A 55,183-nucleotide genomic window follows, 5' to 3' on the forward strand; every position below is an offset into this window, starting at 1 on the left:
GACCAGAATCCCGAACAGCAGAACCAGGAAAACTCTGAGAGCGGCTACCGCCCGATGCTCAACAACCACCCATCGACTATCACTCGTTACCTATCGAAAGTCAATAGACCTGCCGACTCTACAGAACATCGCGTGCGGCGAGCGTTCGCAGCCGCTCGCCGTGCGGACGCTGCCCACCGGGCTCCCGGCACCGAGGAGCCATAGCGGAACGAGCGCGATACCTCAGAGTCATCAAAATGCCTCTCAGGTATCAGCCCCCACGAGACAACATGCCGACCCGTGACGACTTGCGGGGCGGTTCAGCCGAGCAGCGGGAACCACCCGGCGACCTCGCCGAGTTCGAGCCGGTCGCGGTCGTTGAGCGGCAGCCGCCCGGTCGCCTTGAGCAGGAACTCCGCGTCGCTCCAGCCCACCGGTCGGACCGCCTCGTCGCTGAGCAGGCCGTCCATGGTGGCCACCGCGACCCGTACGGCGAGTTCGCCGGGCGGTGGCGCGTCGGGCAGGTCCAGCACCAGGTCGAGGTGGTGGACGACCGCCTCGGTGGTGAGCGTGGCGAGGAAGTCCGGCACCCGCAGCACATGACCCTGGGTGCCGACGCAGCCGTCCGGGTCCGCCCGGCCGGCGGCGCGTACCGCGGCGGGGGCGGTGTCGCACCAGAGCCGGACGACACCGGTGGGCCGGTCGAAGGCGGCCGCCGAGCGGCGGGCCCACCAGGCGTGCCGGGCGGCGGTGCCGTCCTCGTCACCCGGGAACGAGCGCCAGTAGCTCACGTCGTCGGCGGTGGGCGGGCCGTCGGCCGGGCTGGCCAGCGCGACCAGGGCCCGCTGGGCGTCGCAGAGGACGTGGAAGAGCAGGTCGGCGACGAGCCAGCCGCGGCACCGGGTGGGACGTTGCAGGTCGGCGTCGTCGAGGTCGGCCACCACCCGGGTGATCCCGTCGTACGCCTGCGCCAGCGCGACGTGCCCGTGAGGCGTCATGGGTTGCAGCGTCGCACGACCGGCCGGTTTCGGCACGCGGCGCGGCGGTGCGACCGGGCCGGCGCGCGGCCGGCCCGGTCGGTGTCGTTGCTCAGCCGAACATCTCGTCGAGGAAGCTCTTGTGCTTCTTGCGCCGGTAGTGCCCGTGGTAGCCGTGGTGCTGCTGACCGTGGCCCCCGTAGGCCGGGGCGGGTGCCGGCGGGTAGCCGTGCGCGGGCGGCGGGGGCGGGGGCACCGCGCCGTAGCCGGGCTGGTGCGGCGCGGGCGCGGGCGGCGGCGGGGGCGGCGGGTAGCCCCCCTGCTGGTGGCCCGGTTGCCCGACCGGGGCGGCGGTCTGCTGGCGGTTCCAGTTGGCCTCCGCCTCGAACAGCTTCTCCAGTTCGCCGCGGTCGAGGAAGATCCCCCGGCACTCCCCGCACTGGTCGATGACGACGCCGCTGCGCTCGTACTGGCGCATTTCTCCGTGACACTTGGGACAGGTGAGGCTCATCACCCGACGGTACCCGGTCCGGTCACGCGGTCGCGGTAAGCGCCTCGGTGACCTCGTCGTCGGAGACCTCGTGGAAGTCGTCGTAGTAGGCGCTGACCGCCATGAACTCCGGCGGGTGCTGGGCACAGATGACCTGGTCGGCCTCGGCGGAGAGCATCTCGTACGCCTCCTGGGAGCCGACCGGCACCGCGACGACCACCCGGCGGGCGCCCAGCCGGCGGGCGACCGCCACGGCGGCCCGGGCCGTGGCGCCGGTGGCCAGCCCGTCGTCGACGATCACCGCGGTGCGCCCGGAGAGGTCCAGCGGCGGTCGCCCGGCCCGGTAGAGCCGCTCCCGGCGGTCCAGTTCGGCCTGCTCGCGGCGGGTGACCTCGGCGATGTCCTCGGCGCTGAGCCGGCTCGCCACCTGGTCGTTGAGCACCTGCACCCCGCCCGGTCCGAGCGCGCCGAAGGCCACCTCACGGGCCCAGGGCATGCCGAGCTTGCGCACCACCAGCACGTCCAGCGGTGCGCCGAGCCGTTCGGCGACGACCTCCGCCACCGGTACGCCGCCGCGTACCAGGCCGAGCACGATGACGTCCGGTTCCCCGATCAGGGCGGTGAGCCGGTCGGCGAGCATCCGGCCCGCCTCGGCCCGGTCGCGATAGGTGGTCATGTCTCCAGGTGTACGCCCTGCCGCCGTACTCCGCCCGCCAGTTGGCCGAACCGGCCGCCCCGGTGCGGTGCCGAGCGGCCGTTCAGGCGGCGTCGGGCTGCCGGCCCGCCCGCAGCGCGGGCGCCCAGACCAGGAACGCGATCGGGTAGAGCAGGTAGCCGAACCGGGTCGACGGCATCAGCAGGATGGCGGCCAGCAGGCCGTACCCGCAGACCAGCGCGGCGGTGGCGGCGCTGCGGGGCGGTCGGCGGGCGAGTCGGACGGCGATCGCCAGCCCGACCGCGACGAGCAGCGCGGCGGCGACCACCCGGCCGGCCGGCAGCGCGCTGGCGATCAGGTGCCCGGGGAACGGGGACTGCGCGGGGCTGGTGACCAGGCCGTGGCCGAGCGGGAAGCGGAGCACGTTCTCCACCAGCGCGTCCCGGTCGACCAGCAGCACGGGCAGCAGCGCGGCGACCGGAAGGCCGATCGCGCCGGCCGCGACCCGCAGGCCGGCCCGGCGGGTCGCCCCCCAGATGACCAGGACGAGGGCGACCGGCCAGGCGAAGAGCTTCAGCGCGCCGGCGAGACCGACCGCGATGCCGGCCGGGCCGGGCCGGTCGGCGGCGGCGAGGGCCAGCGCCAGCAGGCAGAGCGCGAGGACCGGCAGGTCGTCGCCGCCGGTGGCCAGGGTCAGGGCACAGATCGGCAGTACGGTGGCGGCCTGCACGCCGCGCAGCAGCGCCCCGTCCCGCCGGGTGGCCCGGCCGTCGGAGCCGCGCAGCGCGCGGACCGCCAGGGCGAGGGCGATCGCGGTGCCGACGGCGAACCACACCCGGGCATCGGTCCACCAGCCGTCGACGGCCGCCCGGGGCAGCCCGAACAGCGCCATCCCCGGCTGGTACGGGGTGTAGCCGAGCAGCTGCTCGCCCGGCGGCAGGGCGGCGATCGCGTCGTGCCCGAGGTAGGGCGTGCCGGTGTCGACGACCCGCCCGCCGGAGTGCTCGACCACCAGCACCTCCTCCTGCGCCCGGTCGGTGCGCCCCCCGGCCCGTTCCACGCTCTGGGTGAGCAGCGGCAGCAGGGCGGTGGTGGCCCAGGCGAAGGCGGTGACCGCCCAGCGTGCCCGCAGCCCGGTCAGCGCGGAGCCGGGCGACCGGCGGCGCAGCAGGAGTTGACCGGCTGCCGCGAGCGCGGCGAGGAGGTAGCCGACCGCGGCGATGCCGCCCCACGCCCGGTGCGGCAGCAGGGTCGAGGTGACGGCGGTGACCGCGGCGAACGCGGCGGAGACGGCGTAGAGCCCGACGTCGAGGGCGAGACCGCCGGCGGCGGTGTCCAGTGTCCGCCACGCGGGGCGTCGGGCGGTGGGGGCGGCGGTCACGCGCGCCAGTCTGGCAGACCGCCGGGCGGACCCGTGCCGGCCGCCGCCGGTCGGCCCGGCGCGCGGCAGCGCCGCTCCCGGCTCCGGGGCCCGCCACCTGCCGCAGGCCGCGAGCCCGGTCTCAGGCGGGCAGGTGCCGGTCGGTGCGGGTTCGCCCGTTCTGCCGGCGGCCCGGCCCGAGGCGGATCACCGCGCCCGCGTCGTGCAGCGGCGGCGCCAGCGCGCCGGGGCTGCCGCCGGAGCCGCGTTGCAGCGCGGCGAGGAGGGTGCCGGCGGGCATCGGCCGGCCGAAGAGGTGGCCCTGCCCGGCGGCGCAGCCCAGTTCCCAGAGCGCGCGGCGCTGCGGTTCCCGCTCGACCCCCTCGGCGACGACGGCCAGGTCGAGGCTGCGGCCGAGGTCGAGGGTGGAGCGGATCACCGCGGCGGCCTCCGCCGACGTCTCCATCTCGGTGACGAAGCTCTTGTCAATCTTCAACTCGTGCACCGGGATCCGGGAGAGCAGGGAGAGCGACGAGTAGCCGGTGCCGAAGTCGTCCAGCGCCAGCCGGACGCCCTCGTCGCGGAGCCGGCTGAGCACCCGGTCGACCACGTCCAGCTGGCTGAGCGTGAGGGTCTCGGTCAGCTCCAGCATCAGCCGGTCGGGCGGCAGGTCGTGCGCGCGCAGCCGGGCCAGCACCGAGCCGGGGAAGCGGGCGTCGAGCAGGCTGCGCGGGGAGACGTTGACCGCCACCGGCACGTCGAAGCCGGCGTCGCGCCAACTGCCCGCCGCGATGAGCGCCTGGTCGAGGATCGCCTCGGCGAAGGCGGGGAGCAGACCGGAGCGTTCCACCGCCTCCAGGAAGCGCAGCGGGTCGATCACGCCGTGGACCGGGTGGTGCCAGCGGGCCAGCGCCTCGGCACCGGTCACCTCGCCGGTGCCCAGGTCGACGATCGGTTGGAAGTTGACGGTGAACTCCTGGTCGGCGACCGCGCGGGGCAGCTCGCCGCCGAGGGCCAGCCGGCCGAGGTCGGCCGTGTTCCGGGTCGGCGCGTACGTGGAGATCCGCCGGCCGGCGCGCTTCGCCTGGTACATCGCCACGTCGGCGCGGCGCAGCAGTTCGGCCATCCCGCCGCTGGCCGGCGCGGCCGCGATCCCGCCGCTGGCCTCCACGCTGATCCGCATGCCGTCCAGGTCGAACGGCTCGTGCAGCGCGCCGAGCAGCGCCTCGGCCCGGTGCGCGGCCACCGCGGGCGCCGGCAGCCCGCGCAGCAGCACGGCGAACTCGTCACCGCCGAGCCGGGCCACCAGGTCGCTGTCCTGGGCGGCGCCGCGGAGCCGGTCGGCGACCTGCACCAGCACCTGGTCGCCGGCGGCGTGCCCGAGGGTGTCGTTGACCTCCTTGAAGTGGTTGAGGTCGATCAGCACCAGGGCGGTCACCCCGTCGGCGTGCCGGGCGCTGAGCTGCTCGGTGCCCTGTTCGAGCAGGTGCCGGCGGTTGGCCAGCCCGGTGAGCGCGTCGTGCGTGGCGGCGTACGCGTGCTCGTCGGCGACCCGGGCCAGCTCGGCGTACGCCTGGGCGTTGCGCACCGCGGTGCAGAGCGCCGAGGCGAAGGTACGCAGCGTGTACTGCTCGCGTTCGGAGAGCTGCACCGGCCCGCCGAACCGCAGCCGGAGCACGCCGACGTCGACCGCCCGGTCGTGCCCCTCGAGCGCGGCCGGGACGACCGTGCCGTCCGCCGTGGTGGGCTGGCCGGCCGGTCCGTCGTACGTGATGCCGCCGGCACCGCCGCGGACGGTGCGGCCGCCGTCTCGCAGCTCGATCTCCACCTCGTCGGCGGAGAAGAGCTCGGCGGCCTGGGTGACCGCGGTGGTGAGGACCTTGTCCAGGTCGACCACGTTCAGCGCGTCGGTGGTGCGGGCCAGCCGCTGCCACGCCTGCTGCTCGGTGCGACCGCGCACCCGCGAGGAGTACAGGAGATGGAGGCTGAGTACCAGCGGGGGCACGGTGAGGAGCAGACGATTGTCGATCTTGAGGATGAAGACCGTCCCGATGATGACGAGGAGTCGCGCCACGGCTCCGCCCAGCCGGAGGTCCCAGTCCTCGCGGAACAGGGCGCCGAGCCGCGTTCCGGTCGCGAGCGCGATGACCGGCAGGGTGATCACCTCGTCGATCACCACCGCGGCCAGGTAGGCCGCCGCGAGTGGGCCGACCACATCGAGGGCTTCGCCGCCGTCGGTCTGCCAGCCGCTGAGATGGAGGACCACTCCGGCCGCCGTCGCGACCAGCATGTTCTTGCCGACGCCGAACAGCGCCTTGACAAGCGTCAGGCGGGCCAGCGCCGTGGCGATCGCGACGCCCGCGCCGGTGGTCAGGACCACGGTCGGCATCGGCGCCACCGCGAGGGCGATCATGATCGCGGTCTCGGTCCAGGCGATGTAGTGGTGGGTGGCGCGGATCCGTATCCGCACCTTGACGGTGAAGCCCACCGCCACCAGGGAGACCAGGGCCGCCCAGATCACCGCCGTGTCCGGCATCCCGTGCAGCGGGACGTGCGCGGCGGAGACGGCTCCGGCAACGGCGGACACAACGACGACGAGACCGACTAGCAGCCGGAGCTGCCGATCGGTCCCAGTCTGTCGATCTTGTGGAGCCACCCATCGTCCTCGGTTCGTCACCGACGGCTGCGCTCCGCAAGAGTACTGCGATTGTGGTCACCTACAGAAGGCGACTCAGCCCCATTCGTGCGACGTCATTTCGACCCCCAGTTGATCCAACGGCTTTCATTGGGGTCAGCTTAAGGGGAGTTACCCCTGGTTTGAGACGATAAATGTCCCTATGCGCAATATGAGCTAATAAGACGGCCACTTGTCACGGTCCGTCCGTTGATCCTGACGCAATGCGAACGCTTCTTTCGCTTTGCACTTGGCGCGTCGCTCTCCGCGCATACACGCGCGGTAGTCAATGCCTGTTATCAGTCTGAACGACTGGTCCGGGGCGACTCATCAACGGTTCGGACAAGGGTCGAACCCATCCCGGTCGCTGGCTCCATTCTCGACGGGTTCATGCTGGTTGTCCGGCACCGGGGAGCTTCTTTTCGCTTACTGGGCTGCAAGCAGTGACCACCCGAATACCCGCTAGTCGAAGTCGAGGCTTCCGTGGAGATTCGCGTTCTCGGCGGCTTGTCGGTGCAAGTTGCCTCGGGCACAGTGCACCTGGGAACGCCGAAGCAGCGCACCGTTCTCGCGGTGCTGGCCATACAACCTGGACAACTCGTAACGGTCGACCAGCTCATAGATGAACTGTGGGGCGACAGGCCGCCACAATCAGCCGTTCCGAATGTCCGTACCTATGCCGCTAACCTGCGTCGGACCTTCGAGGCGCTGGACGGCGGCCGTGGCGTGCTGGTCGGGAAGCGGGACGGCTACCGCCTCGACCTGAGACCCGAACGGGTCGACCTGGTGCGTTTCGAGTCGGACTTCCACGAGGCTCGGGACCTCCTCGGAGCTGGCGATCCCGAGCGGGCCGCCGAGGTGTTGGACCGGGCCGTGGCCCGGTGGCGGGGGCCGATGCTGGCCGGCGTGACGTTGGGTCCCGTCCTCGCCGCGCGAGTCGCGGCTGCCACGGAGCGGCGCCTGCTCGCCGTGGAACTCCTCGCCGAGACGCGGATCCGGCTGCGGCGTCATGATCAGGCGGTGCCACTGCTCCGGGAGTTGCTCGGCGGCAACCCGCTCCGGGAGACGGCGCACCTCCTCCTCATGCGGGCGCTGTACGAGCGGGGCGACCACGCCGGCGCGGTCGCCGCCTACCACACGGCCCGGGCTGCTCTGCACAGCCAGCTCGGGATCGCTCCGGGGGTGGAACTGCAGCGACTGCACCGGTCGATCCTCGACCGGGGTCAGGAGACGGCGGTCGGCACGCTCCCGTCGACCAGGGTGCGGAAACCTGTTCCAGGTCCCCGAACCGCCGGCCCGAACTCCCCGGATGCCGAGCCCGGCGACTGGTTGCCGCGGGTGGTGCCCGACGTCATCGGGCGGACGGCGACGGTGGCACGGCTGGTGGCGGAGACGCGACGCGTCGAGTCCCGCACGTCGGCGGTGCACCTCATCGACGGCATGGCAGGTACCGGCAAGACAACCCTCGCGGTGCACCTCGCCCGCCGGCTCGCCGTCCGCTACCCGGACGCGCAGCTCTTCATCGACCTGCGTGGCCACGGCGGGGACGAGCCGGTCGAGCCCGCCGCGGCGCTCGCCACCCTGCTGCGCCAACTCGGGGTGCCCGGCGGACGGATCCCGGCGGAACCCGACTACCGGGTCGAGCTGTGGCGGCGCGAACTGGCGAGGCGGCGGGCCGTCGTCGTGCTGGACAACGCCGCGAGCGGCGAACAGGTCCTGCCGCTGCTCCCGACGGCTCCCGGAACGGTGGTTCTCGTGACCTCCCGGCGTCGACTCACCGATCTTGACGCCGGTCCGCCGGAGTCGTTGCCACTGCTGTCGCCCGAGGAGGGGATCGCCCTGCTGGCCGCCGCGGCCGGCGCCGAACGGGTCGCCGCGGAGCCGGCGGCGGCCGCGGCGGTCGTCCAGCGCTGCGGTCACCTGCCGCTGGCGATCAGACTGGCCGGGGCGCGGCTGGCCCACCGACCGGGCTGGCGGGTGGCCGACCTCGCGGAGCTGTTGGCGGACGGGGCTCGTGGGATCGCCCACCTGGCGTTGGGGGACCGCACCGTCGCCGGGGCTTTCGCCACGTCCTACGACCCGCTCGACGGGACGACCAAGCGGCTGTTCCGGATGCTCAGCGTCCATCCCGGAAGGGACTTCGGGATGTCGGGCGCCGCCGCCCTGAGTGGGCTGCCGGTCGAGCGGGCCACCGAGGCGCTGAACGAACTGGTCGACGGGCACCTGGTCGAGGAGGTGACGAACGGGCGCTACCGGATGCACGATCTGCTCCGCCAGTTCTCGACGGAGTTGTCGGTGCGCACCGACTCGGCCCGGGAACGGGACGAGGCGCGGTCCGAACTGCTCGACCTCTTCCTGCACGCCGCGCTCCGCGCCGCCGAGGTGCTGGCGCCGAACTCCACCCGGCAGGTGGCGCTCGGTCCGCCCCGGCGGCCGGATCTGGTCGCGGCGCTCGGACCACCGACCGTGGACTGGCTGGAGGAGGAGCGGGCGAACCTGGTCGCCCTGGTCGTCAGCGCCCGCGAGAACGGGCACCACGACCAGGCGTGGCGGCTGGCTCGGCTGCTCTGGCGGTTCTGGTACATCCGGGCCTACTTCGACGACATCATCCTCACCCACCGGCACGGACTGGCCGCCGCGGAGGCGGCGGGCGACCTGTCCGGGATGGCCGCCATGAACAACTACCTCGCCTCCGCCTTCGTCCGCACCGGAGACAGCCGGGCCGCCCTGAAGCACGTCACCGCCGCCGTCGCCATCTCCGAGCGGCAGGGAGAGCGTTCGAACCTCTTCCGGTACTGGGCGAATCTCGGTGTGGTGCACCTGCTCCGGGGCGATCCGCGCGAGGCGGTGGCGGTCGGCGTCGAGAGCCTGCGGGACCCGAAGGGATACGGCCCCGACGAGATCCCCGCCGGGCTGCCCAACCTCGGGCTCGCCCTCACGACGCTGGGGCGGCACGAGGAGGCGCTGCGCGTGCACCGCCTGCATCTCTACCTCGCGCGGATCAACCGCGACTACTTCCACCTGCTCAACGCGCTGAGTCACGTCGGCGGGGTGCGGAGTCGGATGGGCCGGTACCCCCAGGCCGTCCGGCTGTTGCGCGCGTCGCTGGCGCTACGGGACCGCACCGGGCACCACTACGCCGAGTCGGAGGTGCGGAACGACCTGGGCATCGCCTTTCGCGGCCTGGGACGGCTGTCCGAGGCCGTCGAGCAGCACGAACTGGCGCGCAAGCTGGCTGTCGACCTCGGTGAACGGCATGCCGAGGCGGCGGCGCTGAACGAACTGGGGGTGACGCTGGCCCGTGCCGGAGAGCGCGACCGGTCCGCCGAGGCCCACCAGGCCGCGCTCCGTCTGGCGGCGCGGATCTCCCACCCGTACGAGCAGGGACGGGCGCTGGCCGGGCTGGCCGAGCACTTCGCGGGCACCGACCCGGCCGAGGCGCGGCGGCACTGGGAGCGAGCCCTGGCGATCTTCCGCCGGATGGGGGTGCCGGAGCGGGTCGAGGTGGAACGCCGCCTTGCCGCCTCCGGCGAAGCGCCCCTCGCTGACGGTGGCTGACCGGCCTGGAGAGCACTTATCGATTTCTTATCGCCGGGCTCGGTACCGTCCCGACCGTGCGGCGAACGGGGGAGGTTCTGGCTGACCAGAACCGGGCCGTCGGGACGCCCGCCGTCCAGGTCCCCCCAGCGACTCAGGCGGCGGGTCGGTGACGGAGGGGCGGCGTCCGGGCACCGGCGGGCCGGAAGCACCCCGGCTCGACCGGCGACCGGCGTCGCTCCTCCCGATCACCGGATGGCCCGCCGCGCCGAGGGCGGGGATAGGCTCGCCACCGTGACCGAACCCGCGCAGCTCACCCACGTCGACGCGGCCGGCGCGGCCCGCATGGTCGACGTCTCCGCCAAACCGGTCTCCGGCCGGGAGGCCGTCGCCGCCGGCCGGCTGCGGACCACCCCCGAGGTGGTCGACCTGCTGCGCCGCGACGGGCTGCCCAAGGGCGACGCGCTCGCCGTCGGGCGGCTGGCCGGCATCATGGGCGCGAAGCGCACGCCCGACCTGATCCCGCTCTGCCATCCGATCGCCCTGCACGGCGTCACGGTCGACCTGGCCCTCACCGACGACACCGTGGAGATCACCGCGACCGCCCGCACCGCCGACCGGACGGGCGTCGAGATGGAGGCGCTGACCGCGGTGGCGGTGGCCGGGCTGGCCCTGGTCGACATGGTCAAGGCGGTCGACCCGGCGGCCAGCGTCGACGCGGTCCGGGTGCTGCGCAAGTCCGGCGGCAAGACCGGCGAGTGGCTCCGCCCGGTGGACCGGTCGTGATCCGCGCCCGGGTGATCGTGGCCTCCAACCGGGCCGCCGCCGGGGTGTACGCCGACACCAGCGGCCCGCTGCTCGTCGCCGGCCTGCGCGAGCTCGGCTGCGAGGTGGCCGAGCCGCTGGTGGTGCCCGACGGCGACCCGGTCGGCGCGGCGCTGCGCGGGGCGGTGGCCGACGGCGTGGACGTCGTGCTCACCAGCGGCGGCACCGGCATCAACCCGTCGGACCGTACACCCGAGGTGACCCGGGCCCTGCTCGACTACGAGGTCCCCGGCATCGCCGAGGCGATCCGGGCGCACAGCCGGGACAAGGTCCCCGCCGCCGCGCTCTCCCGCGGGCTCGCCGGCGTGGCCGGCCGCACGCTGGTGGTCAACCTGCCCGGCTCCACCGGCGGCGCCCGGGACGGGCTCGCCGTGCTCGGTCCGATCCTCCGCCACGCCGTCGACCAGCTCCGCGGCGGCGACCACTGACCGGTGGCGGCCGCCACCGGGCGGTGTCGCGGGCGGTTCGCACCAGGCTGCGTACGAGCCGGGCGACCGCTGACGGGACCATCGGGGGCGCCACCCCGATAGGCTCGGCCGGTGAGCACGGAAACCGTATCGGCCACCGGTCAACCGGCCGCGCCGCCACCGGCCGACTGGGCGGAGGCCCGCGCCCGCGCGTACGCGCTCGGGCTGGCCGCCGCGCTGCCCGCCGTGAGCCGGCCGCTCGCCGAGACCGACGGGCACACCCTCGCCGAACCGTTGACCACCCGGACCGACCTGCCCGCCTTCCCCACCTCCAGCGTGGACGGCTGGGCGGTGCGCGGCACCGGCCCGTGGCGGGTGGTCGGGCGGGTGCTCGCCGGTGGCACACCGGCCCCGCTGGCCGAGGACGGGACCACCGTCGAGATCGCCACCGGCGCGATGGTGCCCGAGGGCGCCACCGCCGTGCTGCGGGTGGAGGAGTCCAGCCGTACCGCCGACGGCCTGGTCAGCGGCATGCCGCGACCGGCGCCGGAGTGGCGTGCCACCGGCGAGGAGGCGTACGCCGGTGAGGAGCTGCTCCCCGCCGGCACCCCCGTCGACCCGGCGTTGATCGGCCTGGCCGCTTCCTGCGGCCACGACGCCCTCGTGGTCCGGCGGCAGCCGCGGGCCGCCCTGCTGGTCTTCGGCGACGAGCTGCTCACCGTCGGCCCGCCGGCCGCCGGCCGGGTCCGCGACGCGCTCGGCCCGGCCGTGCCGGCCTGGCTGCGCCGCTACGGCTGCCAGGTGCGCCCGGCCGACGTGGTGGGCCCGGTGGCCGACACCCTGCCCGCGCACGTGGCGGCGGTGCGGGCCGCGCTGGCCGACGCGGACCTGGTCTGCACCACCGGCGGCACCATGCACGGCCCGGTCGACCACCTGCACCCGACGCTGGCCGCGCTCGGCGCGGACTACGTGGTCAACACCGTGGCGGTCCGGCCCGGTTTCCCGATGCTGCTGGCCCGGCTGGTCGACGACGACGGCCGGGTCCGGTTCGTCGCCGGGCTGCCGGGCAACCCGCAGTCCGCCGTCATCGCCCTGGTCTCCCTGGTCGTCCCGCTGCTGGCCGGCCTGACCGGCCGCCCGATGCCGGTGCTGCCGCACGCCACGCTCGCCGAGCCGGTGCCGGGCCGCGGCGATCAGACCCATCTGGCACTGGTCCGGCTGGACCGGGTCGCCGGCACCGCGCACCCGGTCCGGCACGTCGGCTCCGCGATGCTGCGCGGGCTGGCCGGGGCGGACGGCTTCGCGGTGATCCGCCCGGGCACCGCCGGCGAACCGGGTGACCGGGTGCCGGTGCTGCCGCTGCCGCTGCTGCCCGGGGAGCGTGCCTGGTGACCGCCCCGACGACGGCCTACGGCGAGGTGACCGAGCGGCCGCTCGACCTCGCCGCGCACGAGGCGGCGGTCGCCGATCCCCGGGCCGGCGCGGTGGTCTCGTTCCAGGGCGTGGTCCGCGACCACGACCACGGCCGCGCGGTGACCAGCCTGGAGTACGAGGGCCACCCGAGCGCCGAGCGGGTGCTGCGGGAGGTCGCCGCGGAGATCGCCGCCGACCCCGAGGTGTACGCGGTCGCGGTGTCGCACCGGATCGGTCCGCTCGCCATCGGCGACGTGGCCCTGGTCGCCGCGGTGAGCACCGCCCACCGGGCCGCGGCGTTCGCGGCCTGTGCCCGGCTGGTCGACGAGGTCAAGGCGCGGCTGCCGATCTGGAAGCGGCAGGTCTTCGCGGACGGCACCGAGGAGTGGGTCAACTGCCCCTGACCGGCCGCCTCCGGTGGCGGCCGGTCGGTCAGCGGCGGCCGGCCGTGGTGACCGGCCGGCCGAGCCGGTCGGCGTAGAAGACCGGCTCCGCACCCGGCCGCCAGGGCAGGGCGGCGACCAGCACGATCAGGGCCAGCGCCAGCGAGTTCTCCATCAGCGCGCCGAAGAGGCCGTCCTGGTAGTGCGAGACCTCGGGCAGCTGGTGCTCGTACGGCCAGATCGGCGAGACCACGAAGAGCAGGTAGAGCACGGCCGCCGCCACCCCGTGCCGCATCCCGGTCAGCGTCGGGTACCAGATCGGTGGGCGCAGCCCGTTGACCCCGGGTAGCCCCCCGTACGACGACGCCTGCGCCGCGCGCGGGGTGAGGCCGCGGCTGGCCTCCCGGCGGCGTACCGCGGCGTCGGCCAGCACGATGATCGCCGGGATGACCCAGACCAGGTGGTGCGTCCAGGAGATCGGGCTGATCACGTTGGCGGTGAGCCCGACCAGGGTGAACGCGGTCAACTCGTCGCCGTCGGCGTGCGAGTTGGCGGCCCGGGACAGGCCCACCGCCAGCATCAGCACGGCGAACGCGAGCCAGAGCAGCCCGGGCGTCTCGATCGAGTCGTAGAGGCGGGCGAGCAGGCCGGCCAGCGACTGGTTCGGCGTCATGTCCGCCGCGCCCACCCGCTCGGTCTGCCACAGCACGCTGCCGAAGTAGGCGCGCGACTCGGTGCCGACCACGGCGAACGTCCCGATGGTCACGCCGACGGCGGTGCCGACGGCGGTCGCCGCCGCCCGCCACTGCCGGGTGATCATCAGATAGACGATGAAGAGCGCGGGAGTCAGCTTGACCGCGGTGGCCAGGCCGATGCCGGCGCCGGCCCAGGCGCCGCTGTAGACGAAGCGCAGCAGCGCACCGTCGCCGTCGGCGGAGTGGGTGCCCCGCCGGGACCGCCAGCGCAGGCCGATCAGGTCGGCCATGACCAGGGCGAAGAGCAGCAGGTTGACCTGGCCGTAACCGAGGGTCTCGCGGACCGGCTCGAGCGCCGCCGCGAGCGGTACCGCGATGGCGACGGTGTACCAGAGCGGCCAGGCCAGCCGGTCGATGATCGGGCGCAGCAGCCCGGCCAGCACGACGGCCAGCGCCGCGAGGCTGCCCAGCGCGTTGACCAGCCCGGCCCCCGCGACCGGCAGGTGCGCCATCGGCAGCATGGCCAGCCCGGCGAAGGGCGGGTAGGTGAAACCCAGGGTGGTGCCGGGCGCGATGAACTCGTACAGCTCATGACCGCTCGCCCACCACACCACCGCGCCGTGGTAGATCTTCATGTCGAAGAAGTTGTACGGCCGCCCGAAAGCGCCGATGGCGAGCCATGCGGCATAGGCGACGGCGGCCACGACGCCGGTCCGTACGACTGTCCTACGATCGATCCCACGCGTTACGCGACGGACTGGGGCGAGGCGGTCCAGCCGTCTACCGACGATCGCCGGCATGGCGTGGCCACCCCCGTACCAAGGTCGTCCTACCCGTCCAGGTCCGGTACGGAGCCTAGAACGGCGCCTCACGTTATTGCCTCCCGCGTTATGCGACCGTGTCCGATCCCACACATGTTTTTGACATTTCCACCGCGTTAACGCCTACCGGGTGGTTCAGGTGATTCGCGGCCTTGGGAGGGGTGAGGTCTGCTACGGGGGTGGTATAGACGCAGGTCAGCCGGGGAGTCGGCGGGCCGTCGAGGCGGACCGTACGGCGATCCGGGCCTCCCGGCGGGCGGTCCGGACGGCGCGTTGCACCGAACGTCGGGAATGGCCGATGCGATGCCCGGTCCGCCACCGCAGACCCGGCTTCCCCTCGGTGTCGGCCGCCGCCAGCAGCAGCCCGCCGAACAGACCGAGGTTCTTCAGAAAGTGGATCTGGTTGTTGTTCCGGGCCGCCGGGTCGTCGGTGCTCCACCAGGGATGTCCGGCGATGGTGACCGGGATCAGCGTGCCGGCGAGGACCAGCGCCGCGGGTCGGGCGAACTTCCCGGTGGCCAGCATCAGCCCCGCCCCGACCTGGACCACCGCGTTGGCCCGGATCAACGTCTCGGTGTCGGTGGGGATGCGCGGGTTGGCCTGCTTCAGCAGCGGCGCCATCCGGTCCGTCACCGGTTTCGCGGCGGGCGCGAGCCGCTCCGGGTTGGCGAAGTTGCGGGCCCCGCTGACCACGAAGATGCCGCTCAGCATGGCCCGAGCGAGGGAGCGTACGGGTTTCATGGATCAGTCATACCCCGTCGCGGGCACGGCTACCCCGGCAACCGCCGATCCGATCGGCCGACGTGGACGTCACGCCACGCCGATTCGAGCGACCGTCGCTGATGGACCGGTCCCGGCGGGTAACGTCGCCCGCGTGACCACGCTGCGGCTCCGCCCCGAGGATCCGGCCGATGTCGGCCCGATCCACCGGGTGCTGGCCGCCGCCTTCGCCCGTCCCGACGTGGCCACTCCGCCCGAGGTGGAGCTGGTCGACGAGCTGCGCGGCAGCGACGCCTGGGTGCCCGAGCTGGCGATGGTGGCCGAGTACGGCGGCGAGGTGGTCGGCTACGCCCTGCTCACCCGGGTCGCGGTCTGCTCCGACGAGCACACCGAGCCGGCGTTGGCCCTCGGGCCGGTGGCGGTGGCTCCGCACCGACAGCGGATCGGGCTCGGCTCGGCGGTCGTGCAGGCGGCCCTCGACGCGGCCACCGAGCTGGGCGAGCGGCTGGTGGTGGTGCTCGGCGCCCCGGCGTACTACCGGCGGTTCGGGTTCGTCCGGGGGGACCGGATGGGCCTGACCAGCCCGTGGTCCGGCCTGGGCGAGCCCTGGCAGGCGCTGGTGCTGCCCCCGGCCACCAGCGGGGACGGTCCGCCGCCGCGGGGCGAGGTGCTCTTCCCGGGGGCCTGGTCCCGGGTCTGACCGGGCCGCCTCAGGCCGGCTGGGTGCGCAGGTACCGGCCGAAGTGCGGGACGGTGAAGGCCACCGTGCCCCGCTCGCCGGAGTAGATCAGCCCCTTCTTGATCAGCGCGTCCCGCGCCGGGGAGAGGCTGGCCGGCTTGCGGCCGAGCGCCCGGGCGATCTCCGCGGTCGGCACGGCGGCGTCCATGTCGTCCCGGCCGCCCCCGTCCGTTTCCCCCTCGACCAGCGAGAGGGTGGCCATGGCGCGCATGTACTCGCGCTCGGCCGGGGTGGCCCGCTCGAACCGGGAGCCGAAGAACCCGACCGCCAGCTCCGCCTCCGCCTCGGGCGCGGCCACCCGCACGTCGGCGGCCGTGATCGGCGAGCGGGGGGCGTGGTCCCAGGTGGCCTTCCCGTACGCCTGCACGAAGTAGGGGTAGCCGCCGGACTTCTCGTAGAGCAGGTCGAGCGCCTTCTGCTCGTACTCGACCTCCTCGCGCTCGGCCGGCGCGCAGAGCGCCTGGTCGGCGGCGATCCGGTCGAGCCGATCGATCCGCTGGTAGCGGAAGAGCCGCTCGGAGTACGACTTGGCGGCGCTGAGCACGGCCGGCAGGTGCGGCAGCCCGGCGCCGACCACGATCAGCGGCGCGCCGAGCTGGGACAGTTCGTGGCAGGCGGCGCAGAGCGCGGAGACGTCCTCCGGGCCGAGGTCCTGCATCTCGTCGATGAAGACGGCGATGCCGGTGCCGACGTCGCTGGCCACCCCGGCGGCGTCGGTGAGCAGCTCGACCAGGTCGATCTCGATGTCGCCCGAGTCGGCCCGGCCGCTGGCCGCGGGCACGTCGATGCCGGGCTGCCAGCGGTCGCGCAGCTTCGGCGCGGCGCCGCCCCGGCCGGCCGGCGCGGACCGCTGCGCGAACGCCTTGAGCACCCCGAGGAAGGTGTCGATCCGGTCGGGGGCGCGGTGTCGCGGGGCCAGTTCGCGGACCGCCATGTGCAGCGCCGCGGCGATCGGGCGACGCAGCGACTGGTCCGGCCGGGCCTCGATCTTGCCGCTGCCCCAGAGCCGGTTGATCGCCTGCGAGCGGAGCGTGTTGAGCAGCACGGTCTTGCCGACGCCCCGCAGGCCGGTGAGCATCAGGCTGCGTTCGGGCCGCCCGCGCGCGATGCGCTCCAGCACGATGTCGAAGACATCCAGCTCACGCCCCCGCCCGGCGAGTTCGGGCGGACGCTGGCCGGCGCCCGGGGCGTACGGGTTGCGGACCGGATCCACGCATCGCACAGTATCGGGCCGTCTAGCTGCGAGGCTAGACATCCGTAGATGGGCCTACCGCGTGTCGCGCGCCTGATCCGCCCGGCCGGGAGTCGCCTCGACACAAAACTAGGGCTGTCTAGCGTCCACGCTAGACAGCCCTAGTTTTTGCGATGGCTACCGCTTCCGCAGGCAGAGCACGTAGTCGAGGAGGTCGACCGAGTTGTCGTGCACGTAGTGGGCCGTCGACCGCGGCGCCCGGGTCTCGCACTGGTCGGCGTCGGTGGTGGCCGGCAGCCGCAGCAGCACCTCGTACGTGTTCGGGCCGCACGGCACCTTGCGCAGCTCGGCGTCGTCGTCGGTGCCGTCGTTGACCACGCAGTCGCCCTTGGCGTAGTCGTCGTCCTCGCTCGGGCTCGGCTCCGCGGTGGACGGGTCCGCGCTCGGCACCCCGGTCGGCTCGAGCGGTGCGCTCACCGACGGCGCCGCGTCCGGGTCGTCGTCGGCGGCCTGCCACACCGCCCACCCGGCCAGGCCGAGGCAGGGGCAGAGAAGCAGCAGCACGACCAGGCCGATGATCAGGGCGATCTTCCCGCCACCGCCGCGCTTGGCCGGCGGGGCGGGCGGCATGCCGTACTGCCCCGGGGCGGGCGGCGGGGCGCCCCACTGGCCGGCCGGCGGGGCCGGCTGCGGCCCGGCCGGCGGAAACGGCCCGGGCGGCGGATAGCCGGCCCCCGACGTCGGCGGCGGATAGCCGGCCCCCGACGTCGGCGGCGGGTAGCCGGCTCCGTGGGGTGGCTGGCCCGGCCCCGGGGTCGGCGGCGGGTAGCCGCCGGCGGGCGGCGGCTGGGACGGGTCGGCCGGCTGCTGGGCCCACATCGGCGCGGTGGGCGGCTCGGCTCCGCCGGGCGCGGGCTGGCCCCACTGCGGCACGGTCGGCTGCTCCTGGCCGCCCGCGGGCTGACCCCACTGCGGGACGGTCGGCTGCTCCTGGCCGCCGGCGGGCGGCTGACCCCACTGGGGTGCGGGGGGCTGCTCCTGGCCGCCGGCCGCCGGCTGGCCCCACTGCGGCACGGTCGGGTCGACGGGGGGCGAGCCCTCCGGCCCGGCCGGCGGCCGCTGAGACGGGTCCTCCGGCTGGCCGGGTGGTCCGTAGGTGGTCATCTCTCCCCCAGGGGTGCGGTGGGTCAGCGCTGCTTCAGGCAGAGCACGAAGTCGAGGGTGTCCAGCTCGCTGTCGAAGAAGTACCAGTTGGTGTAGCCGGTCACCTTGGCGCACTTCGCCTCGGCGTCCCGCTCGCCGCTCGTCGCCCCGTCGAAGCGGCGCAGCACCTCGTACGTCTTCGGGTCGCAGTCGCTGATCAGCAGCTTGGGCTTGCCACCGGGCGACCCCTCGTTGCGGACGCACTGGCCGGCCTTGACGAACCGGGGGTCGGCGGACGCCTCCGGGGCCGGCGCGCTGGGCGGCGGAGCCGCGGCCGTCGGCTCCGCGCCCTCGGCGGTGGCCGAGGCGGTGCCTCCGACGGCGGTGGTCGACGCCGGGGCGTCGTCCTGGCCGAGCAGGTAGAGCGCCGCCGCCCCACCACCCAGGACGAGGACCAGCACGGCCGCCAGCACCGCGACCAACGGGCCGCGGGAGCGCTTGCGCTGCTGAGGCGGGACCGGCTGCCCGGCGTACGGGCCGGCCGGCGCGCCGACGTCGGGGTAGGACGCGTACGACTGCTCCGCGGGCCGGTAGGGGCCGGTGCCGAATCCGGGCTCGGCGTATCCCGGCTCGGTGGCGTATCCCGGCTCCGGGGCGTACGCCGGTTGGTTGGGGTAACCCGGTTCGGCGGGCGGGTACGGCCCGGACCCGTACCCGGTGCCGGGGTCGTAGGACGGCTCGGCGCGGCGGTAGGGGTCGGCGTACGGCTGCCCCGGCCCGTGCTGCGGGTGACGGCTCTCGGGCTCGTCCCACCCGTGCCGGCGGCCGGCCTCGTACTCCTCGTCGGGCCTTCGCCCCCGCCACGGCTCCGGGGATGCGCCCGGTGGTCCGTAGTTCGCCATGCCGCCCTCCTGGAACCAGTGGTGAGAGGCCGGCCACCAACGAGGGACGCCGACGCCCAGGCCACCGTAGCGTGGACCACCAATGAGCTCACCTCCGCCAAGTGCGTCCCCGCCCACCGGACCGGTCACCCGGCCCGGGCCGACCGTCACCCCGGGCCGCCCCGGTGTCGCCGCACCCGCGCTGATCTGGACCGCGCTGCTGCTGGTCTACGTCCTGTGGGGCTCCACCTATCTCGGTATCCGGATCGCGGTGGAGTCCATGCCGCCGCTCGCCTCGGCGGCCGCCCGGTTCGCCGCCGCCGGTCTGGTGCTCGCGGTCGTGCTGCGCCTGCGCCGCGGGCCGGGGGCGCTACGGGTCGACCGGCGCCAGCTCGCCTCCGCCGCGCTGGTCGGCGTGCTCCTGCTCGCCGGCGGCAACGGGCTGGTGGTGCTGGCCGAGTCCGGGCCGCCCGGGGTGGCGGTGCCGTCGGGCATCGCCGCGCTGCTGGTCGCCACCGTGCCGTTGCTGGTGGTGCTGCTCCGCTCGGCCACCGGCGACCGCCCCCGGCTCTGGACGCTGGCCGGGGTGAGCCTGGGCTTCGTCGGGCTGGTGCTGCTGGTGCTGCCGACCGGTGGCGCGGAGGTGGTGCCGATCGCCGGCGCGCTGACCGTGGTCGCCGGGGCGACCTCCTGGTCGGTCGGCTCGTTCCTGTCCGGCCGGATCCGGATGCCCAGCGACCCGTTCGTCGCCACCGTGTACGAGATGTTCGCCGGCGCGGCGGCGCTCGCCGTCCTCGCCGTCGGCCGGGGCGAGTTTCGCGGCTTCGACCCGGCCACGGTCACCACCCGGTCCTGGCTCGCGCTCGGCTACCTGATGGTGGCCGGCTCGCTGGTCGCCTTCACGGCGTACGTCTGGCTGCTGCACCACGCCCCGATCTCGCTGGTCTCGACGTACGCGTACGTGAACCCCGGGGTCGCGGTGGCGCTCGGCGCGCTGCTCGCGGCGGAGTCGATCACCGCGCAGGTGCTGCTCGGCGGCGCGGTCATCGTGGCCGGGGTGGCGCTGGTGGTGAGCACCGAACGCCCACGCCGGCCGGTCGACGCGGCAGCCCCGGAGCCGGCACGCCGGTGACGCCCGCCCGGGGCGGCCGGTCCGGTGAGCCGGTGACCCGCTGGGTCGCCGAGCGCCGGCCGGGTCAGATCAGCCGGAGCTGGCGGTCCTTCGGGCGGCGGGGCTCGGCGTCGCCGAAGCGTTCGAACAGGCCTGGGTCGATGGTGTCGAGGAACGGGGACGGGCGGCACTCGCGCTCCGAACCGTGCCGGCTGCGGCGCGCCGCGTGGCTGACGTAGAGCCGGTCCTGGGCGCGGGTGAGCCCGACGAAGAAGAGCCGCCGCTCCTCGGCCACCGCGTCGTCGTCGGGTTCCGTGCCGGGCCAGCGCAGCGGCAGCAGCCCGTCCTCGCAGCCGACCAGGAAGACCACCGGGAACTCCAGCCCCTTGGCCGCGTGCAGGGTGAGCAGGGTGACCGCCTCGGCCCGCGGGTCGAGCGCGTCCACCTCGGCGCCGGTGGCCAGCTGGGACAGGAAGAGCGGCAGGTCGTCGCCGCAGCGCCGGGCCAGCGGGGTGAGCAGGTCGACCGCCGACCAGACCTCCTCGGGCCGGACCGCACCGGAGCTGTCCAGGGTGGGCGCGGCGAACCGTTCGGCGAGCACCTGACCGGCGAGCCGCACCCGGGCCGGCAGGCCGCCGCCGAGCCCGTTGGCGTGGCGCAGTTCCCGGGCGATGGCGGCCACCCCGGGGCGGTCCCGCAGCCGGTCGTGCGAGCGCTTCTGCACCGGGATGTTGGCCCGAGCCAGCGCGTCCACGATCGGCGCGGCCTGCGCGTCGGTGCGGTAGAGCACCGCGATGTCGGAGAAGGAGAGCGAGGTCGACCGCCCGTCGATCCGGCCCGAGTCCAGCGACCGGTGGGAGAGGCCGCCGACCAGCTCGTCGACGGTGCGTACCACGAAATCGGCCTCGTCGGCGACGGAGGCCGCCGGGTAGCGGCCGACCAGCGGGGCCTCCGGGTCGAGCCGGGCCGGGTCCAGCCGGCGGCCGCGGACCAGTGACGACGGCGCGATGGCCTGCACCGCGGCGGCCAGGATCGGCGCCGACGAGCGGTAGTTGCGGTTCAGCCGGACCAGCCGGGCGTCGGTGAAGTCCTGGGAGAAGCTCAGGAAGTAGCCGACGTCGGCGCCGCGGAACGAGTAGATCGCCTGGTCCGGGTCGCCGATCGCGCAGAGGTTGCCGTCGGCGGGGCTGAGCAGCCGCAGCAGCTCGTACTGCACCGCGTCGACGTCCTGGTACTCGTCGACGAAGATCCACCGCCAGCGGTCCCGGTAGTGCTCGACCAGCGCCCGGTCGTCGCGCAGCAGCGCGACCGGAAGGGTGAGCAGCTCGTCCAGGTCGACCAGGCCCTGCTTGCGCAGCAGCGCGGTGTAGCCGGTCGGGTCGTCACCGGCCTCGGCGCGGGCCGCCGCCCGTTCCGCGTCGTCGGCGATCCGGAAGTCCACCGGCAGCCCGGCCGCCGCCGCGTTCTCCCGCAGGACGGTCAGCCCGAGCGAGTGGAAGGTGCCGACGGTGACGTCCTCGGCGACCGGGCCGAGCAGGCCGTCGAGGCGGTGCCGCAGCTCCTCGGCGGCCCGCCGGGTGAAGGTGATCGCCAGGCAGTGTTCCGGGAAGACGTTCAGCTCCGCGCAGAGGTACGCGATCCGGTGGGTCAGCGTCCGGGTCTTGCCGGTGCCCGGCCCGGCCACGATGAGCAGCGGCCCGCCCGGTGCGGAGGCGGCCACCCGCTGCATCGCGTCGAGCCGGTCCAGCAGGCCGGTGCCCACCTCCTCCATGCCGGCGAGCATCGGCTCGAACGGCTCGTGCGGCGAGGGCGGCGGGGCGATCGGCGGCGGTGGTGGGGCGGCCTTCCGCTTCGGCTCGGCCTTGGCCGCCGCCGGGCGCTTGGCCCGGGGTCTGGCCGCCGGCTCCGCGGGCTTCCGCTGCGCCGGCACCGGTACGTCGAACAGCGCCTCCGCCTGCGTCCCGGTGACCGGTCCGCGCAGCTCGGCCGGGTCGAAGAGGGTGATCACGCCGTACTCGCCGTCGTAGCCGGGAACCCGGCGCACATCGCCGCGGCGCAGCCGGCCGATCCCCTCGGCGAGCACCTCCCCGCCGACCCGCTCGATCTCGTCCAGCGGGGTCCGGGTGAGGATCTCCAGCTCCGGGCCGAGCGCGGCGAGCAGGTCGTTGAGCTTCCCCTCGACCTTCTTGGACCGGGCGCCGACCTTGTTGATCTCGCCGAGGATCTCGGCCAGCGGCACCAGGTGGGTCACCTCGCGGGCCTGCTCGGGGTGGTGTCCGGCCGGCCGGTCGGCCAGCTCCTCGACCCGGCTGAGCACGCCGACGGTGAGCGGCCTGCCGCACTCCGGGCAGCGCCCGCCGGCCGCCCGGGTCTGCTCGGGCGACCAGTTCACCCCGCAGAGCCGGTGCCCGTCGGCGTGGTACTTGCCCTCCTCGGGGAAGAACTCGATGGTCCCGGCGAGCCCGTCGCCGGTGCGCAGCGCGTCCCGGACGGCGAAGTAGTCGCGGGCGGTGGCGAAGACGGTCGCCTCCCGGGCCAGCGCCGGCGGCGAGTGCGCGTCCGAGTTGGACACCAGCCGGTACGCGTCCAGACTGCCGACCCGCCAGTTCATCTCCGGGTCGGAGGAGAGCCCGGTCTCCACCGCGAAGATGTGCTCGGCCAGGTCGGCGTAGCAGTCGGCGATCGCGTCGAAGCCGGACTTCGAGCCGAGGGCGGAGAACCACGGCGTCCAGATGTGCGCCGGCACCAGGTAGCCGTCTCCGCTGGCCTCCAGGGTGATCTCCAGCAGGTCCCGGGAGTCCAGGCCGAGGATCGGCCGGCCGTCGGAGCCGAGGTTGCCGATCCGGCCGAGCGCGGTGTTGAACCGGGCCACCGCGTCCAGGTCGGGCAGGTAGATCAGGTGGTGCACCTTGCGGGTCCGGTCGTCCCGCTTGTAGATCGTGGAGATCTCCACGCTGAGCATGAACCGCACCGGATCGCTCTCGGCCTCGCTGGCCAGCCGGGGCGGCAGCCGCCGGGCGATGTCCCGCTCCGCCTCCGGGCTGAGCCGGTAGAGGCCGGGCTCGGCCGGGTGCAGCGTCTCGCGCAGGTGGTCGTACCAGGCGGGGTGGGTGAAGTCGCCGGTGCCGAGCAGGCCGATGCCCTTGCGCCGGGCCCACCAGCCGAGGTTCGGCAGGGTCAGGTCCCGGCTGCACGCGCGCGAGTACTTCGAGTGGATGTGCAGGTCCGCGACGAACGGCGGGAGGCCACCGGGGGGTGCGGCGCTGAACGGAGGCACGCCGCATCCTGCCACGGCGCGCCGCGCCGCCGCGCGCCGCCACGCTCGGGCGTGAACTGCGCTATGCCGAGCGCAGCTCGACCAGGGTGATCTGCGGCTCGGCGCCGACCCGGACCGGCGGGCCCCAGAAGCCGGCGCCGTTGGTGACGTACACCTTGGTGCCGTCGACCTCGCCGAGGCCGGAGACCACCGGCTGCTGGAGCTTGACCAGCAGGTTGAACGGGACGATCTGGCCGCCGTGGGTGTGCCCGGACAGTTGCAGGTCGACGCCGAACTTCGCCGCCTCCACGGCGGCGACCGGCTGGTGGGCCAGCAGCACCACCGGCCGGGACGGGTCCCGGTCGCCGAGCGCCGCCGCGTAGTCGGCCGGCGCGGCCAGCCCGGTGCCGGCGGCGGTGACGTCGTTGACCCCGGCCAGGTCGAGCACGCCGCCGCGGGCCTGGATCTCCCGCCGCTCGTTCTGCAGCACCCGCAGCCCCAGCCGGTCCAGCTCCTGCACCCACTCCTCGACCCCGGAGTAGTACTCGTGGTTGCCGGTGACGAAGTAGCTGCCGTGCCGGGAGCGCAGGTCCCGCAGCGGCGCGGCGGCCTCGCCCAGTTCGGCGACCGAGCCGTCGACCAGGTCGCCGACGACCGCGACGAGATCGGCGTCCAGGCGGTTGATGGCGGCCACGATCCGCTCGGTGTGCGCCCGGCCGCGCAGCGGCCCGAGGTGGATGTCGGAGACGGTGGCGATGCGCAGCCCGTCCATGCTCCGCGGCAGCTTTGCCAGCGGGATCCGCACCCGGTCCAGCTGCGGCGGGCCGAGTGCGGTGCGCACGCCGTACCCGGTGAGGCCGGTGGCGGTGAGCCCGGCGAAGATCGCCGCCCCCCGGGCCAGCAGCAGCCGCCGGGCCGGGTCGTGGTCCGGTTGCCCGACGGCGCCGGCGGCCGGCGGGTCGGCCGGGCCCGCCGCGCCGACCAGGACCGGCTCGGGCGCGGCGGCGGTCGGCTCGGCCGCGGCCACCCGGCGGCGCGACACCAGCCGGGTCACCAGCATCGGCACTTCCAGCGCGACGAGCAGGACCAGCAGGTAGAACATCACGGCGAGCCAGAGGTAGCCGGGCCACGCCAGCCAGTAGAGCCCGGCCTGGGTGCCGACCAGGGTGGCCGGCACCAGCAGCGCCAGCACGAGCATGGTGATCCCGCCGACCCGCCGCCAGCGGCCGGGCACCGTGGTGTCCCGCACCAGCCGCTTCCACAGGTAGAGGTGGATCAGGCCGGTGACCAGCGCCAGGGTTCCCACGAACCCCAGAACGGCGAGCATGTGCGCCTCCCTCAGCCGCCGGCGAAGGGGGGCAGCACGTCGATCGTGGCCCCGGCCGGCAACGGCACCTGACGATCATGGCAGGCCACGCCGTCCACCAGGAAACTCGCCGCCCGCAACACGGCGGCGAGCCGGTCGCCGTGCCGCTGCCCCAACTCGTTGACGAGGTCGTCGAGGGAGCGCCCGGCGGTCACGGTCTCCTCGGTGCGGCCGGCCGCGGCGCGCGCCCCGGCGAAGTAGCGCACGGTCAGCGGCGCGGGCCCGGCGGCCGGCCGGGTCGGGTCGGTCACGGTTCAGCCTCCGATGGCCGACATCGGCCGGGCGGGTTGCAGGAACGTCGGGTCGTCGATGCCGTGGCCGGCCCGCTTGCCCCACATCGCGGTGCGCCACCGCCGGGCGATCTCGGCGTCGTCCGCCCCGGCCCGCAGCGCCCCGCGCAGGTCGGACTCCTCGGTGGCGAACAGGCACGCCCGCACCTGGCCGTCGGCGGTGAGCCGGGTGCGGTCGCAGTCGCCGCAGAACGGCCGGGTGACGCTGGCGATCACGCCGACGCGGGCCGGGCCGCCGTCGACCAGCCAGGTCTCGGCCGGCGCCGCGCCGCGTTCGCCCGGGTCGGGCCGCAGGTCGAAGGTGGTACGCAGGGCGGCGAGGATCTCCTCCGCGGTGACCATCGCGGACCGGTCCCAGCCGTGCTGCGCGTCCAGCGGCATCTGCTCGATGAACCGCAGCTCGTAGCCGTGGTCGAGGGCGAAGCGGAGCAGCGCGGGCGCCTCGTCGTCGTTCACGCCGCGCATCAGCACCGCGTTGACCTTCACCGGGGTGAGCCCCGCCTCGACGGCACCGGCCAGGCCGGCCAGCACGTCGGCGAGCCGGGGCCGGCGGGTCAACCGGGCGAACCGGTCGGCGTCGAGGGTGTCCAGCGAGACGTTCACCCGGTCGAGCCCGGCGGCCCGCAGCGTCGGGGCGAGCCGGCCCAACCCGATGCCGTTGGTGGTCAGCGAGATCCGCGGGCGCGGTTCGAGCGCCGCGACCTCGGCGACGATGTCGACCAGCCCGGGCCGGATCAGCGGCTCGCCGCCGGTGAAGCGCACCTCGGTGACGCCGAGGTCGCGCACCGCGACCCGGACCAGCCGGACGATCTCCGCGTCGGTGAGCAGTTGCGGGCCGGCGAGCCAGGGCAGGCCCTCGGCCGGCATGCAGTAGGTGCAGCGCAGGTTGCACTTGTCGGTGAGGGAGACCCGCAGGTCCCGGGCGACGCGGCCGTACCGGTCGACGAGGAGGCCGTCGGTCGGCCGGGCGGCGGTCACCTGTCGACGGTAGCGCGCGCGAGCCCGCCGAGGGCGGTCCGGGCGGCCCGGGTGACCGCATCGCGGTACGCGGCGCCGAACAGGGCGGTGTGCACGAGCAGCAGGTGGAGCTGGTGCAGCGGCACCCGGTCCCGCCATCCGTCGGCCAGCGGCCACGCCTCGTCGTATGCGGCGAGGATCCGGTCCAGGTGCGGTGCGCCGCCGAAGAGGGCCAGCTGGGCCAGGTCGGTCTCCCGGTGCCCGCCGTGCGCCGCCGGGTCGACCAGCCAGGCCCGGTCGTCGGCGCCCCAGAGCACGTTGCCCGGCCACAGGTCGCCGTGGATCCGGGCCGGCGGCTCGTCGCCGCCGAACTCGCCGATCCGCTCGGCCACCTCCTCGACCAGGGCGACCTCGGCGCCGGTCAGCGCCCCGCCGTCGACCGAGCGGCGCAGGTACGGCAGCAGCCGGCGGCGGGCGAACCAGCTCGACCACGGGCCGGGATCGGGGGTGTTGTCCGCCGGGAGCGCCCCGATGAAGCCGGGCCAGTCGGCCCCGAAGGCCGGCGCTCCGGCCCGGTGCAGCCCGGCCAGCTCGCGGCCGAAGCGCTCGGCCGCCTCGGCGCTCGGCTCACCGGGCTCGACCCATTCCAGCGCCAGCAGCTCCGGCAGCGCCACGAGCACCTCCGGTACGGCCACCGTGCCGGCCTCGCGCAGCCAGCGCAGGCCGGCGGCCTCGGTGGCGAAGAAGCCCTTCGGCGCCGGCCGCCCGGCCCGCTCCGGCCAGGTCTTGGCGAAGATCGAGTGACCGTCGTCCAGGGTCAGCCGGGAGGCGGCACAGATGTCGCCCCCGGCCACCGGCGTCTCCCGGATCCGCTGGTGGGTCAGGAAGGTCGGCAGGTGGGACGGGTGCGCCCGCAGGTACGCCAGGTCCATGAGCGCAAGGTAGTCGCTCGCCGCCGCCCGCGCGCCCGCCCGCCCCGCATCGCGTCCGGGTGACCGCAGGTTCTCCCCGGATCTTGGAGGATTTCGGCCCCTCCAGGGGCCGTTTCCCACCAAGATCTCGCGGAACCGGCGCCTGGGGGACAGGTGGCGGATCGTGGTGAGCAGGGTCGATACGGTGGGTAGCTGTGGATGAACGGCGTGTCGTCCACAGGGGCTGCCGGGCCGGGCCGCCGGATCGCAGGCTGCGGGCATGACCTCGACCGACCGCCCGCGGCTCGCCGTCCGTTCCCCCGCCGACCTCATCGCCGCCGTGCCCTACCTGCTCGGCTTCCACCCCGCCGACAGCGTGGTCGTGGTGGCCATGCACGGCCGGCGGATCACCTTCGCCGCCCGGGCCGACCTGCCCGGGCCGGCCGTCGACCCGGCATCGCCGGCCCGGCACCTCGCCGAGGTGATCGCCCGCCAGCACGCCGAGTCCGCCACCGTGCTGGGCTTCGGTCCGGCGAGTCGGGTCACCCCGGCCGTCGACGCGGTGCGGGCGGCGCTGGCCGAGGCCGGGCTCACCGTGCTCGACGCGCTCCGGGTCACCGACGGCCGGTGGTGGTCGTACGTCTGCGCCGAGCCGGAGTGCTGCCCGCCCGACGGCACCCCGTACGACCCGGGCGCCAGCGAGGTGCCCGCCGCCGCGGTCTTCGCCGGCCAGGTCGCCCTGCCCGACCGGGCCGCCCTGATCGCGCAGGTGGCCCCGGCCGGTGGCCCGGTCCGGGTGGCGATGCGCCGGGCCGCCGCCCGCGCCGAACGGCGGCTGACCGAGCTAATCGCCAAGGCTCCCGCAGCCGACCTGCTCGGCGGGCGGTCGCTCCGCGCGGCCGGCGTGGCGGCCGTCCGGGCGGCGCTGCGGCGGCAGCGGCGTGGCGAGCGGCTCACCGACGACGAGGTGGCCTGGTTGAGCCTGCTCCTGACCCACCTGCCGGTACGCGACCACGCCTGGGAGCGCACCGACGGGCGGGACGAGGACATCGCCCTCTGGACCGACGTGCTGCGCCGGGCCGAGCCGGAGCTGATCGCCGCGCCGGCGAGCCTGCTCGCGTTCGCCGCCTGGCGGGCCGGGCAGGGGGCACTGGCGGCGGTGGCGCTGGAGCGGGCGCTGACCGAGCACCCCGACTACTCCCTCGCGGCGCTCCTGGACGACCTGCTCCGCCGGGGCGTACCGCCGTCGGAGCTGGACGGCTGGCCGGCGGTGGGGATGCCCGGGGTGGTCCGCCGGCGCAAGCGGAGCCGTCGTGGCGTCCGCTGAGCGGGCGGTGCCACCGGCGGTACTACCGAGACGGCTAGACTTTCCGCCATGACGTCGAAGCGTTCCGTCAGCCTGCCCGATGACGTCGCCGAGTGGCTCGACCGGCAGCCGAACGTGTCCGCCGCGATCACCGCCGCCGTCCGGGCCCAGATGGCGGGCGCACAGCTCGATGAGGCCCTGCGCCGGGCGGGAATCGAGGTCACCGAGGCCGGCAAGGCACGGTGGCGCGAGCGCCTGGCCGAGCCGATCCCGGACGAGGCGCTGGCCGAGGGCCGGCGGATGCTGGGGGACGTCGCGTGAGCCGGGACGTCGCGGTCGTCCTGGACGCCTCCGCGCTGCTGTCGTACGTCGAGGGCCGGGCCGCCGTCGGCGAGCTGATAGCCGAGGTCGCCGAGGAGGGTCGGCAGGTCGCCGTGCCGGCCGCCTGCCTGGCCGCCGCCCACGCCGCCACGTCGAGCGAGATCGGTGCCGCACTCCTCGCGCTGCTGATGACCGCGCCTGTCGTACGGATGCTGCCGCTCTCCGGTGACGACGCGCGGGAGACGGGCGTACTCGCTCGGGCTGCCGGGGGTGACATCGCGCTGGGCCACGCCGCGCGGGCCGCCCTCGCGTACGAGGCGCACGTCGCCACCGCCAGGCCGGCCGCTGCCGCCGCCGTCCTGCCTGAGAAGTGGAGCATCCTCGCGCTCGACTGAGAGAACCCTTGGCTGGAGCCTTCGTGCTGGTCGTGGGACGGGTGCAGGGTTCTGCCGCTACGCCCGATCGGTGACCTGACCGATGAAGGAACGCCAGGCGGCGGGCGTGAAGGCCAGGCAGGGACCGGACGGGTCCTTGGAGTCACGAACGGCGACCACGCCGGGCAAATTGTCGGCGACCTCCACGCAGTTGCCGCCGTTTGAGCTGCTACGGGCGCTCTTGCGCCAACGGGCGCCGGTCAGGTCAGCCATGCTCGCGCTCTCATGAAGTCGATGGACTGGTTTCGCGGAAGCGCTACCGACCTGACGGTATCCCAGACCGCCCAAAGCGGAGCAACGTCATTTGTGATGCGCCCAGCCGCTTGATCGTCGAGGTAGCCGACGTCCTCACCGTCGGGCGTGGTCGCTATGACGAACGGTCCCGCCTGACCTGGGTGCAAGCCCGCGTCCAGGGGAACGATGTGCACCAGGATGTTCGGTCGCTGTGCCATTGCTACCAGGTGATCGAGTTGCGGGTGCATGAGTTCGGCGTCGCCGCGGCGTAGCGCCGCCTCGTCGATCACGAAGACCGCCAGCGGTGGGCGGGGCTGGTCGAAGACTGCGGCCTGCCGACGAAGTCGCGTGTCGACGTAGCTCTCCGCCTCCGAAATCAGCGGGCTGCTGGCGAGGACGGCGCTGGCGTAAGCCTCGGTCTGGAGGAGCCCCGGGATGACGGCTGACTCGTAGCACCGCAGGCCGATCGCGTCGCGCTCGATGTCGGTCCACGGCCGGAACCAGGCCGGCTCTCGTCGCTTCAGCACGTCCGGCCACAACTCAACAACGTCCTTCTTCAGGATGGCCGCTACCTGGGCGCGATGTCGGGTCTGTGGGATTCGTCCGTGGCTCACCCAGCGTGCTGCCGTCTTCGGATCAACACCGATCTGAGCTGCAAGGCTCTCGGCAGTCTCCCCGGCTTCGGCCATAGCGGCCTTCACCGCACGATTCATCCCCAACCCTTCATCGAACGTCCCGTACGTCCGAAGTACATAGTGCAACGCAGTGTGCTCGTTCAACAACAGTCGGCAAGGTGGCATCTGGAGGCGCGGCCGGCGGAGGACCCGAACTCGATGGTCGTGCTCCGGGGCCGCCTCGGCGAGGGGCGGGGCGGCCCCCTTCCACATCACGAGGGAGGTACCCGTGCGACTCACGTTCTGGCGCCGTAAGCCCGCCCCGGCACCAACTCCGCTCCGGGTGCCCCGGAACGAGCGACCGAACTGGGCACAGCCAACGGCCGTGCTCCCGACCGCCGGCCCGGGTCGGGCGGGGAACCTGACTCCGGCCCAGCGGTGGCGGGCGAACGGGGGTCGGTGGTGAGCCTGACCGTCGGCAGCACGATCCGGGTGCCCGAGGACTCCTACCGGTTCGGCACCGGGCCGCTCACGCTGCACGTCACCGAGATCCTCAGTCGCGGGCCGTTCGAGGGGCACATCTGGGCGGAGGTCCGCGGGCACGACGTACGCGAGGACGGGTCGCTGGCCGTCCGCGCGCGCTTCGCCTTCGTCCGGGTCGACCGGGTCCGCGTCGTACGCGTGGTGAGCCTGTGAGCCGCCGGTCCCGTGACCACCTGCCCACCCGGCCGACCTGGCGCTGCCAGGCGTGCGGGATCGCCTGGCCGTGTTCGGCGGCCAAGCTGCGCCTGCTCGCCGAGTACCGGACCGACCCGGTGGCGCTGCTGGTCCACCTCGCCACCCTCCAGGCCGAGGCGACCGCGGAGCTCGCCGGGCCGGACCACGCCACACCGCCGGTCGCGCTGGCCGAGCGGTTCACCAACTGGGCGCGACCGCGCGGATAGCCGCTCCTCCATCCCGGGAAGGACGCGCCGATCCTCCTGCGGGGCGAGTCGACCGTCCGGGGGACTCTGGAGAATGATCAGGTGGCCGTACTCCTCAGTGGTCTGTCATGAGCATCGGTCTGCTGCTCGCGCTCGCGGGTCTGGCGCTGGTCGACAGCACCAGCATCGGCACCCTCTTCATTCCGGTGTGGTTGCTGCTCACGCCCGGCCCGGTCAACGCCCGGCGGATCCTGACCTACCTCGGCACGATCGCCGGCTTCTACTTCGCGGTCGGGCTGCTGCTGGTCTGGGGCGGTAGCCGGCTGGCCGACGCGCTCGGCGGCGCGCTGGACAACCGGCCGGTGCTCTGGGCGCAGCTCGCGCTCGGGGTCGGGCTGTTCGTGCTGAGCTTCCGCTACGACGGCAAGCGCCGCCGGCCGGGCGGGGGTGCGGTGCTGCGCTGGCGGGACCGGGCCACCTCCGGTGACGCCTCGGCCCGCTGGCTGGTCGGGCTGGCGCTGCTCGCCGCGCTGGCCGAGGTGGCGACGATGCTGCCGTACCTCGGCGCGCTGGGTCTGCTGACCACCTCCGGGCTGGGCGCGGTGGCGGTGGTGGCGCTGCTCGCCGGCTACTGCCTGGTCATGGTGGTGCCGGCGGTGCTGCTGCTGGCCGCCCGGGTGGCCTGGCCGACCCGGATCGAGCCGGTGCTGGCCCGGCTGAACGCGTGGATCATCCGGACCTCCGGCAGCGCGCTGGGCTGGGTGCTCGGCATCGCCGGGTTCCTGCTGGCCCGCGACGCCGCCTTCCGGCTGGGGCTGTTCGACGCGTTCAGCCAGCGCTGATCGACGCCGTTCCGCCGATCTGGCGGTGACCCGCTGACCGGTATACCGCCAGGTCGCCGACCTGCCGTGCGGGCGGGCCGGCCGGTCAGCCGAGCGTGACCCGGTGCGGGTGGGCGTAGACGTTCATGGTCCGGCCGCGCAGGAAGCCGACCAGGGTCAGCCCGGCCTCCTCGGCCAGGTCGGCGGCGAGCGTGCTCGGCGCGGAGACCGCCGCCAGTAGCGGCACCCCGGCCATCCACGCCTTCTGGGTCAGCTCGAAGCTCGCCCGTCCGGAGACCAGCAGCACGTGCCCGGCCAGCGGCAACCGCCGTTCCCGGACGGCCCAGCCGACCACCTTGTCCACCGCGTTGTGCCGGCCCACGTCCTCGCGCAGCACCACCAGCTCGCCGTCGGCGGTGAAGAGGCCGGCCGCGTGCAGGCCGCCGGTGCGGTCGAAGCCCTTCTGCGCCGCGCGCAACCGGTCCGGCAGCCCGGCCAGGACCGCCGCCGGCACGGCGACCGGGTCGTCGGCCACCGCGAAGATCGACCGGGTACGCACCGACTCGATGCTCGCCTTGCCGCACACCCCGCAGGAGCTGGTGGTGTAGAAGTTCCGGGACGGGTCGGTCTCCGGCTCCGGCACGCCGGGCGCCAGCGTCACGTCCACCACGTTGTAGGTGTTGGGCGTCTCCGCCCCGGCGCAGAGTTGCGCGGTGTGCACGTCGTCCGCCGACCGGATCAGCCCCTCGGTCAGCAGGAAGCCGATCGCCAGGTCCAGGTCGTCACCGGGCGTCCGCATGGTCACCGCCAGCGGCCGCCGTCGCCCCGGGCCGGCCGGGCCGACCCGGATCTCCAGCGGCTCCTCCCCGCTCAGGCTGTCCCGCCGCCGGGTGGCGGCGGGCCGCCCGTCAGTCGCCGCGTCGAGGTCGATCCGGAGCACACTCCGGCGATCAGTCGCCCGTCCCATCCCGCCATCCTGCCCCGCCCGCCGAACCGCCCGCACCGCTACCGTGGCCTGATGACGGCGTACGCGGCGGTGGTGCTCGCGGGCGGCGCGGCGCGCCGGATGGGCGGGGTGGACAAACCCGCCCGCCCGGTCGGCGGCCGCCCGATGCGCGACCGGGTGCTGGCCGCCGTCGCCGACGCCGCCCCGCGCGTCCTGGTCGGGCCGGTCGGGCCGGTGCCCGACGGCGTCCAGGTGACCCGGGAGGAGCCGCCCGGCGGCGGGCCGGTCGCCGCCACGGCCGCCGGGCTGGCCCGGCTCGACCCCGACACCCCGGTCGTCGCGCTGCTCGCCGGCGACCTGCCGCTGCTCACCCGGGAGGCGGTCGGGCACCTGCTGCGCCGCCTCGACGCCGAGCCGGGCCGGCCGGGCGCCGTGGCCGACGGCGCCTGCTTCGTGGACGCGGACGGGCGGCGGCAGACCCTCTGCGGGGTGTGGCGGGTGCCGCCGCTGCGGGTCGCCGTCGACCGCCTCGCCGCCGGGCGGGGGCTGGCCGGCGCCCCGATCCGCGCGCTGCTGGGCGGGCTGACCATCCGCGAGGTGCCCTGGTCCGCTCCCGGCCCCCCGCCCTGGTTCGACTGCGACACTGACTCAGACGTACGCCGGGCGGAGGAGTGGGTGCAATGACGGTGATGGACGACTGGGTCACGGCGGCCTGTGCCGAACTCGGCCTGGACCCGGCCCAGGTGCCGGTGCCGGCGGTGCTCGACCTGGCCCGGGACGTCGCCCACCAGGTGCTGCGGCCGGGCGCCCCGGTCACCGCGTACCTACTCGGGCTGGCCGTCGGGCGCGGGGCGGACCCGGCCGACGCCGCCGGGCGGCTCGGCGCGCTGGCCGGTGCCTGGCCGGTCGAACTCGGCGCCGGGCGCCCGGACGAGACCCCGGCCTGACCCCCGGGCCCGGCCCGCGGGGCCGCCGCTGTCCGATCCCGGTCCGGGCTGATTCGACCTCCGGGCGACGTGGGTAGGGTGACCTTGACGGACGGAGGCGATCATGACGGCTGACCACCCCTCGGCGCCGGTCGGTGGCCCGCCCGGCGGGACGCCGGAGCAGCACGAGTCGATCCTGCTCGACGAGCCGAGCACGGCCGACCTGCGGGCGAAGGTGACCCAGGCGTGGCAGGAGTTCGCCCGGGCGCTGGCCGACCGGCTGGCGGCGCTGCCCGCCGGGGCGCACCTGGAGGTGACCCTCGACCCGACCGCCTCCGGCACCGGCGACGCCATCTACTCGATCAGCGTGGACGCCGGCCCGGAGGGGACGTTCGCCGCCCGGGCGGTCGGCAACGCCAGCCTGCCCCAGGGCTACCGGCTGGACCGCAACGCGGTGGCGGACATGATCGCGCTCGGCTGGTCACCGCCGGGCGTGGTGGAGGGCTCCGGCGAGTACTTCGGGCTGGACTCCTCGACGGCCGACGCCGTCCGGCTGGCGGCGCTGCTCTCCCGGACGCTGCGCGACGTCTACGGCGCCCCGCACCCCGCCTTCCTCGTCTACCTGGTGCACGACGCCGAGGGGGAACCGCTGCCGGTCGAGCCGCTCGGCACCGCGCGCAGTGAGTTCGGCCCGGACCGGAACGTCGAAGCCGACCTGGACGAGGCGTTGGCCGCCGCGGCCGCCGCGAGCAAGTCCGGCGAGAGCGACGTGCTGGCGCTGGCCGAGCGGGTCCGCACGGTGGTGTCGGCCATGCTGAAGTCGGATTCCGACCGGCTCCAGGTCGACTCGGACGGCGACATCAACATCCGGGCCGGCTCGGCGATGGTCTTCGTCCGGGTGCGCGACAATCCGCCCCTGGTCGACGTCTTCTCCCCGGTGCTCACCGAGGTCGAGCCGACCGAGCGGCTCTACGTCAAGCTCTCCGAACTGACCAACCGGATGCCGATCGGCCGGCTCTACTGCGCCGACGACACCGTCTGGGCGTCCATCCCGGTGTTCGGCCGCAACTTCCAGCCGACCCACCTGATGCTCGCCGTGCAGGTGATGACCGGCCTCGCCGACGAGTTGGACGACCGGCTGCACGGCGAGTTCGGCGGCAAGCGCTTCTTCGGCGAGGGGGACAAGCCGGTCAAGCGGGACGACGGGGAGCACCGCACCGGCATGTACCTCTGACACCCCTCGCGGGTGGGACCCGGAGTCCCCGAGAAACCGGGCCCCACCCGTGGGGAGGGCGGATCAGGTCGAGGGGAGCCAGGCGAGGCTCCGCGCGGTGGTCGGGTCGGAGGCCCTCAGGCCCGCCTCGGAGACGGTCCAGAGCGTGTCGCCGACCAGCAGCGACCGGCTCACCATGCCCGCCGCGCCGGGGTGACGCACCGTGCCGACCGCGGCGATCGCGTCGCCGGTCACCCGGAGCAGGCGTACGTGGTCGTCGACCGGGATGGCGACCAGGCCGGTGTCCGGGTGGTGCAGGAAGGCGTGCGGGTCGAACTCCACCGCGGAGTAGGCGTCGGGCACGTGGTAGCGGTCGAGCCGGGTCGGTCGGGCCGGGTCCCGGACGTCGAAGAGCGAGACCTGGAGCCCCTGCACCCGTCCCCGGCCGTCGGCCTCCTGCCCCACGCCGAGCAGCCGCCCGTCGGGCAGCGGGTGCAGGTACCCCGAATAGCCGGTGATCTTCAGCTCGCCGGTGACCCGGGGCGCGGCCGGATCGGTCAGGTCGAGCGAGTAGAGCGGGTCGGTCTGCCGGAACGTGACCACGTAGCCGACGCCGCCGAGGAAACGCACCGAATAGATCCGCTCGCCCCGACCCAGGCCACTGACCTCGCCGACCGGCACCAGCGCCTCACCCTCCCGGCGCAGCACGTGCACGCCGGACTCCGACCGCGCGCTGCCGGCCCGGCTCTCCTCGACGGTGGTGGCGATCCGCAGGTGCCCCTGCCACTCCGACAGCGCGTACTGGTTGATCAGCCAGCCGGGCACCGAGCCGGCGCCCGCGTACCGGGGGCGGCCCCGCGCGGCGGTGTCGAACTGGTAGACGTCGGTGATCTGCTCGGGCGCCCGCCGACCCCACCGGGGCGAGCCGGGTTGGTCGGCCGGCGGCCGTTGCCCGGCGAGATAGAGGCTCCGCCCGTTGCCGTAGACGGTGTCCGCGTCGGCGGCCACGCTGACCGGGTCGCCGTCGCCGAGCCGGTCGGCGGTCAGGTCGAAGCTGAGCACGGTCAGCGTCGACACCCCGGAGAAGCGGCTGGGGCGGCTCAGCCGCTCGCAGCCGACCCGGCCGGTGTGCCGGAGCGCGCCCTCGGTCCACTCGTACGCCGGCAGCCAGGCGTCGATCCCGGCGGTCGCGATCACCGCCCGGTTGCTCGCCGTCCGCTGCGCGTCGGTGGCCCGTTCCGGGTACGGGAAGGAGAGCCGGGCGGGTGACCTGATCACCACCCGGGCCGTGCTCCCGGTCAGCCGGGCGTCCGCCAGGGAGCCCTCGATGCGGTATGTGCCGGCCACCCGGGGCGCTCCGGTCAGGTCGACCAGGAGCAGCCGGGCGTCGGTGTCGTGCCGCCCGGCGGGCCGGGTCGCCGCCATGTCCGGCCACACCCGCGCGCCCGCGACGAGCACCAGGGCGCGGTCGCCGTGCAGCAGCAGGTTCTGCGCCCAGCCGACCGGCGGCGTGGTCCGGGCCAGGTCGAGGCGGCCGGTGACCCGGCGGGTGGCGGGGTCGACCACCCGCAGCACGTTGCCGGTGACCGTGACGATCCGCCGGCCATCGGTCTTGACCAGGTCCGGCTCGTCCGCGTCGGCCTCGTGGTTGTTGGTGCCGGTGTGCTGCGGGGCGGCCGGAGCGGCCGACCGCGCGCCGGCGGCATCCTTCGCCGCCCCCTCGGCGGCGTCGAGCGCGACCCCGGTGCGCCAGCCGGCGGAGAAGCCCCACGGGCCGACCGACGCGGAGGCGGCGGCGCGCAGCCCGGCGAGCGCCTCGGCGCAGGAGTCGAAGGAGACCAGCCGGAGCGCGGGTGGCTGCGGCGACGCCGGCGGCGCGACGGGCGTCGGTCTCGCCGCCGTCGTGCTGCCGGCGAGCAGGGCGAGTGCGACCAGCGTGCCGGCCGCGGCGGTGGGCATACCCCGTTTCATGGCCGGTTCGACGCCGGCCGCCCCGGCCCGGTTCCCGCCCGCCCGTCCCATCTCGCCGCCGCTGGCCGGTGCGGCGGCACGTCCCGGGTCCGGCGGCGGTGCGGAAAGCGGCACGTCTGCGGTCCGGAGGCGGCGGTGCGTCTGCGGACCGGAGGGCGGCGCGGCCGGTCAGCCGGCGGAGGGGCCGACGCCGGGGGACTCGACCAGCCGGGAGAGCACGATGGTGCTGCGGGTGGAGGTCACGAACGGCTCGGCCCGCAGCCGTTCCAGGGCCGCCTCCAGGTGGGCGATGTCCGCCGCGCGCAGGTGCACCAGCGCGTCCGCCTCGCCGGAGACGGTGTACGCGCCGACCACCTCCGGGTGCCGGCGGGCGGCCACGCCGATCTGCGCCGGGGTGGTCCGGCCGGCGCAGAACAGCTCGACGAACGCCTCCGTGGTCCAGCCGACGGCGGCCGGGTCGACGACGGCGGTGAATCCCCGGATCACCCCGGTGGCGCGCAGTCGGTCCACCCGTCGCTTGACCGCCGGGGCGGAGAGTGACACCCGGGTGCCGATGTCCGCGTACGAGGCGCGGGCGTCGGCGACGAGCAACGCAATGATCCGCTGGTCAACGGCATCTATCTGCAACGTTCCGCCTCTGGCATGCAATGGTTGTGGCTGTTACCAAAGTTGTAGGGTACCTACTCTTGGTGACCGTGAACCAGCAGCGAGTCCCGCGAAAGCGGACATATCTCATGTGCTCCCCCGAGCACTTCGCGGTCGAGTACGCGATCAACCCGTGGATGGACGTGACCACGCCGGTCGACCCGGAGCTGGCGGTCAAGCAGTGGGACCGGCTGCGCGAGACCCTGGTGGGTCTCGGTCACGAGGTGCACCTGCTCGCCCCCGAGCCGGGTCTGCCCGACATGGTGTACGCCGCCAACGGCGCCTTCGTCGTGGACGGGACGGTCTACGGCGCCCAGTTCAAGCACGAGCAGCGGGCCGCCGAGGCCGCCGCGCACCGGGCCTTCTACGAGTCCCGGGGCTGGCGGTTCATCGCGCCCAGCGAGACCAACGAGGGCGAGGGCGACTTCGCGTACCTGCCGGAGGCGCACGGCGGGCTGATCCTCGCCGGGCACGGCTTCCGCACCGAGCTGCCCGCGCACGCCGAGGCGCAGGAGGCGCTCGGCCGCCCGGTGGTGTCGCTGCGCCTGGTCGACCCCCGCTTCTACCACCTGGACGTGGCGCTGGCCTCGATCGACGACACCAACATCGTCTACTTCCCCGGGGCATTCTCGGCGGCCAGCCAGCGGGTGCTCGCCCAGCTCTTCCCGGACGCGGTGGTGGCGGACGACGAGGACGCCATGACGTTCGGGCTGAACCTGGTCAGCGACGGCCTGAACGTGGTGCTCAACAGCGAGGCGACCCGGCTCGCCGGCAAGCTCAAGGCCGCCGGCTACCACCCGGTGCCGGTGGAGTTGGCCGAGCTGAAGAAGGGCGGCGGCAGCGTGAAGTGCTGCATCGCCGAGCTGCGGCACTGAGCCGGACGCGACCCGGCCGGTTCACGTACGACCCGGGGCCGGCCTCCCGCGCGGGAGGCCGGCCCCGGCGCGTGTGCGGCTGGCCCGCTCAGCCGAGCGTGGCCAGCTCGTTGATCAGGATGTTGGAGAGCACCTGGCCGTCGTTCTGCACCTCGCGCAGGTACCACTTCTGCTGCGGGGTGCGCGGCTGGTTGAACTGCCAGATCCCGCGCGGGCTGTCGATCTGGCCGATCTTGCCGAGCGCCAGGTTGACCTGCTGTGGGTTGGGCTCCGCGCCGGCGAGCCGGATCGCCTGGTCCAGCACCTGCGCCGCGTCGTACGACGCCATCGCGTAGGTGGTGGGGGACGAGTTGTGCTTCTTCCGGTAGGCCGCGGCGAACCGGCGGTTGGCCGCGTTGTTGATGTCGGCCGAGTAGTTCAGCGCGGTGCGGATGCCCAGCGCGTACTGCCGGGGCTTGATGCTCTCGAGCACGGTGCCCTCGGTGAGGAAGCCGGGCGCGTAGATCGTCCCGGAGAAGCCCGACTGGCGCAGTTGCCGGATGAACTCGACCGCGGCGTCCCCGGCGAAGTGGCAGAACACCGCCGTCGGCTTCCGGTTGAGCGCGGTCCGGATGTCGGCGGCGTAGTCCGACTTGTTCGGGTCCGGCTTCGCCGACGTCCAGACCACCGGGTCCTTGATCCGGGAGTCGGAGGCGCCGAACTCCTCCCGGAACCCGCGCACCACGTCCTGGCCGCTGACGTCCTCCGGCACGATGATGGCCAGCTTGTCGGACGGCTTGAGCTCGGTCCTGAGGTAGCGGCCGAGCGCGCGGCCCGCCTCGTCCAGCACGTACGAGGTGCGCCAGATGTAGACGACGCTCTGCAGGCTGCTCGGCGAGGCGTTGGAGCCCACCAGGGGCACCCGGGCCTGCTCGACGGTGTTCCGGATGGCCACCATGACCTCCGAGCGGACCACGCCGGTGAGGGCGAGCACCCCCTCGTTGAGCAGGTTCTTGACGGCTTCCTCGCCGGTCTTGGCGCTGTCGCCCTCGTCGGCGGTCACCAGGGTGACCGGGTGGCCGCCGAGGCTCTGCTCGTTGAGGTCGAGGAAGAGCTCGAAGCCTTGTTTGATCTCGGAGCCGATCGCCTTGAAGCTGCCGGACGTCGGCGCCACGAGACCAATCTTGATCGGGCTTCCCGGGGTGGCCGGCTCGCCCTCCGACTCAGAGCCACATCCGGCTGCGAATCCGGCCGTACCCAGGGCGGCCAGCAGCTGGAGTGCCCGCCTGCGGTTCATCTGCGACACCGAGTTCCTTCCGGGAGCGTTGCAGGGCTGATCAGCGCCCCCTCGGCGTTCTACCTGCTTGGCGACGCTGCGTCAATGCTTAGTGATCTTCATGCAAGCTTCGGAAAGCGGTTGTTACCTCCGGCCAGGCCGTCGACTCCGGGTCGATAAGCCCGAAATGCTCGCATTCCGATAGCTCGACCAGCCGGATATCGCCGCCGGCTGCCCGGTCGGCGGCGACGAAGCTCCGGCTCATGGCCGCCGGCACCTGTTCGTCAAGCGCGCCATGCACGACTACTGTCCGTGTTCGCAGTGGTACCAACGACCGTGGATCGCTGGTGGCGTACCGGTCCGGGAACTCCGCCGGTCCGCCGCCGAGCAGCGCGGCCACCGCGCCGCCGTCCAGGTCCAGCCGGTACGCCTCGGCGAGGTCGCTGACCGGGGCGAGGGCCAGCACCCCGCCGACCGCCGCCGGAACCGTGGCCGCCGCGTAGAGCGCGAGCTGGCCTCCGGCCGAGTGGCCGACCAGGATCGGCGACCCGGCCGCCACCCGGCCGGGCATGGCGTCGGCCGCCAGCCCGGGCAGCGCGGCCACGCCGGCCACCACGTCGGCCAGGGTGCCCGGCCAGCCGCCGCCCGGTTGACCGGTCCGGCGGTACTCCAGTTGCGCCACCGGGTGCCCCAGCGCGGCCAGCGCGGCGGCCAGCGGGCCGGTGTGCGTCCGGTCGTACTCCGCCCGCCAGAAGCCGCCGTGCACCACCACCACGAGCCGTCGGGCCGGTCCGTCGCCGGCCGGGCGGCGCAGGTCGGCGATCTGGTCCGGGTGCGCGCCGTAGGCGACGGTGTGGTCCGGCGCCGGTGCCGGGCGGGTGAGGACGGCGCGGGGGTCGGCGGGCATGGGCCAGACGGTAGCGCGCCCGCCCGGGTGGTTCCCCGCCACCGACCCCGGTCCCGGCGCGCACGGACGGGGCCGGCTGGGTAAAGATGGATCCCATGACCGAAGCGCATTCCGCTGGACAGAACGACGAGCCGGACGCCGACGGCGCCGGTCACTCCGGCACCGTGGTGGTGGTCGGCCCGGACGGCCGGCCGGTCGGCACCGTGCAGACCGAGGAGGGGCAGGGCGAGGACCCGACCCGGCTGGTCGAGCAGCCGGCCAAGGTGATGCGGATCGGCAGCATGATCAAGCAGCTGCTGGAGGAGGTCAAGGCGGCTCCGCTGGACGACGCCAGCCGCAACCGGATGCGGGAGATCCACGAGCGCTCGATCGTCGAGCTGAAGGAGGGCCTCGCCCCCGAGCTGCGCGAGGAACTGGAGCGGATCTCGCTGCCCTTCACCGAGGAGCAGACGCCGAGCGAGGGCGAGCTGCGCATCGCGCACGCCCAGCTGGTCGGCTGGCTCGAGGGCCTGTTCCACGGCATCCAGGCGGCCCTGGTCGCCCAGCAGATGGCCGCCCGGGTGCAGCTCGAGCAGATGCGCTCCGGCCGGCAGGCGCTGCCGAGCGGGCCGGGCGGGATGGTGCCCGGGATGCCGGGCATGGGCCAGCAGGGCACCGAGGGGCACAGCACCGGCCAGTACCTCTGACCGGCTCAGCCCACCCCGAAGACCTGCTCCAGATACGCGGCCACGCCGTCCGCGGAGTTCGCCGAGGTGACCTCGTCGGCGATCTCCAGGACGGCGCGGTGCGCGTTGGCCACCGCCACCCCGCGGCCGGCCCAGGTCAGCATCGGCACGTCGTTGGGCATGTCGCCGAAGGCCAGCACGTCCCGGGCGTCGATGCCGAGCCGGGCGCAGTACCAGGCCAGCCCGGCCGCCTTCGTCACCCCGGCCGCGGAGATCTCCACCAGCCCGGAGTACGACGAGTGGGTGGCCTCCGCCAGCCCCTCCAGCGCTCCCGCCACGAGCGCCAGGAACGCGTCCGGGTCCTGCTGGCCGGCGCGGGCCAGCAGCTTCACCGCCGGGGCGGCGAGCAGCTCCTCGGGAGTCTCGACCGCCCGGATCGCGGCGTGGTCGGCGTCCCAGCGCAGCGGGTAGCCCGCCTCGTGCCGCATCTGCCGGCTGTCGACGATCTCCACCGCGAAGCTCACCCCGGGCACCTCGGCGCGGAGCCGGCGGGCCACCTCGGCGAGCAGTTCCGGGGCGAGCGGGTCGGCGCGGAGCACCTCGTCGGCGGCCGGGTCGTAGACCACCGCGCCGTTGGCGCAGATCGCCGGCAGCGGCTCGGCCAGCTGGTCGTACACCAGCTTGAGCCAGCGGATGGGACGGCCGGTGACCAGCACGACCGGCGTGCCCCGCGCGGCGATCCGGGCCAGCACCGCGGCCGTGCGTGGGCTCACCGTCCGGTCGTCGGCGAGCAGCGTGCCGTCGATGTCGGTGGCGATCAGCCGGGGTGTCTCTCCCATCAGCGGGACAGTAGCCGATCGAGGTACACCGCCACCCCGTCGTCGTCGTTGCGCAGGGTGATCTCGTCGGCGGCGGCCCGGACCGCCGGGTGGGCGTTCGCCACCGCCACCCGGGCCCAGCCGGCCCACTCGAACATCGGCAGGTCGTTCGGCATGTCGCCGAAGACCAGCACCTCGGCCGGATCGACCCCGAGGGTCTGCGCCACCACCGCGAGGCCGGTGGACTTGTCCACCCCGGGCGGGCAGATCTCGACGAAGCCGAGCCCCGCCTGGGTGAGCGTGGCCACCTCCGGCGGCACGATCCGGCGCGCCCGCGCCAGCAACTCGTCGACATGGTGGTCGGCGGTCCGGACGAACGCCTTGATCACGTCGCAGGAGAGGCACTCCGCCCGGCTGCGCGCCTCGAACCGGTCCTGGTAGGGCCAGCTCGGGTGGTAGTCGCCCCAGAGCGGGGCGTCGGGCTCGTCCGACGCCTCGACCATCACGGTGAGCGGCCCCACCGCGGCCTCCAGGTCGGCCAGCAGCCGGGCCAGCACCTCGCCGGAGAGCCGCTCGTCGCGCAGCACCACCGGGCCGGCCGGGTCGCTCTGGTCGACCACCCGGCCGCCGCCGGCCATCACCAGGAAGTCCGCGGCGCGGATGTCGTTCCGGGTCAGCTCGGTCAGCCGGGGTCCGCGGCCGGTCGCGCCGACCACCGGGATCCCGGCGGCCCGCACCCGGTCGAGCACCCCGTGGGTGTACGCGGAGACCGTGTCGTCGGTGCGGACGAGCGTCCCGTCGAGATCGGTGGCGATCAGCTTGGGCAGTCCCGGGCGGGTCATGTTTCCTCCTTCGCCCGCCGCCGTCGCAGCCAGCCGTCGTGGTCCTGAAGTGCCTCGACCCTTCCGACGGCGGGCAGCAACCGTACCTCGCGGAACAGGCCGCAACCATGGCTTCCCGGCGAATCGGGTGCCAACGGGCGACGGACCCCGGGTGACGTTCCGCGCCCCGCCGCGGCGGCCCGGCGACCGGCCGTACGGTTACCGGGTGGCAGAACGGGACTGGCCGGTGGCGGAGGTCATCGGCACCGAACGGCTGGTGCTGGAGCCGCTCCGGGTGGACCACGCCGAGGAGCTCGCCCCGCTCCTCGACGACCCGGTGCTGCACGAGTACATCGGTGGCCGGCCGGCGAGCCTGGACGAGTTGCGGGAGCGCTACCGGCGGCAGGTGACCGGCCGCTCGCCGGACGGCACCCAGGGCTGGTTGAACTGGGTGGTCCGGCACCGGGACACCGGCGTGGCGGTGGGCACCGTGCAAGCCACCCTCCGGCTCGACGGCGACCGGCCGGTTGCCGAACTGGCCTGGGTGGTGGCCGCCCCGGAACAGGGTCGCGGCTACGCCGGCGAGGCGACCGCCGGCATGGTCGGCTGGCTGGAGGGGCACGGCGTACGGGCGCTGCTCGCGCACGTGCATCCCGACCACCGGGCCTCCGCCCGGGTCGCCGAGCGGCTCGGGTTGCGCGCCACCGAGGTCGTGGTGGACGGCGAGATCCGCTGGGTGACGCCCTGAGCGCCGCCCGGGGCGGTCCGGGCGGCCGCCGGGCGGGGCAGCCGCCCCGGTCAGATCGGCGGTTCGGGGCGGGCGAACGGGATGGCCGGCCCGACGGTGAGGTCGGCCGGCGGTGGCAGGTCGTCCTCCGCCGTCGCGCGCCCGGGCCGGCGCCGGCGGCCGCGGAGCACCGGCTCGCCGGGCTCCGGGTCGGCCTCCTCGCCGTCCGGCGGTACGGCCCGGACCGGGGTCAGCTTGAGCGCCGCGGCGAAGAGCACGCAGGCGACGAACGCCATCACCAGCCCCCGGCCGTACTCGACCCGGAAGCCGTCCTCGGTGGAGTAGAAGAGGGTGCGCTGGCTCGTGTCGTCGAGCGCGGCGGCGGTCGCGGCCAGCAGGGTCAGCAGCGCCCCGGCCAGGGTCAGGCCGGCGATCCGGGCGTTCGTCCGGACGGCCGGGGTGCCGCGCAGCGCGAGCCCGACCGCGCAGGCCAACCCGAGCAGCCCGACCAGGTAGCCGACCCCGAAGCCGCCCACGTCGGACACCCCGCCGGGCACCTGTACCGAGGTGTTCCCCTCCGGGCCGGCGTTGGGCAGGGTCATCACCAGCCACTCGCCGACCAGCGACGCGCCGGCGGCCACCGCGCCGAGCCCGGCCAGCAGCGGGGGCAGCCGGCGGTCGGCGGCCAGGCCGGCGAGCACCCGGCCGAACCGGCCCGCCGGGGCTGGTTCAGCCGCGCCCCACTCCACGACGGCCGTACCGTCGGACCGGTCTTCCTGCCGTGGGATGGGGAGATCCTGGGACATCGGTCACCCTTCCGCGTTCGCGGGCCTGAGCCGAATCATGACACAGGCGGCAGGGTGGGACGTGGATCGCGAACGGTCGCAGGGGGCAACTCCTTTCGGCTAGCGTTCGGGGCATGCCTATCCGTACCGCTTCCGCACGTTGGCAGGGCAACCTCACCGAGGGGTCCGGCACGATCCGCACCGGCAAGGGCGGGGTCGAGGGGAACTACTCCTTCAAGTCGCGCTTCGAGGAGGGTGAGGGCACCAACCCCGAGGAGTTGATCGGCGCCGCGCACGCCGGCTGCTTCTCGATGGCCTTCTCCAAGGCGCTCGCCGACGCCGGCTCGACGCCGACCTCGGTGGAGACCACCGCCAAGGTCCACCTGGACAAGACCGACGCCGGGATGACCGTGACCCGGATCGACCTGGAGACCGTCGGCCAGGTGCCCGGCATCGACGACAGCGAGTTCCAGAAGCTCGCCGAGGCCGCCAAGGCGAACTGCCCGATCTCCCGCCTGCTGTCGCCGGGCGCCGAGATCACCCTTACCGCCCGCCTCACCTCCTGACCCGACCCCGCACCTCCCGCGAGAGTGGCCGTCCCACCCGGACGGCCACTCTTTCCGGACGGCCGCGCGGATCTTGGCCGGGTCCGGAGCGGCGGCGGTCGGGCAGAATGGGTGGGTGCCGGTGGAGATGAGCCGCGAACGCTTCGAGGAACTGGTCGGCGACGCGCTCGACGAGGTCCCCGAGGAACTGCTCGGCCTGATGAACAACGTCGTGATCCTGGTGGAGGACGACCCGCCGCCCGGCGACGAGGAACTGCTCGGCCTCTACGAGGGGCACGCCCTCACCGAGCGGGGCTGGGACTACGCCGGGGTGCTGCCGGACCGCATCCTGATCTACCGGCACCCGATCCTGCGCATCTGCGACACCGACGACGACGTGATCGACGAGGTCGCGGTGACCGTGGTGCACGAGATCGCCCACCACTTCGGCATCGACGACGCGCGCCTGCACGAGCTGGGCTGGGCCTGAGCGGCCGATGCCGCCGGTTGCGGGTCTGACCTACCTTCGCAGGCAGGCATCACGACCTCAGGAGGCACTTTCATGCGCAGCGAGCTGTTCTCGGCGGAGAACCTGGAGAAGGAGTCCGCGCAGCCCGGCATGCGGCTGCAGAACTCCAAGATGTTGAAGATCGAGCTCAACGGTGAGGCGATGGCCCGGGTCGGGTCGATGGTCGCCTACCAGGGGCAGGTGCAGTTCCAGGCGCTCGGCTCGGGCGGGCTCGGCAAGTTCCTCAAGCAGAAGCTCACCGGCGAGGGCGTGCCGCTGATGAAGGTCACCGGCCGCGGTGACGTCTTCCTCGCCGACTTCGCCAAGGACGTGCACGTCATCGACCTTGAGCCGGGCGACGCGCTCTCCATCAACGGCTCCAGCGTGCTGGCCTTCGACTCGACCCTGCAGTACGACATCCGGATGGTCGGCGGCGCCGGCATGGCCTCCTCGTCCGGCCTCTTCAACTGCGTCTTCAGCGGCCACGGCCGGATCGCCATCACGACCAAGGGCACCCCGGTGGTGCTCAACGTGGACGCCCCCACCTACGTCGACCCGCAGGCCGCGGTCTGCTGGTCGGCCAACCTGCAGACCGGCTACCACCGGGCCGAGCAGCTCGGCCTCGGCACGCTGCTCGGCCGGCGCACCGGCGAGGCGTTCACGATGAGCTTCGCCGGCCAGGGCTTCGTCGTGGTGCAGCCGTCCGAGGAGCCGCCGATCATGGGCAGCGGTGCGCAGGAGCAGCAGGGCGGCCTGCTCGGCGGCCTGCTCAGCTGACCGGTCCGGGGCGCTCCGCCTTCGCGGGGCGCCCCGCGCTCAGCTCAGCTCGCCGGCGCGCAGCCGGGCGAGCCACGCCGCGGCGTCCGCGTAGTCGGCGTCGGAGAGACCGGCGGGAGCGGGGACGGGCCGGTCACCCGCCGTCGGTGTCCAGCGGTGCCTCGGGTACGAGCCGAGGAAGCGCACGTCGGCGCAGACCCGCCGCAGCCCCTGCAAGGCCTCGCCGAGCCGGACGTCGGCGACGTGCCCGGTGCAGTCGAGGAAGAAGACGTAGCGGCCCAGCGCCTCACCGGTCGGCCGGGACTCGATCCGGGTCAGGTTGACCCCCCGGACGGCCAGTTCCATCAGCACGGACAGCAGCGCGCCCACCCGGTCGTGGGCGATGTAGACGGCCAGCGACGTGACATCGTCGCCGGTCGGCGGCGGCGGCGGGCCGGGGCGGGAGACCAGCGCGAACCGGGTCACCGCGTCCGGATGGTCGGCGATCTTGTCGGCCAGCACGGCCAGCCGGTGCCGGGCCGCCCCGATCGGCGCGCAGATCGCCGCGTCGTAGTCGCCGGCGGCGGCCCCGGCCGCGGCGGCGCCGTTGGAGAGCACGTCGACCACCACCGCGTCGGGCAGGTGCTCCCGCAGCCAGCCCCGGCACTGGGTGGACGCCTGCGGATGGGCGGCGACGGTCTGCACCGAGGTCAGCGACGCGCCGGCCCGGGCGCCGAGGACGAACTCCACGGGCAGGATCACCTCGCGGGTGATCACCAGTGGGTCCCCCTCGGCCAACTCGTCCAGGGTCACCCCCACCGCGCCGCCGATGGAGTTCTCCAGCGGCACCAGCGCGGCGTCCGCGTCCCCGGCCCGTACGCTCTCCAGCGCCTCGGGGACGCTGCGGGCGGGCGTGCGGCTGCCGCGCTCGGCGGCGGGGACGGTGCGCAGCGCCTGCTCGGCGAAGGTGCCCTCCGGACCGAGGTAGACGAAGCGCGTCGGCGGTGTACCCGGCATGGCGAACAGCCTACGCACCCGGTACGCCGAGCGTGCCGCCCTCGCAGGCCAGGTTCCGGATCCCGGGCGGGCCGGCCGCCCGGACCTCCGCGGTGCACACGTCGGTGCCCGCGGTGACCAGCTGCGGGGCGCTCCCCGGGCCCCGGGTGACCACCTGGAGCTGCTCGTGACCGGTCACGTCGAGGAGCGTGTACTGCCAGTCGGCGGCGCAGAGCGGCCCGCTGCGTACCTGTACCCGCACGTCGGCGGGGAGCACCCCGCCCCGGCCGCGGACCAGGTCGACCACCCGCCCGCCGGTCGGCCCGTTCGGGCAGGCCACCGCCACCAGCCCGGCGTCGGCCGTCGGGGTGGGCGTGCCGAGCCCGGGCAGGCCGGACGGGTTGACCGGGGAGGGTGCGGTGCCGGCCGGCGTCGGGGCGGCCGTCCGGCTCGGGGCGGCCGCCGGCGTGGGCGAGGCGGTGCGCAGCTCCGGCGGGGTGCCGCAGCCGGCGAGCACCGTGACGACCAGCGGGGCGAGCACCGCGAGCCGGCGGCGCGGGCTGCGCGGCCGGACACGGTGGGACGATCCGTGCGGAGCGCGGCGGGGTGGGGTGGGCGGCACGGGGGGTCCTCGGACATCGGAGATCGTCGTTGCGGCCGGGGGGTGGCCCAGCCCATCGTAGGAGGATCGGCCGGCGCGGTGAAGCGGTGGCCGGAGCTCAGCCCAGGACGCGGTGCCCGGCGCGTTCCAGCGCGGTGGTGGCCGCGCCGAGGCGCACCGCCGGGACGAGCAGGTAGTCGGTGTCGAAGCTGGAGAACGCCATCGCGCTGACCCGGGCCTCGGCCAGCGGATCCACCAGTGCGGCGAGGGTGCCGGTGACCGCGACGTCGACCGGCCCGGCCACCCGCAGGCACCGCCAGACCGTCTCGGTGGTGGTCCGGTCGGGCACCCGGTCGACGGGACAGATCAGCGAGATCCCGTCGGCCGTCCAGGTCACCGTGACGACGTCGCCGTCGCGCAGACCGCCCGACAGCCCCGTGGGCAGGGTGGAGTCGGCGGCCAACCGGCACACGGCGTACTCCCCCGGCAGCAGAGCGATATCGAGCATGAGGGCACCTTACGGCCTGGTCGCCGGCCGGCCCCAGCTTCGCCGCGTGCGGCGAGCCCCACACCGCCGCCGCAGGTCAGACCTCGGAGAAGAAGGTGAGCGAGCCGGCGACCGACCCGTCGGTGAGCACCGGGGTGGAGATCGCGTCGACGGTCGCGTCGGGCGCCCCGGTCGACGTGGCCTGGACGCGGAGCAGACCGCGGGCGAGCCGCCCCGAGGAGAGCGCGAGCAGCGGCGGAATCTTGTCGATCTCCTGCTCGGTCAGCACCCGCGGGTTGGCGGTGAAGTCGAGCAGCCGCAGCCCACCGCCGAGCAGCGGCAGCCCGATCACGTCCGCGGGCGCGCCGAGGCAGAGCAGCTCGCAGCCGGCGGCGGAGACCGCGACCACCTTCGTCTCGGCGTCGATCAGCAGGCACGGCTCGTCGGCGTGGGAGACGGTCAGTGACCACTGGCCGAAGTTGTCGGACTCCTGCTCTGTCGGTGTCCCGGCCGGGGGCGCGAGGACTTCCGAGAGCGAGAGTTCGACGTGGGCCACCGAGCCTCCTATGTACACCGACGGGCTGTCCACGCTAGCCGGTCGCCGGCCGGACGCCGATCGCGCGTGGGCCACCGGGCCGCCGGTGGTGATCGGTGCCCTGATCGGGCGGCCGGCGACGGCGCGACCGGCGGTGCCGGCGGCAACCCGGGCCGCGTGGCGTCGCCGGTGACGTTACCGCCGGTTGGCCGGCTTGTCAGCGGCCGTTCGGCCCTCCTCGTACCACCGGTAGTCGGCCGCTGGACGGTAGGTGCCGTTCAACCAGGTGCTCGGGTGCTGGGCGACCCGGGAGAGCTTCTCGGCGGTCGCCGGGCTGATCCGGTTGCCCGCGGCCACGAGCAGGCGGTCCAGCTCCCGGTGGGTGGCCATGAGGCAGTCCTTCGGCAGCCCGTAGACGCTGATGACGCCGGAGCCGACGAAGGTCAGCACCGGCGTCACCGGGATCGGGTGGCCCACCGCCGAACTGAGCGCCTTGCTGGCCCGCTTGGCGTCCCGGCGGGCCTCGGCGACGTAGGGCGGGCGCTTGCCGTTGATCTGCACCACGTCGCCGGCCACCAGCACCCGGGCCCGACCGTGGTCGGCGATGGTGACCGCGAAGAGCCCGCTCGGACCGATGGCCAGGAAGCCGGCCCGGTCGTCCTGGCCGTGGTCGAGCAGAACGTCGGCGACGTCGGTGCGCGGCCACTCGATGACGTGCCAGGCCGGGCCGAGGTGGTCGAGCTGGCCGAGGGCGCGCGCGCCGGCCGCCTCCAGCCGCCGCGCGCCCCGCTCCGCCCGCCGGCGGCGGGCCCACTCCAACGGGGACGGACGGGCCGGTGTGAGAACCCCCGGCGACTCCACCCGGGGGTGGGGCACCGCCGCGGGCGGCAGTGCCCGGGTGGGGGATACGGCTCGGCGAGCGGGAAAGACAGTCATCGCGACCTCCGGCAAAAGGTCCCTCGAAGTTATGTCCTCACTACCCTACGTTGCCAGTCCCGGGACTCGGCAAGTTGGAGCGCCGGAGTGAGTGTGGATGAATGCCATATTCATCCACAGTCGTTTTCTCGGATGCCGCCAAACCCTGCCCTACGCTGCGAGGGTGACCCACTACGTCGACAGCGAGGTCGGCCGGCTCGGCACCGTGATGCTGCACCGCCCCGGCCCGGAACTCGCCCGGCTCACCCCGCGCAACAACGACTCGCTCCTGTTCGACGCGATCCCCTGGGTGGGCCGCGCGCAGGAGGAGCACGACGCCTTCGCGGCGGCCCTGCGCGAGCGCGGGGTCGAGGTGCTCTACCTGGCCACCCTGCTGGCCGAGACGCTCGCCGTGGACGAGGCGCGGGCCGAGCTCACCGAGGAGGTGCTGCGCTCGCCCCGGCTCGGCGACACGCTGCGCGCCCGGGTCGCCGACCACCTCGCGTACCTCGACCCGGTGGCGCTGGCCGACGTGCTGATCGCCGGGCTGGCCCACGAGGAGCTGCGGCTCAGCCCGGAACGGCCGGGCGGCCTGGTCTACACGCTGATGGACCGGCACGACTTCGTCATCGACCCGTTGCCCAACCTGCTCTTCACCCGCGACTCGTCGCTCTGGATCGGCGACCGGGTCGGGGTGACCAGCCTGGCCATGCCGGCCCGGCGCCGGGAGGCCACGCTGACCGGCGCGATCTACCGCTACCACCCGCGCTTCGTCGGCACCGAGGCCGTCTACCACCCCAACCTGGAGCACCTGGAGGGCGGCGACGTGCTGCTGCTCGCGCCCGGCGTGCTCGCGGTGGGGGTGGGCGAGCGGACCACCCCGGCCGGCGCCGAGCGCCTCGCCCGGCAGGTCTTCGCCGCCGGGCTGGCGCACACCATCCTGGTCGTGCCGATCGCGCAGGAGCGGGCCACCATGCACCTGGACACCGTCTGCACGATGGTCGACGTGGACGCCGTGCTGATGTATCCGAACGTGGCGAACACGCTCTCGGCGTACACCGTGATCGCCGGCGCGGACGGCGAGGACCCGCGGGTGGACGGCCCGGCGCCGTTCCTGCGGGCCGCCGCCGACGCGATGGACCTCGACCAGCTCCGGGTCATCGACACCGGCCTGGACCCGGTCACCGCCGAACGCGAGCAGTGGGACGACGGCAACAACACCCTCGCCCTCGCCCCCCGGCTCTGCGTCGGGTACGAGCGCAACGTGGAGACCAACGCGCAGCTGGAGCGGGCCGGCATCGAGGTGATCCCGATCGCCGGTTCGGAGCTCGGCTCCGGCCGGGGCGGGCCGCGCTGCATGTCCTGCCCGCTGGTCCGCGAGCCGCTGCGCGGCTGACCGGCCGCCCCCGCCTCGGGTCAGCGCAGGGTGAGCTGGCGACCGAGCAGGCCCTGGCGGGCCCGGCGACCGGCGGCGTCCAGCGGGGTGGGGTCGGCGAGCGCCTCGGCGTACCGCTTGGCGAACTCGGCGACCGGGTCCTCCCACTCGCCGGCCGGCGTCTCCTCCGGCAGGTCCCAGACCGGCACCAGCCGCCCGTGCGCGCGGAACATGCCGGCGAACCGGGTGTCCCCGCCGAGGGTCAGCGTGCCGGCGGCGCCGAGCCGGGCCAGGGCGTCCAGCGCGGCGTCCTCGTCGTCGGGCAGCACCCAGCGCACGTGCGCCTTCTCCGGCACCTGGCACCAGTAGGCGGCCCGGGCGGCGGTCAGCCGGACGGTCGGGTAGATGGCGGCGTTGGCCCGTTCCAGGGATGCCTGCACGGTCGGGTCCTCGCCCGCGCCCGGGTCGAGCCAGAACTCGAACCCGTCGTGCATGGTGATCTCCAGCGGGCCGTCCACCAGGACGTCCTGCAACCGGGGGCCCGGGCCGGGCAGCGGGGGCACCGCCACCTGGCGACCCGGCTCGGTACGCAGCGCGCAGAGCAGCGCCTCGGCCAGGTCCCGGGAGACGTCACCGGACTGCTGGTGACGCTGGAGCCCGACGAACACCCGGCCGTCGGGCTTGGTCATCGCCGGAGCGGCCATCGGCAGCACGGTGGCGAGCGTGACCGGCCGGTCGCCGAACTCCTCGACCAGGTCGGGTACGAGGCGCAGCGGGGCGGAGGCGGCCGGCACCAGTTCGCGCAGGGCGATCCACTCCGGCTCGTCGGTCAGCCCCTCGAAGGGCCGGGGCACGAAGATGTCGCGCACCTTCTCCCGCTTCGGGGTGGCTTCGGCGGCTCGCTGGCTCTTTCGACGCTTGCTCACGGCGAGACAGCCTAGAGGCCGCAGCCGGGCGGCGTGGGCAGGACCCGCCCCCGGTGGCTGTTCAGCCGGCCACGACCAGGTCCGACCGGGCCACGCCGGCCGGCTCGAACTCGGCCCAGACGCTCTGCCCCAGGCCGTCGCGGTCCACGCCCCACCGGTCGGCCAGGCCGGAGACGATGTGCAGGCCCCGACCGTCGACCGCCTCCGGGTCCGCCGACCGGATCCGCGGGCCCGCGGCCGCGCCGCCGTCGGTCACCCGCAGCACGACCCGCTGGCCCTCGGCGGACGTCCACAGCCGCCAGGCCACCCGGACCACCCCGCCGGGCAGGGGGTCGGCGTGCCGGACGGCGTTGCCGACCAGTTCGGCCAGGACCGCAACCAGATCCGCCAGTAACGTCGGGGGTACGACCTCGGCCAGCTCCTCGGCGAGTCTCCGCCGGGCCAGCCGCGCCCCGGTGGCGTGGTGGGGCACGACCACACACCACGCCCGTTCGACCGCTCCCGTCGACACGCTCGCCCCTTCTCACCTCGCCGCCGCCGGTCACCCGCGGGGCAGCCGCACCTCTGCGACCGTACCGCCACCGGCCCTCGGTCGGAGGGATACCCATCCATTCTGCTGTTCAACGATCCGGCGGACGAGATAGAGACCGAGACCGGCGCCGGGATAGCGCCGCCGGTCCCCGGACTCGCCCTGCCAGAACCGGTCGAACGCCCGCTCGACGTGCTCCGGGCGGATGCCGATGCCCCGGTCGCTCACCCGGAACGAGACGGTCTGCCCGTCGGAGCCGGCGGTGACCTCGATCGGCGAACCGGGCGGGCTGTACTTGCCCGCGTTCGTGCTCAGCTCGGTGAGCACCGTCGCCAGGCTGGGCCGGTAGCCGAGCGCCTTGGGCAGGTCGGCCGGCAGGTCGAGGACCAGCCGGTGGCGCAGCTCGGCCGGCAGGTCGACCACCGCGGCCCGGAGCGCGTCACCGAGGTCGAACGGCGCGGGCGGGTCGTCGCCCGGCACGGGCTCGGCGGCGGAGGAGAGCAGCCGGTCGACCAGCCGGGCCAGCTCGTTGGCGCGCTGGCCGATCACCCGGGCGGCCTGCCGGCGGTCGGTGTCGGTCAGTGACTCCCAGTGGTCGGTGAGGGTGTCCGCGTACCCCTTGATCACGGTCACCGGGGTCCGCAGCTCGTGGCTGGTGACCGCGACGAACAGGTCCCGGTCGTGGTCGCGGCGCTGCTGGTCGGTGATGTCGCGGAAGGTGACCACGCGCAGGCTGCCCGGCCCGGGCAGCTCGCCGGAGGTGATCCGCAGCCACCGGCCGTCGGGCAGCCGGTGGTCGAGCACCTGCCCGGACGGCGGCAGCGGGAACGGCAGCGGCTGGCTGAGCGCCTGGCCGGCCGCCCGGCCGGTCACCTGGGCCGCGGCGGGGTTCCAGAGCCGGACGTGCCCGTCCCGGTCGACCACCGCCAGCCCGTCCGCGAGCGCGGCCACCACCGGGCCGTCGCCGTGCACCGGCAGCCCGCTCTGGTCGCCGTACATGTGCGCGATGCAGGAGGCGAGGTAGGCGAGCACGCCGTGCTGCGCGGTGCCCGGTTCCTCGTCGCCCGGTGGATAGAAGGCGTGCAGGCTGCCGACGGCGAGCCCGCCGATCTCCGCCCGGGAGATCACGATCCGGTGCAGTCCCCGGGCGACCAGCGCCTCGGGGATCTCGCCGGTGAGCTGGTCCGTCCGGACCTGCTGCACCCGGGGGCCGGAGAGCAGCCAGACGGTGGCCGGGTCGGCGGCCGCCAACGGCCGGCCGAGGGTCCACTCGACGGCACCGGTCGCGGCGATCACCCGGCCGCCGGCCGGCCCGAACTCCACGAACGCCATGCCCGCCGCGCCGAGCGCGGGCTGGGCCACCCGGAGCAGTTGGGTGAGCACCGGCAGCCCGGCGTCCCCAGAGTTGATCATCTCGATGACCACGGTGTGGCCGGCGATGAGTGCGGGGAAGTCGACGCGCTCCGGCATGCCCCGAGTGTGCCGCGCCGCCCCGCTTTCGCACACCCCCGCCCCGATCGACCCGGGGGCGACGGCAGCCGGCTCGGCCCTCGCGGTGGCCGTGGGCCGTCCCGGAGGGCGGGCCGTGCGGGCGGTCAGCGGCCGAGCCGGGCCAGCGTGTGCGCCGGGCGGTCGGTGATGATCCCGTCCACCCCGGCGGCGAGCACCAGGTCCAGGTCGGCCGGCTCGTTGACGGTCCAGACGTAGACCTGGTTGCCGGCCACGCGCAGCGCCGGCACCAGCGCCGGGCGGGCCCGCACCAGGCCGATCCCCGGGCCGGCGATCCGGGTGCCGAAGGGCAGCCGGCCCAGCCGCAGCCAGCGCGGCAGCACCTCCAGCAGCAGCACCGTGGGCAGCGCGGGGGCCAGATCCCGGATCCGGCGGACCGCCAGCGGGGAGAAGGACATCACGGTGACCTGTACCCGGTCGTCCGGTTTCGGTTCGGCGAGCCCGTACCGGCGCAGCAGGGCGACCAGCCGGCGCTCGACGTTCGAGCCGTACCGGGACGGGTGCTTGGTCTCCACCAGCAGCCGGACCGGCCGGCCGGCGGCCAGTACGGCGTCGAGCAGCCGCTCCAGGGTGAGCAGGCGGGTGTGCGACTCGTCGAGCACCTCGTCCCCGTCGGCCGGTACGCAGCCCGGGTGCCAGGAGCCGAAGTCCAGCGCCTCCAGTTCGGCGAGGGTACGCGCGCTGACCAGGCCCCGACCGTTGCTGGTCCGGTCCAGCCGACGGTCGTGCACGCAGACCAGGTGCCCGTCCCGGGTCAGCCGGACGTCGCACTCCAGCCCGTCGGCGCCCTCGTCGAGGGCGCGCAGGTAGGCGGCGAGGGTGTGCTCCGGCAGGTCGTACGAGGCACCGCGGTGCGCGAAGACCAGGGGTTCGGCCATCCCGTCCGCCTAGAGGACCCGCCCCGGCTGCCCGTCCTCGCCGACCACCGGCCGCCCGGCGGCGGCCCACTCGCCCATTCCGCCGGCCACGTTGCGCACCTGCTCCCAGCCGTTGCGCTGCAGGTAGGCGACGACCTGGGCGGAACGTCCGCCGGAGCGGCAGATGACCGCGACGTCGCGGTCGGTGGGCACCTCGGCCAGCCGGGACGGCAGCTCCATCATCGGCAGGTGGTGGGCGTCGGGGGCATGGCCGGCGGCCCACTCGTCGTCCTCCCGGACGTCGAGCAGGTAGGTGTCGTCGGCGATCTCGGGCACGGTCACGGTGGGAACCTGGGGTCCGAACACGGGTACCAAGCCTAGATCCTCGCCGGGCCGACCGCCGCAGCCGTGGCCGCCGGTCCGGTCACAACCGGGTCACCCAGCGGGGGTTGGCCCCGGCCCAATCGGCCACCTCGGCATCCCGGACCGCCTCGAAGAGCCCGTCGCCCCCGTTCTCCAGCACCACGTACGAGACCTGGTCGATGGTCTGTGGATGGGAGGGGACGTGCACGCCGCGCAGCGCGTCGGCGGGCAGGTCGTGCAGCGCGACGAGCAGGTCCTCCAGCGGCACGCCGTTGGTGTCCAGGGTCAGCGA

General features: G+C 74.5%; 58 protein-coding genes and 1 pseudogene (1 of these 59 cut by a window edge). 23 read left to right on the plus strand and 36 right to left on the minus strand.

Annotation, left to right across the window (positions count from 1 at the left end; translation table 11 throughout):
* Positions 1-299 precede the first annotated feature (299 nt).
* The 5 genes from AC1WTP_RS16030 to AC1WTP_RS16050 all read right to left on the minus strand — a co-directional run bounded on the left by AC1WTP_RS16030 (position 300) and on the right by AC1WTP_RS16050 (position 6,117).
* Complete coding sequence (locus tag AC1WTP_RS16030) at positions 300-977, minus strand: maleylpyruvate isomerase N-terminal domain-containing protein (protein ID WP_481650056.1); 678 nt, start codon at positions 975-977, stop codon at positions 300-302.
* Positions 978-1,068: 91 nt separating this feature from the next.
* A complete protein-coding gene (locus AC1WTP_RS16035; RefSeq protein WP_481650057.1) occupies positions 1,069-1,470 on the minus strand; it encodes a TFIIB-type zinc ribbon-containing protein in 402 nt (133 codons plus the stop codon).
* A gap of 19 nt (positions 1,471-1,489) precedes the next feature.
* Complete coding sequence (locus tag AC1WTP_RS16040) at positions 1,490-2,122, minus strand: phosphoribosyltransferase (protein WP_481650058.1); 633 nt, start codon at positions 2,120-2,122, stop codon at positions 1,490-1,492.
* A gap of 82 nt (positions 2,123-2,204) precedes the next feature.
* Complete coding sequence (locus tag AC1WTP_RS16045; RefSeq protein WP_481650059.1) at positions 2,205-3,482, minus strand: glycosyltransferase family 87 protein; 1,278 nt, start codon at positions 3,480-3,482, stop codon at positions 2,205-2,207.
* Between the two features lie 121 nt (positions 3,483-3,603).
* A complete protein-coding gene (locus AC1WTP_RS16050; protein WP_481650060.1) occupies positions 3,604-6,117 on the minus strand; it encodes a putative bifunctional diguanylate cyclase/phosphodiesterase in 2,514 nt (837 codons plus the stop codon).
* 552 nt (positions 6,118-6,669) lie between these two features.
* Here AC1WTP_RS16050 and AC1WTP_RS16055 point away from each other — a divergent pair.
* From AC1WTP_RS16055 to AC1WTP_RS16075, 5 genes are all read left to right on the plus strand, one after another.
* Positions 6,670-9,693 (plus strand): AfsR/SARP family transcriptional regulator, encoded by a 3,024-nt coding sequence (locus AC1WTP_RS16055; protein WP_481650187.1) that lies wholly within the window; start codon positions 6,670-6,672, stop codon positions 9,691-9,693.
* A 273-nt stretch (positions 9,694-9,966) separates the two neighbouring features.
* Entirely contained in the window at positions 9,967-10,458 is a 492-nt protein-coding gene (moaC, locus tag AC1WTP_RS16060; protein WP_481650061.1) for a cyclic pyranopterin monophosphate synthase MoaC, read from the plus strand.
* Entirely contained in the window at positions 10,455-10,925 is a 471-nt protein-coding gene (locus AC1WTP_RS16065; RefSeq protein ID WP_481650062.1) for a MogA/MoaB family molybdenum cofactor biosynthesis protein, read from the plus strand. Before moaC ends, AC1WTP_RS16065 begins: the two co-directional genes overlap by 4 nt.
* A 111-nt stretch (positions 10,926-11,036) precedes the next feature.
* A complete protein-coding gene (locus tag AC1WTP_RS16070) occupies positions 11,037-12,296 on the plus strand; it encodes a molybdopterin molybdotransferase MoeA (protein ID WP_481650063.1) in 1,260 nt (419 codons plus the stop codon).
* On the plus strand, positions 12,293-12,721 hold the full coding sequence (locus AC1WTP_RS16075) for a molybdenum cofactor biosynthesis protein MoaE (RefSeq protein WP_481650064.1): 429 nt from the start codon (positions 12,293-12,295) through the stop codon (positions 12,719-12,721). Before AC1WTP_RS16070 ends, AC1WTP_RS16075 begins: the two co-directional genes overlap by 4 nt.
* A 28-nt stretch (positions 12,722-12,749) precedes the next feature.
* On the opposite strand, the gene AC1WTP_RS16080 is transcribed toward AC1WTP_RS16075, so the two are convergent.
* Positions 12,750-14,195: a glycosyltransferase 87 family protein gene (locus AC1WTP_RS16080; RefSeq protein WP_481650065.1), complete on the minus strand. Its 1,446-nt coding sequence runs from the start codon at positions 14,193-14,195 to the stop codon at positions 12,750-12,752.
* Between the two features lie 216 nt (positions 14,196-14,411).
* Positions 14,412-14,957, minus strand: coding sequence for a DoxX family protein (locus tag AC1WTP_RS16085; RefSeq protein WP_447138121.1), 546 nt, complete (start codon positions 14,955-14,957; stop codon positions 14,412-14,414).
* A gap of 133 nt (positions 14,958-15,090) precedes the next feature.
* On the opposite strand from AC1WTP_RS16085, the gene AC1WTP_RS16090 reads away from it, so the two are divergent.
* Positions 15,091-15,636 (plus strand): GNAT family N-acetyltransferase, encoded by a 546-nt coding sequence (locus tag AC1WTP_RS16090; RefSeq protein ID WP_481650066.1) that lies wholly within the window; start codon positions 15,091-15,093, stop codon positions 15,634-15,636.
* A gap of 10 nt (positions 15,637-15,646) precedes the next feature.
* Here the strand turns inward: AC1WTP_RS16090 and AC1WTP_RS16095 are convergent, their stop codons facing one another.
* The 3 genes and pseudogenes from AC1WTP_RS16095 to AC1WTP_RS16105 form a co-directional block, all read right to left on the minus strand.
* Entirely contained in the window at positions 15,647-16,888 is a 1,242-nt protein-coding gene (locus AC1WTP_RS16095; RefSeq protein WP_481650067.1) for an AAA family ATPase, read from the minus strand.
* Positions 16,889-17,044: 156 nt separating this feature from the next.
* Positions 17,045-17,449 carry an LppU/SCO3897 family protein gene (locus tag AC1WTP_RS16100; protein ID WP_481650188.1) on the minus strand — a complete coding sequence of 135 codons (405 nt, stop codon included), beginning with the start codon at positions 17,447-17,449 and terminating at the stop codon, positions 17,045-17,047.
* A gap of 605 nt (positions 17,450-18,054) precedes the next feature.
* Positions 18,055-18,318, minus strand: a pseudogene (locus AC1WTP_RS16105) (LppU/SCO3897 family protein); the annotation flags it as partial.
* A gap of 676 nt (positions 18,319-18,994) precedes the next feature.
* On the opposite strand from AC1WTP_RS16105, the gene AC1WTP_RS16110 reads away from it, so the two are divergent.
* Positions 18,995-20,023 (plus strand): EamA family transporter, encoded by a 1,029-nt coding sequence (locus AC1WTP_RS16110; protein WP_481650068.1) that lies wholly within the window; start codon positions 18,995-18,997, stop codon positions 20,021-20,023.
* A gap of 64 nt (positions 20,024-20,087) precedes the next feature.
* On the opposite strand, the gene AC1WTP_RS16115 is transcribed toward AC1WTP_RS16110, so the two are convergent.
* From AC1WTP_RS16115 to AC1WTP_RS16135, 5 genes are all read right to left on the minus strand, one after another.
* Positions 20,088-23,279: a UvrD-helicase domain-containing protein gene (locus AC1WTP_RS16115; protein ID WP_481650069.1), complete on the minus strand. Its 3,192-nt coding sequence runs from the start codon at positions 23,277-23,279 to the stop codon at positions 20,088-20,090.
* Between the two features lie 61 nt (positions 23,280-23,340).
* Complete coding sequence (locus AC1WTP_RS16120) at positions 23,341-24,585, minus strand: metallophosphoesterase (protein ID WP_481650070.1); 1,245 nt, start codon at positions 24,583-24,585, stop codon at positions 23,341-23,343.
* Between the two features lie 11 nt (positions 24,586-24,596).
* Entirely contained in the window at positions 24,597-24,875 is a 279-nt protein-coding gene (locus tag AC1WTP_RS16125) for a MoaD/ThiS family protein (protein WP_481650071.1), read from the minus strand.
* A 3-nt stretch (positions 24,876-24,878) separates the two neighbouring features.
* Positions 24,879-25,892: a GTP 3',8-cyclase MoaA gene (moaA, locus tag AC1WTP_RS16130; protein ID WP_481650072.1), complete on the minus strand. Its 1,014-nt coding sequence runs from the start codon at positions 25,890-25,892 to the stop codon at positions 24,879-24,881.
* The gene (locus AC1WTP_RS16135) at positions 25,889-26,803 is read right to left on the minus strand and encodes a fructosamine kinase family protein (protein WP_481650073.1); all 915 of its coding nucleotides are present in this window, start codon (positions 26,801-26,803) and stop codon (positions 25,889-25,891) included. Before AC1WTP_RS16135 ends, moaA begins: the two co-directional genes overlap by 4 nt.
* Positions 26,804-27,062: 259 nt before the next feature.
* Between AC1WTP_RS16135 and AC1WTP_RS16140 the strand changes: the two genes are divergently transcribed.
* From AC1WTP_RS16140 to AC1WTP_RS16150, 3 genes are read left to right on the plus strand one after another with little or no spacing between them, the layout of a single operon-like run.
* Positions 27,063-28,109, plus strand: coding sequence for a DUF4192 domain-containing protein (locus AC1WTP_RS16140; protein WP_481650074.1), 1,047 nt, complete (start codon positions 27,063-27,065; stop codon positions 28,107-28,109).
* Positions 28,110-28,157: 48 nt separating this feature from the next.
* Positions 28,158-28,409 (plus strand): hypothetical protein, encoded by a 252-nt coding sequence (locus tag AC1WTP_RS16145; protein ID WP_481650075.1) that lies wholly within the window; start codon positions 28,158-28,160, stop codon positions 28,407-28,409.
* Complete coding sequence (locus AC1WTP_RS16150; protein ID WP_481650076.1) at positions 28,406-28,804, plus strand: hypothetical protein; 399 nt, start codon at positions 28,406-28,408, stop codon at positions 28,802-28,804. Before AC1WTP_RS16145 ends, AC1WTP_RS16150 begins: the two co-directional genes overlap by 4 nt.
* 57 nt (positions 28,805-28,861) lie before the next feature.
* Here AC1WTP_RS16150 and AC1WTP_RS16155 read toward each other — a convergent pair whose 3' ends face one another.
* Together AC1WTP_RS16155 and AC1WTP_RS16160 are read right to left on the minus strand one after the other, a co-directional pair.
* Positions 28,862-29,056, minus strand: a complete 195-nt coding sequence (locus AC1WTP_RS16155; protein ID WP_481650077.1) for a DUF397 domain-containing protein — start codon at positions 29,054-29,056, stop codon at positions 28,862-28,864.
* On the minus strand, positions 29,044-29,790 hold the full coding sequence (locus tag AC1WTP_RS16160) for a DUF5753 domain-containing protein (protein WP_481650078.1): 747 nt from the start codon (positions 29,788-29,790) through the stop codon (positions 29,044-29,046). Before AC1WTP_RS16160 ends, AC1WTP_RS16155 begins: the two co-directional genes overlap by 13 nt.
* Before the next feature lie 363 nt (positions 29,791-30,153).
* On the opposite strand from AC1WTP_RS16160, the gene AC1WTP_RS16165 reads away from it, so the two are divergent.
* The 3 genes from AC1WTP_RS16165 to AC1WTP_RS16175 all read left to right on the plus strand — a co-directional run bounded on the left by AC1WTP_RS16165 (position 30,154) and on the right by AC1WTP_RS16175 (position 31,456).
* The gene (locus AC1WTP_RS16165) at positions 30,154-30,387 is read left to right on the plus strand and encodes a hypothetical protein (RefSeq protein ID WP_481650079.1); all 234 of its coding nucleotides are present in this window, start codon (positions 30,154-30,156) and stop codon (positions 30,385-30,387) included.
* Positions 30,384-30,635, plus strand: a complete 252-nt coding sequence (locus tag AC1WTP_RS16170; protein ID WP_481650080.1) for a flavin reductase — start codon at positions 30,384-30,386, stop codon at positions 30,633-30,635. The genes AC1WTP_RS16165 and AC1WTP_RS16170 overlap by 4 nt, the downstream gene beginning before the upstream one ends.
* A gap of 107 nt (positions 30,636-30,742) precedes the next feature.
* Positions 30,743-31,456 carry a GAP family protein gene (locus tag AC1WTP_RS16175; protein ID WP_481650081.1) on the plus strand — a complete coding sequence of 238 codons (714 nt, stop codon included), beginning with the start codon at positions 30,743-30,745 and terminating at the stop codon, positions 31,454-31,456.
* A gap of 85 nt (positions 31,457-31,541) precedes the next feature.
* Here AC1WTP_RS16175 and fdhD read toward each other — a convergent pair whose 3' ends face one another.
* On the minus strand, positions 31,542-32,402 hold the full coding sequence (gene fdhD / locus AC1WTP_RS16180) for a formate dehydrogenase accessory sulfurtransferase FdhD (protein ID WP_481650082.1): 861 nt from the start codon (positions 32,400-32,402) through the stop codon (positions 31,542-31,544).
* Between the two features lie 51 nt (positions 32,403-32,453).
* Between fdhD and mobA the strand changes: the two genes are divergently transcribed.
* The 3 genes from mobA (at position 32,454) to AC1WTP_RS16195 (ending at position 34,541) form a co-directional block, all read left to right on the plus strand.
* The gene (gene mobA, locus AC1WTP_RS16185) at positions 32,454-33,065 is read left to right on the plus strand and encodes a molybdenum cofactor guanylyltransferase (RefSeq protein ID WP_481650083.1); all 612 of its coding nucleotides are present in this window, start codon (positions 32,454-32,456) and stop codon (positions 33,063-33,065) included.
* On the plus strand, positions 33,062-33,328 hold the full coding sequence (locus tag AC1WTP_RS16190) for a DUF6457 domain-containing protein (protein ID WP_481650084.1): 267 nt from the start codon (positions 33,062-33,064) through the stop codon (positions 33,326-33,328). Before mobA ends, AC1WTP_RS16190 begins: the two co-directional genes overlap by 4 nt.
* 103 nt (positions 33,329-33,431) lie before the next feature.
* Positions 33,432-34,541: a T3SS (YopN, CesT) and YbjN peptide-binding chaperone 1 gene (locus AC1WTP_RS16195; protein WP_481650085.1), complete on the plus strand. Its 1,110-nt coding sequence runs from the start codon at positions 33,432-33,434 to the stop codon at positions 34,539-34,541.
* Positions 34,542-34,604: 63 nt separating this feature from the next.
* Here the strand turns inward: AC1WTP_RS16195 and AC1WTP_RS16200 are convergent, their stop codons facing one another.
* Positions 34,605-36,491, minus strand: a complete 1,887-nt coding sequence (locus AC1WTP_RS16200; RefSeq protein WP_481650086.1) for a beta-propeller domain-containing protein — start codon at positions 36,489-36,491, stop codon at positions 34,605-34,607.
* 168 nt (positions 36,492-36,659) lie between these two features.
* Positions 36,660-37,118, minus strand: coding sequence for an Lrp/AsnC family transcriptional regulator (locus AC1WTP_RS16205; RefSeq protein WP_481650087.1), 459 nt, complete (start codon positions 37,116-37,118; stop codon positions 36,660-36,662).
* Between the two features lie 59 nt (positions 37,119-37,177).
* Between AC1WTP_RS16205 and ddaH the strand changes: the two genes are divergently transcribed.
* Positions 37,178-38,011: a dimethylargininase gene (ddaH, locus tag AC1WTP_RS16210; RefSeq protein WP_481650088.1), complete on the plus strand. Its 834-nt coding sequence runs from the start codon at positions 37,178-37,180 to the stop codon at positions 38,009-38,011.
* A gap of 88 nt (positions 38,012-38,099) precedes the next feature.
* On the opposite strand, the gene AC1WTP_RS16215 is transcribed toward ddaH, so the two are convergent.
* Positions 38,100-39,296, minus strand: a complete 1,197-nt coding sequence (locus tag AC1WTP_RS16215; RefSeq protein WP_481650089.1) for an ABC transporter substrate-binding protein — start codon at positions 39,294-39,296, stop codon at positions 38,100-38,102.
* Between the two features lie 79 nt (positions 39,297-39,375).
* Positions 39,376-40,173 (minus strand): alpha/beta hydrolase family protein, encoded by a 798-nt coding sequence (locus AC1WTP_RS16220; protein ID WP_481650090.1) that lies wholly within the window; start codon positions 40,171-40,173, stop codon positions 39,376-39,378.
* 86 nt (positions 40,174-40,259) lie between these two features.
* Between AC1WTP_RS16220 and AC1WTP_RS16225 the strand changes: the two genes are divergently transcribed.
* The gene (locus tag AC1WTP_RS16225; protein ID WP_481650091.1) at positions 40,260-40,859 is read left to right on the plus strand and encodes a bacterial proteasome activator family protein; all 600 of its coding nucleotides are present in this window, start codon (positions 40,260-40,262) and stop codon (positions 40,857-40,859) included.
* A gap of 5 nt (positions 40,860-40,864) precedes the next feature.
* On the opposite strand, the gene AC1WTP_RS16230 is transcribed toward AC1WTP_RS16225, so the two are convergent.
* Positions 40,865-41,677, minus strand: coding sequence for an HAD family hydrolase (locus AC1WTP_RS16230; RefSeq protein ID WP_481650092.1), 813 nt, complete (start codon positions 41,675-41,677; stop codon positions 40,865-40,867).
* A complete protein-coding gene (locus tag AC1WTP_RS16235) occupies positions 41,677-42,498 on the minus strand; it encodes an HAD family hydrolase (protein WP_481650093.1) in 822 nt (273 codons plus the stop codon). Before AC1WTP_RS16235 ends, AC1WTP_RS16230 begins: the two co-directional genes overlap by 1 nt.
* Before the next feature lie 205 nt (positions 42,499-42,703).
* On the opposite strand from AC1WTP_RS16235, the gene AC1WTP_RS16240 reads away from it, so the two are divergent.
* Complete coding sequence (locus AC1WTP_RS16240; RefSeq protein WP_481650094.1) at positions 42,704-43,225, plus strand: GNAT family N-acetyltransferase; 522 nt, start codon at positions 42,704-42,706, stop codon at positions 43,223-43,225.
* A 50-nt stretch (positions 43,226-43,275) separates the two neighbouring features.
* Here the strand turns inward: AC1WTP_RS16240 and AC1WTP_RS16245 are convergent, their stop codons facing one another.
* The gene (locus AC1WTP_RS16245; RefSeq protein WP_481650095.1) at positions 43,276-44,010 is read right to left on the minus strand and encodes a hypothetical protein; all 735 of its coding nucleotides are present in this window, start codon (positions 44,008-44,010) and stop codon (positions 43,276-43,278) included.
* A 113-nt stretch (positions 44,011-44,123) separates the two neighbouring features.
* Here AC1WTP_RS16245 and AC1WTP_RS16250 point away from each other — a divergent pair, with 113 nt between their 5' ends.
* The 3 genes from AC1WTP_RS16250 to AC1WTP_RS16260 all read left to right on the plus strand — a co-directional run bounded on the left by AC1WTP_RS16250 (position 44,124) and on the right by AC1WTP_RS16260 (position 45,819).
* Complete coding sequence (locus AC1WTP_RS16250; protein WP_447138150.1) at positions 44,124-44,555, plus strand: OsmC family protein; 432 nt, start codon at positions 44,124-44,126, stop codon at positions 44,553-44,555.
* Between the two features lie 121 nt (positions 44,556-44,676).
* On the plus strand, positions 44,677-45,024 hold the full coding sequence (locus AC1WTP_RS16255; RefSeq protein ID WP_481650189.1) for a metallopeptidase family protein: 348 nt from the start codon (positions 44,677-44,679) through the stop codon (positions 45,022-45,024).
* Between the two features lie 72 nt (positions 45,025-45,096).
* The gene (locus AC1WTP_RS16260; protein ID WP_481650096.1) at positions 45,097-45,819 is read left to right on the plus strand and encodes an AIM24 family protein; all 723 of its coding nucleotides are present in this window, start codon (positions 45,097-45,099) and stop codon (positions 45,817-45,819) included.
* 39 nt (positions 45,820-45,858) lie between these two features.
* On the opposite strand, the gene pheA is transcribed toward AC1WTP_RS16260, so the two are convergent.
* The 5 genes from pheA to AC1WTP_RS16285 all read right to left on the minus strand — a co-directional run bounded on the left by pheA (position 45,859) and on the right by AC1WTP_RS16285 (position 49,353).
* Complete coding sequence (pheA, locus tag AC1WTP_RS16265) at positions 45,859-46,815, minus strand: prephenate dehydratase (RefSeq protein ID WP_481650097.1); 957 nt, start codon at positions 46,813-46,815, stop codon at positions 45,859-45,861.
* Between the two features lie 10 nt (positions 46,816-46,825).
* Positions 46,826-47,416, minus strand: coding sequence for a hypothetical protein (locus AC1WTP_RS16270; protein ID WP_481650098.1), 591 nt, complete (start codon positions 47,414-47,416; stop codon positions 46,826-46,828).
* A gap of 97 nt (positions 47,417-47,513) precedes the next feature.
* On the minus strand, positions 47,514-47,903 hold the full coding sequence (locus AC1WTP_RS16275; protein WP_481650099.1) for an ACT domain-containing protein: 390 nt from the start codon (positions 47,901-47,903) through the stop codon (positions 47,514-47,516).
* A gap of 76 nt (positions 47,904-47,979) precedes the next feature.
* Positions 47,980-48,438, minus strand: coding sequence for a hypothetical protein (locus AC1WTP_RS16280; protein ID WP_481650100.1), 459 nt, complete (start codon positions 48,436-48,438; stop codon positions 47,980-47,982).
* Between the two features lie 174 nt (positions 48,439-48,612).
* Entirely contained in the window at positions 48,613-49,353 is a 741-nt protein-coding gene (locus tag AC1WTP_RS16285; RefSeq protein WP_447138155.1) for a hypothetical protein, read from the minus strand.
* A gap of 208 nt (positions 49,354-49,561) precedes the next feature.
* Between AC1WTP_RS16285 and AC1WTP_RS16290 the strand changes: the two genes are divergently transcribed.
* Entirely contained in the window at positions 49,562-50,728 is a 1,167-nt protein-coding gene (locus tag AC1WTP_RS16290; protein ID WP_481650190.1) for an arginine deiminase, read from the plus strand.
* Positions 50,729-50,748: 20 nt separating this feature from the next.
* On the opposite strand, the gene AC1WTP_RS16295 is transcribed toward AC1WTP_RS16290, so the two are convergent.
* The 6 genes from AC1WTP_RS16295 to AC1WTP_RS16320 all read right to left on the minus strand — a co-directional run.
* A complete protein-coding gene (locus tag AC1WTP_RS16295; RefSeq protein ID WP_481650101.1) occupies positions 50,749-51,633 on the minus strand; it encodes a DUF5926 family protein in 885 nt (294 codons plus the stop codon).
* Positions 51,634-51,694: 61 nt separating this feature from the next.
* Positions 51,695-52,111, minus strand: a complete 417-nt coding sequence (locus AC1WTP_RS16300; protein WP_481650191.1) for an ATP-binding protein — start codon at positions 52,109-52,111, stop codon at positions 51,695-51,697.
* Between the two features lie 63 nt (positions 52,112-52,174).
* Positions 52,175-53,632 (minus strand): PAS domain-containing sensor histidine kinase, encoded by a 1,458-nt coding sequence (locus AC1WTP_RS16305; protein WP_481650102.1) that lies wholly within the window; start codon positions 53,630-53,632, stop codon positions 52,175-52,177.
* A 125-nt stretch (positions 53,633-53,757) separates the two neighbouring features.
* On the minus strand, positions 53,758-54,549 hold the full coding sequence (locus AC1WTP_RS16310) for a glycerophosphodiester phosphodiesterase (protein ID WP_481650103.1): 792 nt from the start codon (positions 54,547-54,549) through the stop codon (positions 53,758-53,760).
* A 9-nt stretch (positions 54,550-54,558) separates the two neighbouring features.
* Positions 54,559-54,894, minus strand: coding sequence for a rhodanese-like domain-containing protein (locus AC1WTP_RS16315; RefSeq protein WP_447138159.1), 336 nt, complete (start codon positions 54,892-54,894; stop codon positions 54,559-54,561).
* A 58-nt stretch (positions 54,895-54,952) separates the two neighbouring features.
* Positions 54,953-55,183, minus strand: partial view of an LCP family protein gene (locus AC1WTP_RS16320; RefSeq protein WP_481650104.1) — the end only. Its footprint extends 711 nt past the window's final position; the window shows 231 of its 942 coding nt (coding positions 712-942); the start codon falls outside the window, past its right edge; it ends in the stop codon at positions 54,953-54,955.

The organism is Micromonospora sp. R311 (assembly GCF_056780015.1).

What these genes read in the sequence shown, in the direction of transcription:
- AC1WTP_RS16220 (WP_481650090.1), bottom strand. Translation starts at nt 40,173, where the DNA reads ATGCCCGCCGACCCCCGCGCCGTCCTCACCCGCCCGGCACCGGCGCCG.
- AC1WTP_RS16080 (WP_481650065.1), bottom strand. Translation starts at nt 14,195, where the DNA reads ATGCCGGCGATCGTCGGTAGACGGCTGGACCGCCTCGCCCCAGTCCGT.
- mobA (WP_481650083.1), top strand. Translation starts at nt 32,454, where the DNA reads ATGACGGCGTACGCGGCGGTGGTGCTCGCGGGCGGCGCGGCGCGCCGG.
- AC1WTP_RS16135 (WP_481650073.1), bottom strand. Translation starts at nt 26,803, where the DNA reads ATGGACCTGGCGTACCTGCGGGCGCACCCGTCCCACCTGCCGACCTTC.
- AC1WTP_RS16085 (WP_447138121.1), bottom strand. Translation starts at nt 14,957, where the DNA reads ATGAAACCCGTACGCTCCCTCGCTCGGGCCATGCTGAGCGGCATCTTC.
- pheA (WP_481650097.1), bottom strand. Translation starts at nt 46,815, where the DNA reads ATGCCGGGTACACCGCCGACGCGCTTCGTCTACCTCGGTCCGGAGGGC.
- AC1WTP_RS16290 (WP_481650190.1), top strand. Translation starts at nt 49,562, where the DNA reads ATGCTGCACCGCCCCGGCCCGGAACTCGCCCGGCTCACCCCGCGCAAC.
- AC1WTP_RS16245 (WP_481650095.1), bottom strand. Translation starts at nt 44,010, where the DNA reads ATGTCCCAGGATCTCCCCATCCCACGGCAGGAAGACCGGTCCGACGGT.
- AC1WTP_RS16030 (WP_481650056.1), bottom strand. Translation starts at nt 977, where the DNA reads ATGACGCCTCACGGGCACGTCGCGCTGGCGCAGGCGTACGACGGGATC.
- AC1WTP_RS16190 (WP_481650084.1), top strand. Translation starts at nt 33,062, where the DNA reads ATGACGGTGATGGACGACTGGGTCACGGCGGCCTGTGCCGAACTCGGC.
- AC1WTP_RS16275 (WP_481650099.1), bottom strand. Translation starts at nt 47,903, where the DNA reads ATGCTCGATATCGCTCTGCTGCCGGGGGAGTACGCCGTGTGCCGGTTG.
- AC1WTP_RS16260 (WP_481650096.1), top strand. Translation starts at nt 45,097, where the DNA reads ATGCGCAGCGAGCTGTTCTCGGCGGAGAACCTGGAGAAGGAGTCCGCG.
- AC1WTP_RS16230 (WP_481650092.1), bottom strand. Translation starts at nt 41,677, where the DNA reads ATGGGAGAGACACCCCGGCTGATCGCCACCGACATCGACGGCACGCTG.
- AC1WTP_RS16160 (WP_481650078.1), bottom strand. Translation starts at nt 29,790, where the DNA reads ATGAATCGTGCGGTGAAGGCCGCTATGGCCGAAGCCGGGGAGACTGCC.
- AC1WTP_RS16305 (WP_481650102.1), bottom strand. Translation starts at nt 53,632, where the DNA reads ATGCCGGAGCGCGTCGACTTCCCCGCACTCATCGCCGGCCACACCGTG.
- AC1WTP_RS16200 (WP_481650086.1), bottom strand. Translation starts at nt 36,491, where the DNA reads ATGAAACGGGGTATGCCCACCGCCGCGGCCGGCACGCTGGTCGCACTC.
- AC1WTP_RS16225 (WP_481650091.1), top strand. Translation starts at nt 40,260, where the DNA reads ATGGATCCCATGACCGAAGCGCATTCCGCTGGACAGAACGACGAGCCG.
- AC1WTP_RS16145 (WP_481650075.1), top strand. Translation starts at nt 28,158, where the DNA reads ATGACGTCGAAGCGTTCCGTCAGCCTGCCCGATGACGTCGCCGAGTGG.
- AC1WTP_RS16285 (WP_447138155.1), bottom strand. Translation starts at nt 49,353, where the DNA reads ATGACTGTCTTTCCCGCTCGCCGAGCCGTATCCCCCACCCGGGCACTG.
- AC1WTP_RS16120 (WP_481650070.1), bottom strand. Translation starts at nt 24,585, where the DNA reads ATGCTCGCCGTTCTGGGGTTCGTGGGAACCCTGGCGCTGGTCACCGGC.
- AC1WTP_RS16195 (WP_481650085.1), top strand. Translation starts at nt 33,432, where the DNA reads ATGACGGCTGACCACCCCTCGGCGCCGGTCGGTGGCCCGCCCGGCGGG.
- AC1WTP_RS16175 (WP_481650081.1), top strand. Translation starts at nt 30,743, where the DNA reads ATGAGCATCGGTCTGCTGCTCGCGCTCGCGGGTCTGGCGCTGGTCGAC.
- AC1WTP_RS16110 (WP_481650068.1), top strand. Translation starts at nt 18,995, where the DNA reads ATGAGCTCACCTCCGCCAAGTGCGTCCCCGCCCACCGGACCGGTCACC.
- fdhD (WP_481650082.1), bottom strand. Translation starts at nt 32,402, where the DNA reads ATGGGACGGGCGACTGATCGCCGGAGTGTGCTCCGGATCGACCTCGAC.
- AC1WTP_RS16250 (WP_447138150.1), top strand. Translation starts at nt 44,124, where the DNA reads ATGCCTATCCGTACCGCTTCCGCACGTTGGCAGGGCAACCTCACCGAG.
- AC1WTP_RS16140 (WP_481650074.1), top strand. Translation starts at nt 27,063, where the DNA reads ATGACCTCGACCGACCGCCCGCGGCTCGCCGTCCGTTCCCCCGCCGAC.
- AC1WTP_RS16040 (WP_481650058.1), bottom strand. Translation starts at nt 2,122, where the DNA reads ATGACCACCTATCGCGACCGGGCCGAGGCGGGCCGGATGCTCGCCGAC.
- AC1WTP_RS16155 (WP_481650077.1), bottom strand. Translation starts at nt 29,056, where the DNA reads ATGGCTGACCTGACCGGCGCCCGTTGGCGCAAGAGCGCCCGTAGCAGC.
- AC1WTP_RS16235 (WP_481650093.1), bottom strand. Translation starts at nt 42,498, where the DNA reads ATGACCCGCCCGGGACTGCCCAAGCTGATCGCCACCGATCTCGACGGG.
- AC1WTP_RS16310 (WP_481650103.1), bottom strand. Translation starts at nt 54,549, where the DNA reads ATGGCCGAACCCCTGGTCTTCGCGCACCGCGGTGCCTCGTACGACCTG.